Genomic DNA, 57,671 nt, shown 5'->3' with positions numbered 1-57,671 from the left:
TCTGTTTTTGTAAATCAGGGCTTAATTGCTGCCAAATATCTACATTTACAATTAAATTTGATCGTTGCCCTTCATCTAAAGCAGTTAATCGCTCTATATACTGCGGCTCAAATTCTTCGATACGCCAATACAATAAAGCATCATTACTTTCTACCGTTGAAAGCGTATTGCTAATTTTGATGAGATGAGGCCAATAGAGTCGTTTTATGATGTTTTTATTGGCTTTAGGGAAGTTTAAATGAAGTAGCTGATCACGTGTGTACCATGCCCATGGCTGGTGAATAAGATTTAATAACTCATCAGGTACATAACTATGGAACAAATGAAGGTTGACGATAATGTCATCATATTCATGGTGAATATAATCAAACTGATACCAATCTTTTAAACCAATACCCACCTCTTCATAAATCTCACGGCGGCAGGCTTCTTCTGGTGTTTCACCTTGTTCAACCTTTCCACCAGGGAACTCATGCTTTCCACCTTGATGTTGCTGCTCTTCGCGCCATCCAACTAATATTTTTCCACGATGGATCAAGATTGCTATAGCGACATCGACTATTGGTTTGGGCATCTTTTTACTCTCTAAAACTTTTCTCAAGTGTAAGCAAATTTTATCATTTTATAAAATCTTAAAAATCTCATTGACAGATCTATTCGATAATGATTATCATTTAAATCGTTCAAGAACATACCACGGAGCACAACAAATGAACGCACCTTTTAGCTTATTTACCCGTAACAATGACACAGCTCACGCCTTACCAATGTTACATTCTAATAACCTCTTTGCATTAGGCCGTGAAATTCGCATTATGCATGCTGGCGAGGAATATCGTTTACGCCTCACTCGCAACAATCGCCTAATTTTAACTAAATAAAAAACATACTCGCGTTTCAATAATATTCGTGGGAAAACAAAAAATGGATAGCATGGGTAACCATGCTATTTTTTATGAAGGAAGAATAATCTCTGCCCTCAGACCACCTTGTTCAGCATGCATAAAACGTAACTTGCCATTATGCAATTCAATAATTTTTCGAGTAATTGAAATTCCTAACCCAGAACCTTGCTGCTGAGTACCAAGCACCCGAAAAAAACGCTGCCCTAACCGTAATAGCACTTCATCATCTACTCCATTTCCCGTGTCTTCAATAGACACCTTAATTTGCTGTTCATGCTGACTAATCTCAACATGAATAGAGCCTAGTGTCGGGCTATAACGAATGGCGTTATCAAATAAATTTCTAAAAGCAATAAACAGTAATTCTTCATTCGCATATGTTTTAGTTTCTGTCGATAAAGTATTGGTCTCTATCAACATCTGTTTAGCTTTCGCATCTAAATCTACAGTTTCAATCACTCTAGCCAGTAAGTAATTTAAATCGATAACTGTCTTAGGAAGTTCGGGCTGTTCAGCTTCATTAGGTTCTAAGCGGGCCAGAAGAAGTAAATTCTCAAGTATTTTTGTACTTCTAGAAACGTCTTCTTGTATGCGTTCAAAATCTTGATGAAGTTCAGGAAGATGTTGGTATTTACGCTGTAAAACCTGAAGACGCATTTGTATGGCAGATAACGGAGAACGTAGCTCATGCGAAGCATCCGCAGTAAAACGCTGTTCAGCAACGAGAGCTCTTTGCAGTCTTGCAAGCAATTGATTTAAAGCATCTATAACAGGTTGAATTTCTGTAATGACATCTGGCTCTTGAATCGGTTCTAAATTTGATGCAGTTTTTTGAGCAATTCGTCTAGAAAGTAAATTGAGTGCAGCCAATTGATGCTCGGTACGCCAACTTACAATGACCCATTGCAGTAGCCAGAACAACACCATAAGGCCGCTATATCCAGCAAGTGCTTTAAGTACCTCTTCAACACGTGTACTCATTGGTTGAAAAACTTCAACTTGTAGCTGAGAGTCTTCTTGTTGTGCAGCCAGACTACGCCATAATTGGCCATCAAACCAAAAATACGAAAAACCTTCTGATAAGTTACCTTGCTCAAAAAGTTCATGCTGATAGCTATGAGAATGGGTAAGTACTTGGCCTGTGTTTAATAACTCATATTGAATATCAAATTCATCACTCAACTCATCAAACTGTTTCATGGAGTGTTCAGAAAGATCTGAAACCAGCAAAGTATCTGAAATTTCATCCATAATTTCATCTTGCACTGACATGTTGTGATAGATAGAAAATATGGTGAGTAAGCTTAAAGCCAGTAATCCCACCACGATACTACTCCACATCGTAGTTTTAACCAGTTGCGACTGCAAAGATGAGCGATTCGATTTCATTTTAAATCTCCCATACGGTAGCCTAGCCCCCGTATGGTTTTAATACTGCTGCTTCCGATTTTTTTTCGAAGTTGATAAATAAATACTTCGATCGCGTTACTTTCAATTTCCTCGCCCCATGCATAAAGGGCTTCTTCTAATTGATCACGGGTAATAATATGCTCGGGATGCACCATAAGCTTACGCAATATTTGGAATTCTTTTGCCGTTAAATCGATAGACTTGCCAGCGCTTAATACAACTTTCGCTTGTGTATCAAGTTGTAGGTCACCCCATGTTAAAACCGATTGCTGACTCAAAGTTTGTTTGCGTAATTGAGCGCGGATGCGAGCCGATAATTCTTCTAAACTAAAAGGCTTAACCAAATAATCATTTGCACCTAAATCTAGCCCCTCTACCCGATCATGAATGCTGTCACGTGCAGTAATAAAAATAACAGGAACATTTTTTTGTTTATGGCGGATCGTTGTTAAAACCTTTTCACCAGCCAGTTGAGGCAGCCCCCGATCAAGTAAAATACAGTCATAATCATGCTGTTCGATTGCCGTAAGTGCATAATCACCTCTTTCGACCCAATCTACCTGATAACCGTCTAACTCTAACCATGATTGAATGCTTTCAGCTTGAGAGCGATCATCTTCTGCAAGCAAAATTCTCATCTATTTTTCCTGTTATATCCTGATTTGATCTTGCCAAGCCTTTGTAAAAAAAGCAAAGCCGCATGATTTAAATGCGGCTAAAAGTAGTAGATCTACAGACCTTATTCATTAGAACTGAACTTGGTCCACATCAATTTCTACGCGTTTTAAAGGTTTATAGTCAATGTCTACTTCACCAATTAAAGTCACATTTGTATTGGCTGAAATAGGGCGACCTTGCCAAAGTTCATCATCTACATCAATTGTAATGTTACCTGTCTTGTCACGGAATTGATATTTTTCATCACCTAAAGATTTTACAACCTGACCATGTAATTTGATCGGTGTATTATCTTTTGAGGTTAATGCCTGTTTTACTGTGGTGACAGTTGCCGGAGCAATTGCAGCTTGATTCACTGGTGTATTCGCCACAACTACGCCAGCAGCAGTCATACCAGCAGTCATCAACATTACTTTAAGCATATTCATATTATTACCCTCTGTTTATGGTTCCCTCTTGGGATAAAGCAATTAAATCAACCATAAATGAGGTGAATCTTAAGAAAAACTTAATTTAATGGTACAACCCTCAAGACCTCTTCTAATGTCGTAAGTCCTTCAATCACTTTACGGGCTCCTGCAATTCTTAAAGGTTCTATACCTTCTTTTTTAGTTTGAGTTCTTAAATCATTTAATACCCCATGACTACTAATAAGGTGTTTAAGCTCAAGACTGACTGGCATAAATTCGTAAATACCGACTCGCCCTTTATAGCCTGTATGACGACATTCTTCACAGCCTACTGCCTGATAAACTGTTTCAGGCATTTCCATAATGTAGTCAAAGGTTAGGTGTTGCCATTCATCCTCATTAATGTGAGTTTTTTGCTTACAGTGGGGGCAAAGCTGCCGTACTAAACGCTGTGCGAGCACACCTAAAATGGTTGCGGCTGTCAGAAATGGCTGTACACCTAAATCATGCAAACGGGTCAAACTAGACGGTGCGTCATTGGTATGTAAAGTTGATAGTACCAAATGACCTGTTAATGCTGCCTGAATGGCCATATTCGCTGTATCTTGATCACGAATTTCCCCAATCATAATAATGTCGGGGTCTTGTCGCATCAGTGCACGTACACCGTCTGCAAAACCCAATTCAATTGCGTTATTGACCTGCATTTGGTTAAAACTAGGCTCTAGCATTTCAATCGGGTCTTCAATAGTACAGACATTGACTTGATCAGTTGCAAGTTGCTTTAAAGAAGAATATAGCGTGGTCGTTTTACCGGAGCCTGTGGGACCCGTGACTAAAATAATACCGTGACTATTTTGTGTAATACGCTGCCATTGTTGCAGCAATGACTGATCAAAACCCAACTGCTGAAAAGAACGCACCAACACATCAGGATCGAAAATACGCATAACCAGTTTTTCACCAAATGCTGTTGGTAAGGTTGATAAACGTAATTCGGTTTCTTGCCCTTTTGGTGTACGTGTTTTTAAGCGACCATCTTGTGGTTTACGCTTTTCCGCTACATTCAAACGCCCTAAAATTTTAATTCGAGAAATCACGGCGGTCAGTGTATTTGAAGGCATGTTATAAATGGTGTGTAAAACGCCATCAATACGGAACCTGACTTTACCGTTATCTTTGCGCGGCTCCATGTGAATGTCACTGGCACTCTGCTCAAATGCAAACTGTAAAATCCAGTCGACCAATTTCACAATATGCTGATCATTCGCATCTGGGTTTTGACTATCGCCAAGCTGCAAAAGTGCTTCAACATTTTTAGTGTCGCGGTCATGAGCCGCATCTTTTTGAGCCGAGTTTACCGCGCGACTTACCTGATAATATTCTCGCAAATAACGCTGTAACTGTTCGGGATTAAGCAGTACCCGTTCAATTTTTTTAGGTGCTAGACTTCGTTCGAGATTATTGAGCCAATCTGTTTGAAAGGGCTGATCTGTTCCTATCACGATTCGGTCAGCATGAATTTCAACAGCTAAAATATGATTGCGAATCGCAAACTCTTGTGACATGACCTGCGTTAAAGCGCTGACATCTGCCTTTAAAGGATCTATTACAAATAAAGGTAGCTGAACCCGATCTGCAAACCATAAACACAAGCGGTTTAAGCTCAAATGGGCATGTGTGTGTTGCTGATCTTTTAAATTAAAATGTGCGATCCACTGTAATGGATGCCACTTTAACTGGTCTTTTTGGCGGTGACTTGACTGTACCAATAATTTGTCTCGGTCTGTAATACGACCTTCTTGTAATAGTTGTTCTAGACACCAATACGTATCTATTTCTACTTGTGCATTCATGCATTGTCCCCAATATATTTTTATAATATAGCAGAGATGTTTTAGATTTAAATATCCTTCAACTTCAGTTAATTAAACCAATTCTCAACTTAATATTTTTTTGTGTTACAGGTCATATTTATAAAAATATTTTCTACCTAGTTTTGTCTAAAAAAGACACTATGCTCACTATAATAAAAAGCATAAACTGAACGTGAATACATAATTTTTTTAAATTGATTCAAATCTACTTATAACAATAAGCCAAAGAGGAAGTAATATGGAACTTCCAATGACAATGTCATTACAAACAGCATCATTTGAAGAATTCATTACAGTCATTGCGGCAGCGCTTGGTTGCGGCTTGTTAATTGGCTTAGAACGAGAACGAAGTAAACTGAAACATGAATACAAAACTTTTGCGGGATTTCGATCTTTTGCCATTAGTGCATTATTAGGAGCGGTCTGTTTTTTATTTGGTACTGAAATTGGAATTGTAGGTGGCTTACTTATTGGTGCTATTAGTATTGTTTCACTCAAAAATCAGCCAAATGACCCGGGCGTAACTACCGAACTCGCCTTTATTATGACTTACTTCATTGGCGCACTTTGTATTTGGAATATTTCGCTCGCTGCTGGCCTAGCTGTGATCATGACAACCATCTTAATAGCTAAGCAGTCTATGCATGGCATTGCCAGTCAGTGGATTACCGAATCGGAATTGCGTGATGGTATTTTTCTTCTTGCCTTACTGTTAATTGCTTTGCCTTTAGTACCTAATAAGCCTTTTTGGGGGCCCGTTCTAAATCCACATGTGATTTTAAAATTACTGACTTTAATTTTATTTGTGCAAGCACTCGCTCATATTGCAAAGCGATTACTCTCCTCTAAAAATGCTTTATTACTTTCTTCCTTAGCCTCTGGTTTTGTTTCAAGTACGGCGACCATTGCCAGTTTAGGTTTAGAAGTTCGTTCTGGTCGAGCAAATGCAAAGACCAATGCAGGTGCTGCATTGATGTCTTGCGTTTCAACACTGATTCAGACCTTAATTATTGTGATCGGTATTAGCTTTGCTTGGTTCAAGCTAATTATATTTCCTACACTTATTGCCTTAATAGTTTTAGCAGTATGGGCCTTTATTTTATTACGTAAAGCCGAGCCTAGTACAGCTTCGCCCGAGCTTGACTCAAGAATGTTCAGCTTAAAAGAGGCTATTATTATTGCAGGTACACTTACCCTTATTCAGGCTGGTGTTTATGGTTTAAGTATATCTTTAGGCGATGCGGGATTAATCGCGGGGACGTTACTTGCTTCATTATTTGAAATACATGCAGCTATAGCAGCGGTCATTGTGCAAGGTGAACCTGATAGCGCACATATGACATCCTTATTAATTGCCTTTTTAGGAGGCTTTGCAGTTCATGCACTTGCTAAAAGTGTGAATTCTGCAATTTCGGGCGGGCTACACTATGCCCTTGCTTTCGTTCCCGCCCAACTCATTCACATGGGAATATTGATTACTTTGCTTTGGCTCAATATCCATTGGTTTTAAAAATTTCTATTGTGCAAGCGAAGAAGTCTTCACCACATCGATGACGGTAACTACAAATTGATCAACCTTAAAATGAATATCAAAGTCTGAAAATTTCATTTTATAGATTCGTTCAGCATCTTCTTGATAGGCAGGCCGAGGATCTAAAGCTAACACTTGCTCAAGCTCATCAATGTACTGCGAATCTATTTCTTTATTTTGAAGAAAATATTTTTGTGCTGTTAACGCAGCTTCAGTCCAAATGACTGCCTTTCGTTCAGGTTCTGCATGCGCATAACCACTTTGAGCCTCCGCAATTGCATCAGAATATTGAATATAGGGTTTGATATCTAAAATTGGGGTGCCATTTAATAAATCACTTCCAGTGACATAGACACGGACAGACTTGCCCACCTTTTCCACTTTATTAAGTTTTACGACTGAAAGCCCAATTGGAGAAGGTCTATACATACTTCGTGTAGCAAATACTCCAATTTTTTCATTACCACCTAAACGTGGCGGACGAACCTGTGGGCGGAACTTATCTGCACAGCCTTGATTTTTATTGTCATGAAACTGCCAAACTAACCAGAGATGACTAAATTGCTCAATTCCCTCAAATGCTAACAAGTCGTTATATGGTTCTACCATATCAATATAAGACTCAATATTGACCAAATTGGGCTGGCGTGGAATACCAAATTTTTCACGATAGGGAGAACACATGTGGCCAATGATGGGGAAGGTGACAGAATTGATCATCACTTTTTCTTATAAACACAATTAAATATATTCAGTTTATCGGGAATGAAATTAGATTAGAATAGCAATCTGTTTTCTTTTAATCGTGATCGAGACCTTTAATGGCTGCTTTTAACGTTGAACGCATTACTCATGTTCACCACTGGAATGACACTCTTTTCAGTTTTAAAACTACACGCGATACCAGCTTACGTTTTAAAAATGGTCAGTTCGTAATGATCGGACTTGAAGTGAATGGCAAACCGTTAATGCGTGCGTATTCGATTGCAAGTGCAAACTACGAAGAAGAGTTAGAATTCTTCTCAATTAAAGTACAAGACGGTCCTTTAACTTCGATTTTGCAAAAAGTACAAGTTGGTGATGAAATCTTAGTTTCTAAAAAACCAACAGGTACTTTGGTTCATGATGACCTTTTACCAGGTAAAAACTTATACCTTTTATCTTCTGGTACTGGTCTTGCTCCATTCTTATCAATTATTCGTGATCCAGAAACTTACGAACGCTTTGAAAAAGTCATCGTTGTTCACGGTACACGCTATATTTCTGAATTAGCTTATCAAGACCTTATCTTGAACGAATTACCAAACCATGAATTCTTTGAAGAGTTAGGTATTAAAGACAAACTTGTTTACTACCCTACTGTTACTCGTGAACCTTTCCACACTCAAGGCCGTGTAACAACTGCAATTGAAACTGGCGCTTTATTTGAAAAAATCGGTTTACCACGCTTCAACCGTGAAACTGACCGTGCAATGCTTTGCGGTAGCCCTGCATTCCTAAAAGACGTGGCTGCATTACTTGACCAACACGGTTTAGTTGAATCACCTCGTATGGGTGAAATGGGCGACTACGTCATTGAACGTGCGTTCGTAGAAAAATAATTTTTTCTAGACATAAAAAAACCGAGGCAAAGTCCTCGGTTTTTTATGTCTGTTTTACAATTTAATTGTGCCATCGATACAGGTGACAGCGGTTCCACCCACTAAAATTTTATCTTGATACAATTCAAGTTGAAGTTGTCCATCTCGACCTACCGCCCCACCTTGTGAAGAAACTACGACATCATTTTGTGCAGGAAGAATCCCATAATAACGAATAAATGAAGCTACGCTACCATTACCACTACCACAAACCGGATCTTCATTTATTCCACATGAAGGGGCAAATGAACGAACTTCTATGTGTTTTTGTTCATCATTATTTTCATGAAAACCAAAAACTGTCGCACCCGTAACTTTCATTTCTAAATCATGTTCTTTTAAAGCGGCAAAGTCTGGTTGGCTATCTAGAACAGCCTCAGCATTAACAGCTTGCAATACAATCCAGCGCGCCCCTACATCAACCAATGCAGCGTTCCATTGAGTATTAATTTCACATTTTAAAATTTCTGCTAATTTCTCAGTATGCATAGCATCTAGTGGGGTAATTTTAGGCTTAGGTAGTTCAAATGAAATATGACTTGATTCACTCACGGTCAGAGTCACCAAACCAGCACCGCACTGCTGTACCAGCTTACCTTCTTTCGCTTTAATTAGACCCGCCTCAAGTAAAGCATAGGCAGTACCAATTGTAGGATGGCCTGCAAATGGCAACTCACTTTGCGGAGTAAAGATTCGAACCTGATAGTCAGCTTGTGAATCGGTCGCAGGGAGTACAAATGTGGTTTCAGAAAGATTGGTCCAGTTCGCAATGGCTTGCATCTGCTCAGACGTTAAGGTGCTGGCGTCCATAATGACCGCAACAGGATTTCCTTTAAATGCTTGTGAAGTAAAAACATCAACTTGTTTAAATGCAACAACAGACATAGACCCACTCCTACTGATTTTGTAATTAAAAAATTATGGCTATTAAGTCCTCACCATTTCTTGATCTTACTGATTTATTTTTAATGGTCACAGTATCAGTTAATATTAAAAATAATAGACACAGTTGTTAAAAATAGATTCAGATTAAATGGATAAATCTATAAAACTAACAATATTTGAGATAATTAAGAGATCACTATAAAGTGTATCCATTGCTTTGGCTTTTTAATGAATTGACATGTACAAATATAAAAAAGTGAGTGATGACCTCACCCTGCAAATTCAAAATGGCAGGCAGCCTATTGGTTCTCGGTTGCCATCAATTCGAGATTGTGCCCAGCATTATCAGGTTAGTATTAATACCGTAAAAGAAGCTTATCGCCAGCTTGAAGATCAAGGTTTAATTTCAGTTCGTCCACAGTCTGGCTACTATGTTTGTCATGCCCCTTCAAACTTATTAGAACTCGAAGAGCGTTATGTCAGTGAAGAAAAAGTATCTCTTTCAGGAATTAGCTGTTTTCTCGCACAAATTGTTAAAAAACAAATGGACCCCGACTATGTCAATTTGGCCCTAGCTTGCCCTTCTGGGGAAAATTTTTATCCAATTGAACGCTTAAAACGCTTAACTGCTCAAGTTTTACGGACACAGCCAGATATTTTTAAAAGCTATACCTTGCCGCCCGGTTCTATACGTTTACGTACTCAAATTGCTAGGCGAAGCTTACAGTTAGGTATGTTTCTTTCAGCAGATGATATTGTGCTCACTCATGGCACGATGGAGGCTTTGAGTCTCGCGATTATGGCAACAACTCAAGCGGGCGACAGTGTAGCGCTTGAGATTCCTACATTTCACAACCTGTACCCACTCCTTCATAATTTAGGTCGAAAAATTGTAGAAGTACCGACCTCGCCACATACAGGTATGTGCCTTGATGCACTTGAAGAACTCTTAAAATCTCAAAGTGTACAAGCCATTTTAACCATTCCGACAGGACACAATCCTCTCGGTTTTAGCATGCCTGAAAGTAACCGTCGTCGCTTGGCAGAGTTAGCTAATCAGTTTCAAGTTCCTGTCATTGAAGATGCGATGTATGCCGAATTGCAACTCACCGAGCCTCTCCTACCCAATATTAAGGCATTTGACCAAAATGGATGGGTTTTGGTGTGTGGCAGCTATACCAAAACTGTAGCACCTGATTATCGGATTGGTTGGTTAGAAGCTGGACGTTTCCGTAATATTGTGCAGCAGCTTAAATTTACAACCACTGTTGCTGAGCCAGCTTTACTCACAGAAACTTTAGGACTTTTCTTAGAGAATGGCGGATATGATCTACATTTACGTCAACTCAAAAAACGCTATCAACAACAAATTGACACCATCAAATCTTATATTTACCGCTATTTCCCACTCGGTACCCGTGTGAGTCGTCCACAAGCGGGATTTATTTTATGGTTAGAGCTCCCCGAATCAATTGACACCCTAGAACTGTTTCACCAAGCAATGGACGAAAAAATCTTATGTATGCCGGGAATTTTGTGTTCGGCTGATAAACGATTTAGTCATTGTTTACGTATTGCAGCTTGTTTTGAGTTAAACCCCAAAATGTTAAATGCTTTGATGCGCTTAGGAGAGCTAGCAAAAAATATGCTGCCCGTACAAAAGGATAATGATCAAATCCCTACTAATTCAGTAGGTTGAATCCCAAATCCGGAGTTAATAAAATAAAACCATATATTTTTTATGCCTTTTATTTTATGAAAACTGAGCTCCTCTCTCCCGCAGGTTCACTTAAAAACATGCGCTATGCATTTGCCTATGGTGCAGATGCTGTATATGCCGGCCAACCACGTTACAGTTTACGTGTTCGTAATAATGCTTTTGATCATGACAACCTAAAAATCGGAATTGATGAAGCCCACGCTTTGGGCAAAAAGTTTTATGTTGTGGTGAACATTCAACCGCATAACAGCAAATTAAAAAACTTTATTCGTGATCTTGAACCGATTGTAGCGATGCAACCAGATGCACTCATTATGTCTGACCCGGGCTTAATTATGATGGTGCGTGAGCATTTTCCTGATGTGCAAATTCATCTATCTGTTCAAGCCAACGCCATTAACTGGGCCACTGTTAAGTTTTGGAAAGATTATGGTTTAAGCCGCGTCATTTTATCGCGTGAGTTGTCTTTAGAAGAAATAGAAGAAATCCAGCAACACGTACCCGATATTGAACTTGAAGTTTTTGTACATGGTGCTCTATGCATGGCCTACTCAGGCCGCTGCTTACTTTCTGGATATATGAATAAACGTGATGCCAACCAAGGTGCTTGTACCAATGCTTGTCGTTGGGACTATAAGTTGTATGAAGCCCAAGAAGATGCAAACGGTGATGTGATTCCAGTTACTCAGCTCAATGAGTCAGAAAAGCCTTGCTGCTCATCAGCACAATTAGAAACAACCTCGGCTCAAACGCTGCTGGTACAACGCAATGATGAAGAAATGTTTGCTGCCGAAGAAGATGAACACGGCACCTATTTTATGAACTCTAAAGATTTACGTGCGGTACAACATGTAGATCGTTTAACCAAAATGGGGATTGCCTCACTAAAAATTGAAGGCCGTACTAAATCCTATTTTTACTGTGCCCGTACCGCCCAAATTTATCGAAAAGCTATTGATGATGCTTTAGCAGGCAAACCATTTGACCCAAGCTTAATCAACCAACTCGAAGGTTTGGCAAACCGTGGTTATACCGAAGGCTTTTTGAGACGTCATGTGCATAGCGAATATCAAAACTATGCTGATGGTTCATCGCATTTCGACTACCAACAATTTTGTGGAGAGGTTTTAGAACGTCAAGGCGATTATATTCGCATTGAAGTTAAAAACCGTTTTGTGGTGGGCGACTCACTTGAGCTGATGACGCCTCAAGGTAATATCACCTTTAATTTAACCGAAATGCGCGATTTAAAAGATAACCCAATTACCGATGCTAAAGGTTCGGGGCATTTTGTTGAGATTCCACTTTCACAAGATGTTGATGTTAGTTATGCCCTACTCATACGCAATTTGCCGCATGCTAAGGAAAACATTACTGCCTCAACATTAGCTTATTCAGCGAGTTAAACATGGCACTTTTGATTACAAATGACTGTATCAATTGTGATATGTGCTTACCGGAATGCCCCAATACAGCTATTTTTGAAGGCAACAAAGTTTATGAAATTGATCCACTTCGTTGTACAGAATGTGTAGGCTTTTATGATGCCCCCACATGTAAGGCGGTTTGTCCAATCGATTGCATAAAACCAGACTCTGCACATATTGAAAATAAAGAGCAACTGCTAGAGAAATTTAAGGATTTAAATATACTCGGCGAATCTATCTCTTAAAAGTCTATCGAGGATCAGGCTAAGATTGCTGATCCTCTTTTTATGACTATACAGATCAATGATTAAATAAATGAATAAAATAGCTGAGAACACTTTGCTAGTGATAAAATCAATTTATCAGTTCAGTTTGATTTAATGGTCATTTTGTACCAAAAAAATTAAACAATCGTTAAAACTGCCAAACCATTTCAACATTTCATGTAGATTGATCAAAAATCATTCTGGCGCAGCTCCCCATGTCTTATCTTTATTTAGCAATTGCGATTGCTTGTGAAGTCATTGCAACTTCAGCTTTAAAAGCATCTCAAGGTTTTACTGTTCCTATTCCATCCATTATTACAGTTGTGGGCTATGCGATCGCTTTTTATTTATTGTCCCTTACACTAAAAACGATTCCGATCGGAATTGCATATGCCATTTGGTCGGGTGCGGGTATTATTTTAATTTCTGCAATTGGCTGGATATTTTACAAACAACATTTAGACTTGGCGGCCTGTATTGGTCTTACTTTAATGATTGCAGGTATTGTGATTATTAATGTGTTTTCTAAAAATACCCATTTATAAAATATAAATAAAAAGAAACCGAGTACGATGAAACTCTTTTTATAAAAAATTTCACCTTACTCGGTATGAACAGCTTATTTCAAACTGCCCGTCAAAAATTGTTTTAGACGTTCACTTTTCGGGTTATTGAGTACTTCATCAGGATGACCCTGTTCCTCAATTTTCCCTTGATGCAAGAAAATCACTTGATTAGATACATGACGCGCGAAGCCCATTTCATGTGTGACCACAATCATGGTACGTCCTTCTTCAGCCAAGCCCTGCATTACTTTTAGTACTTCACCCACCAGCTCTGGATCAAGCGCGCTGGTTGGTTCGTCAAACAACATAACTTCTGGTTCCATAGCCAAAGCACGAGCAATCGCTACACGTTGCTGCTGACCACCAGATAAAAATGCCGGATATTTACTTTCAACACTTTCAGGTAATCCAACTTTGCGTAGATATTTCCGTGCACGCTCTTCTGCTTCTGCACGTTTTACCCCAAGTACGTGAATCGGCCCTTCAATGACATTTTCCAGCACTGTCATGTGAGACCACAAATTAAAATGCTGAAATACCATCATGAGCTGTGTACGCATTTTTTGTAGTTGCTTTGGTTCAACTACTTTTAAATTGCCTTTCTTATCAAAGACTGTGCGTAGCTTTTCACCATTGAGCTTAATCGTGCCATTGCTCGGTTGTTCCAAAAAGTTAATGCAGCGGAGTAAAGTACTTTTACCTGAACCCGATGAACCAATGATACTAATTACATCACCAGCATTTGCATCAAGTGATATTCCTTTAAGCACTTCATGATCGCCGAATTTCTTATGTAAATCGCGAATCACTAGTTTTGCAACTTGTTCCATTTATGTCTCCTAATGATTCGATGGCTTTAAAAATGCCAACCAACGTTTTTCAAGCTTACGAAATAGCCCAATCAAAATAAAAGCCAACACTGCATATAACGCCGCGGCAATTCCAAAAGCATTGAAGGTGTCATAGGTTGCCGCATTCACATCACGCGCAATTTTTAAAATGTCAGGAACAGTTGCTGTAAATGCAATGGTTGTCGCGTGCAACATTAAAATGACTTCATTGCCGTAAAACGGTAAAGCACGGCGTAACATCGATGGAATGATAATGCGAGTGTACCGTTTCCATTTTGACATACCGAAAGCTTGTGCAGCTTCAATCTCGCCATGGGGAATAGAACGAATCGCCCCAGCGAAGATTTCAGTTGTATATGCACCAGTATTGAGCGCGAATGCCAAAATGGTGCAATTTATGCCCTCTCGAAAAAAAGCATCAAGAGTCTGGTGTTCATGAATATAATCAAAGCTGTAAATACCTGAATAAATAATTAACAGTTGGATATACAATGGTGTGCCACGGAAAACATAGGTATATAACCAAACTGGGCCACGTAACCAAAGATTTTCTGATACTCGTGCAAGTGACAAGGGCACAGCGAGAACAAAACCAATACCAATAGAAAGCACCAATAACCAAGCAGTCATCGCGACACCGGTCATTTGCAAACCATCAGTCCAAAGGTATGCCTGCCAATATTGTTGAAGGATTTCAATCATAATTGTCCCTTCCTTACACCAGCAGAATAACGACGTTCAAGCCACATTAAAATCAGATTCGACACGGTGGTAATCGCTAAATAAATGGCAGCAGCCACGATGCTAAAAAAGAACAGTTGCATGGTATTTCTACCTGCATCTTGCGTAATTTTTACAATGTCAGTCAGGCCAATAATAGAAACTAGTGCTGTCGCCTTAATTAAAACTTGCCAGTTATTACCAATACCAGGCAGCGCAAAACGCATCATTTGAGGGAATAACACTCGGTGAAAAACCTGCCAAGGCGACATACCATAAGCCATTGCTGCCTCAATTTGGCCTTTTGGAACCGATTGAAATGCACCACGAAAGGTCTCGGTAAAATATGCACCATAAATGAACGCTAAAGTAATCACACCCGCCACAAATGGGTTGATATCAATTTGGTCCATTTGCAGTGCTTCAGTAATTTGGTTAAGCCCCAACTGCAAGCTATAAAATAACAGCAGCATAATGACCAAATCAGGCACACTTCGAATGAGCGTAGTGTAAGCTGTTGCTATATAACGTAAAATTTTAATACTTGAGAGTTTTGAGCTCGCACCAATTAAGCCAATAATCACAGAAAGTAAAAGTGACAACAACGCAAGCTGTATGGTCATCCATGTCCCGCTGAGCAGGAGTGGCCCAAAGCCAGAAAAAAACATGACTCATCTTCTCCTTAAAAACAATATCTAATATTGATGAGATGAGAATAGATTTAAAAATGTCGGCACTAAGCCGACATTTTTCACATCATTAGTAAATGCTAAAGGAGAAATATTTTTTCTCGAGTTTTTTGTATGTACCATCTGCAATGATTGCAGCGAGCGCTTTATTAATATTGGCTTTTAAATCCGCATCTTCTTTGCGTAAACCAATAGCTGCACCTACACCTAGTGTTTTTGCATCAACCACATTGCCACCAGCAAAACTGAAGTTTTTGCCTTTTGCTTGTTTTAAGAAAGCACCGTCAACCATAATTGCATCTTGTAAAGTCGCATCCAGACGACCTGACATCATGTCTTGATAAATCAAATCTTGGACTGGATAAGGTACAACCGTTACACCTTTTGGCGCCCAATAGGTTTTAGCATAAGTTTCTTGAATTGTGCCCTGTTGTACACCGACACGTTTACCTTTCAAAGAGGCAGCGGTAGGCAATAAAGGTGAGCCTTTTTTTGCAACCATACGGGTTGGTGTATTGTAGATTTTGCTACTAAATGCAATTTGTTTTGCACGCTCATCAGTGACTGTCATTGATGAAAGAATGCCATCAAATTTTTTCGCTTTAAGGGCTGGAATCATCCCATCAAAAGAGTTTTCAACCCAAACACATTTGGCTTTTAGTTTTGCACAAATTGCATTACCTAAATCCACATCAAAACCAGTTAACTTGCCATCTGGTGTTTTATATTCAAACGGCGCATAAGACGACTCAGTACCAAAACGAATCACCTTCCAATCCTTTGCTTGAACATTCGTTGCAACAGCAGCCAAAACTAAGGTTGTTGAAACGAACATTTTTTTCATAAAGCTTGCCATCTTGAAGCTTCTCCTTAAAATCCTAATAAGGTGATAAAAACTTGAGCAATTTCTAAATTACTCTTCTGCCGAAATAATTGCAATTTCTATACCAGTAAATTAAGGATTTATGAAGATGTCTAAACAATGGATTGTATTAACTGATTAAATGTTGAAAAATCACTCAAATTTTAAGTTAGTTTTTGAGTGTGTAAGCTTCAGCAATATTATGCTGCTCGACCAAAGTACGAATGGTATATTCATGACCAGTTTCTTTATCACAGGCAAATTCACATTTTTGATCTAAGGACATTGAGCAACCACTCAGCAATGGACAACCTGCAAACAATTCGGCGACCCAATCTACAAACACTTTTACTTTAAGCGATAAATGACGATTTTGAAGATAAACTGCTGAAATCGGCATTGGCGCCGGCGTCCACTGAGGCAATACCTCTTTTAACAAACCCGATTCTAAATGGTTGGTGAGCATATAACGTGGGCCTTGAATTATACCGAAACCCTGCAAAGCTAAGTCGATATAAGCATCACCGTCATTTACAGAAACACGTCCAAGTACTGACACACTTTTAATTAAATCATCAACCACAAAGTCCCAATCAAAGTTGCGTCCGGTACGGCTTGAAAAGAAGTGAATCGCTTTATGATTTTTCTGTAAATCTTCAATTGAAGTGGGCTCGCCATATTTTTCTAAATAAATCGGCGAAGCAGCTGTTGCACACTGGAAAGTTCCAATACGACGCGCAATTAAGCTTGAATCTTTTAATTCACCGACCCGAATTGCACAATCGACGGCCTCTCCCACCAAATCTACAGGTCGGTCGTTAAGGCCAATTACTAAATCAATATCAGGATAGCGTGCATGGAAATCGCGCAGCCTTGGAATTAAAATCAAACGTCCAATCGATACAGGCACATCAATACGAAGCTGACCTCTTGGTCCCCGCTCTGCATCATGAAAGGAAGATTCAATATCAGAAACATCCGCTAAAATTCGCGAAGTACGCTCATAATAAACCGCACCATCCGGTGTCAAACTAAGTTTGCGGGTTGTTCGATTAAGCAATCGAACCTGTAAATGTTTCTCTAAAGCCTGAATGGTTGTAGTCACTGAAGCACGCGGTAGGCCTAAACTGTCAGCCGCTAAACTGAAACTATTTGTTTCGACAACTTTGTTAAATACTTTCATGGCATGAAATAGATCCACACGCACACTCCTATCAATCAATGCATTTTTTAATCAAATGCACCAATTGTTATAAAAATACGAATAGTGTTATCGAATTTAATATATTTATTCGTGATTGACAAACTTTTATGCTCCGTCCATCCCATAAACCCTGTTTCTCCCATACGGACCAAAACTAAAAGTCTGAAAACAGGTATCCAAATAACTAGGAGCACCTCATGTCATTTTCCCGCAAACAGTTCGCACTGTCTGCCATCTTTGTTGCCCTCTTAGCAACAGGAGGCAGTTTTATGTTTTTACATGAAAATGCCGATGCAAAAGCTGCACCGACCTCTGCCCAACAAGCTGCAACTGTTGATATTTCTAATGTTATCAGCAAAACAATTACAGACTGGCAAGAATATTCCGGTCGCTTAGAAGCAATTGATCAAGTCGATATTCGCCCCCAAGTTTCCGGCAAACTTATTGCCGTACACTTCAAAGATGGCAGTCTCGTAAAAAAAGGCGATTTACTTTTTACAATTGATCCACGGCCTTTCGAGGCAGAACTGAATCGTGCTCAAGCTCAACTCGCTTCAGCTGAAGCACAGGTCACTTATACGGGTTCTAATCTTTCTCGTATTCAACGTTTAATTCAAAGTAATGCTGTCTCACGTCAAGAACTGGATTTAGCTCAAAATGATGCACGTTCAGCCAGTGCCAACCTACAAGCCGCTAGAGCAGCCGTTCAATCTGCCCGTTTAAATCTTGAGTACACCCGTATTACAGCACCTGTTAGTGGTCGAATTTCCCGTGCCGAAGTAACAGTCGGCAATGTAGTCTCTGCGGGTAACGGTGCACAAGTCTTAACAAGTTTAGTATCTGTCTCCCGCCTCTATGCATCTTTCGATGTTGATGAACAAACTTATCTGAAATATATCAGTAATCAGCGCAACTCAGCACAAGTTCCTGTTTATATGGGACTTGCCAATGAAACTGGTTTCTCTCGCGAAGGTACGATCAACTCAATTGACAATAACCTAGATGCAACCTCGGGTACGATTCGTGTTCGCGCGACTTTTGACAACCCAAACGGTGTTTTATTACCGGGCTTATATGCACGAATCCGTTTAGGCGGTGGTCAGCCTCGTTCAGCAATTCTGATTAGCCCAACCGCAGTTGGGGTCGATCAAGATAAACGCTTTGTCGTAGTAGTTGATGCTAAAAATCAGACAGCCTACCGTGAAGTAAAACTTGGTGCACAACAAGATGGTTTGCAAATCGTGAATAGCGGACTACAAGCGGGTGATCGTATTGTGGTGAACGGTTTACAGCGAATTCGTCCGGGTGACCCTGTTACGCCACACCTCGTTCCGATGCCAAATGCACAAATCACTGCTAGCAGTACTCCTCCTCAACCTCAGCCAACAGATAAAACATCAACTCCGGCAAAAGGTTAATCACATATGAATATTTCTAAATTTTTTATTGATCGGCCGATCTTTGCTGGTGTGTTATCAGTACTGATTTTACTCGCCGGTCTGCTTTCGGTATTCCAATTACCGATTTCTGAATACCCTGAAGTTGTTCCGCCATCTGTGGTGGTACGTGCTCAATATCCGGGTGCAAACCCTAAAGTGATTGCTGAAACCGTTGCCTCTCCGCTTGAAGAATCAATCAACGGCGTCGAAGACATGCTGTATATGCAATCTCAAGCAAACAGCGATGGTAATTTAACCATTACAGTGAACTTTAAGCTTGGTATCGACCCAGACAAAGCGCAACAACTGGTTCAAAACCGTGTGTCTCAGGCCATGCCTCGTTTACCTGAAGACGTACAGCGTTTAGGTGTTACTACCTTAAAAAGCTCACCGACTTTAACCATGGTAGTGCATCTGACCTCACCAGATAGTCGCTATGACATGACCTACTTACGTAACTATGCAGTATTGAACGTAAAAGACCGTTTGGCTCGCTTACAAGGTGTAGGTGAAGTCGGATTATTTGGTTCTGGTGACTACGCGATGCGCGTGTGGCTCGACCCGCAAAAAGTAGCACAGCGCAACCTCACCGCGACCGAAATTGTGAATGCAATCCGTGAACAAAACATTCAGGTTGCAGCGGGTACAATCGGTGCATCACCAAGTAATTCACCTTTACAGCTTTCAGTCAATGCTCAAGGCCGCTTAACGACTGAGCAAGAATTCGCAGATATCATTTTAAAAACTGCACCCGACGGCGCGGTTACCCGATTGGGTGATGTTGCTCGTGTTGAACTCGCAGCTTCACAATATGGCTTACGTTCATTACTCGATAATAAACAAGCAGTCGCGATTCCAATTTTCCAAGCTCCGGGTGCTAATGCTTTACAAGTTTCCGATCAAGTGCGTAGCACGATGAAGGAGCTTTCAAAAGATTTCCCATCTTCAATTAAATACGACATTGTTTATGACCCGACTCAATTCGTACGTGCCAGTATTAAAGCAGTAGTTCACACCTTACTTGAAGCAATTGCACTAGTTGTTGTGGTTGTTATTTTATTCTTGCAAACATGGCGTGCCTCAATCATTCCATTACTTGCTGTACCGGTTTCAATTATTGGTACATTCGCGCTCATGCTCGCTTTTGGTTACTCAATCAATGCGCTATCACTGTTCGGGATGGTACTTGCCATCGGCATTGTGGTCGATGATGCCATTGTGGTCGTCGAAAATGTCGAGAGGAATATTGAAGCAGGTTTAAGCCCAAGAGATGCAACTTATCGCGCCATGAGAGAAGTGAGCGGACCGATTATTGCGATTGCCTTAACGCTCGTTGCAGTATTCGTACCTCTTGCCTTTATGACAGGCTTAACAGGGCAGTTTTATAAACAATTTGCCATGACGATTGCCATTTCAACGGTCATTTCGGCATTTAACTCCCTTACCCTATCTCCTGCTTTGGCAGCCATGTTACTAAAAGGACATGATGCTAAACCTGATGCATTAACACGCATTATGAACCGTGTATTCGGACGTTTCTTTGCATTGTTTAACCGTGTATTTACACGTGCGTCAGACAACTATGGTAAAGGCGTAAGTCGTGTCATTTCCCATAAAGCATCAGCAATGGGTGTCTATGCAGCACTGTTAGGCTTAACCGTTGGAATTTCTTATATTGTTCCAGGTGGCTTCGTGCCCGCTCAAGACAAGCAATACTTGATTAGCTTTGCTCAACTACCAAATGGCGCTTCATTAGATCGTACTGAAGCGGTGATTCGTAAAATGAGTGACACTGCACTTAAACAGCCTGGTGTAGAAAGTGCCGTTGCCTTCCCTGGCCTCTCAATTAATGGTTTCACTAATAGCTCTAGCGCAGGTATTGTCTTTGTGACTTTAAAGCCATTCGACGAACGTAAGGCTAAAGACTTATCTGCAAATGCAATTGCTGGTGCTCTTAACCAGAAATATTCAGCTATTCAAGATGCATATATTGCAGTTTTCCCACCACCACCAGTGATGGGTTTAGGGACCATGGGCGGCTTTAAACTACAACTTGAAGACCGAGGTGCCTTAGGCTATTCAGCCTTGAATGATGCTGCACAAAACTTTATGAAAGCAGCACAAGCAGCCCCTGAACTTGGTCCAATGTTCTCAAGTTATCAAATTAACGTACCTCAACTAAATGTAGATCTGGACCGTGTGAAAGCCAAGCAACAAGGTGTTGCCGTGACAGATGTTTTCAACACCATGCAGATTTATTTAGGCTCTCAGTACGTTAACGACTTTAACCGCTTTGGACGTGTTTATCAGGTTAGAGCACAAGCAGATGCTCCTTTCCGTGCTAACCCTGAAGATATTTTGCAGCTTAAAACCCGAAACAGTGCCGGACAAATGGTGCCGTTATCTTCATTGGTAAATGTAACTCAAACCTATGGTCCTGAAATGGTCGTTCGTTATAACGGCTATACCTCAGCAGATATTAACGGCGGCCCTGCATCAGGTTATTCATCTAGCCAAGCAGAAGCGGCGGTTGAACGTATTGCTGCTCAAACTCTACCACGTGGTATCAAGTTTGAATGGACAGATTTAACTTACCAAAAAATCTTGGCTGGTAATGCAGGACTCTGGGTATTCCCAATTAGTGTCTTACTGGTGTTCTTAGTTTTAGCTGCTCAATATGAAAGTCTAACTTTACCTTTAGCTGTAATTTTAATTGTACCAATGGGAATCTTGGCGGCTCTGACAGGTGTCTGGCTGACAGGTGGAGATAACAACATCTTTACCCAAATCGGTTTGATGGTACTGGTCGGGCTGGCCTGTAAAAATGCCATCTTAATTGTTGAGTTTGCACGAGAACTTGAAATGCAAGGTGCAACTGCCTTTAAAGCTGCTGTTGAAGCAAGTCGTCTACGTTTACGCCCAATTTTAATGACTTCTATTGCATTCATTATGGGTGTTGTACCACTGGTTACTTCAACTGGTGCAGGTTCTGAAATGCGTCATGCCATGGGTATTGCAGTGTTCTTCGGCATGATTGGTGTAACGCTGTTTGGTTTGTTCCTGACCCCTGCCTTTTATGTCCTGATTCGTACACTGAACAGCAAACATAAATTACATTCGGCAGCAGTTCATGAAGCGCCATTATCTACCCCACATGATCATTAAGGAGGACATTTGATGGCTACAGCAAAACAAAGCTTATTATTGTCCTCACTCATGGGAAGCCTGCTGCTTGCAGGCTGCTCTTTGGCTCCGGAATATCAACCTGCAAAGGTCATAGTTCCCGTTAAATTTAAAGAGTCTGACCCTAAACTCGAGGATAATAACTGGAAAATTGCCCAACCTGCCGATCAGCAGGTTCGAGGTGAATGGTGGCGTGTTTTTAATGATGTTCAATTAAATGAGCTAGAACAACAAGCGATTGCCGGCAACCAAAGTCTAAAAGCCGCAGCTGCTAATATTCAAGCTTCCCGCGCATTACGTTCAGCAGCACAAGCTGAACGCTTGCCAAGTATTAGTGCTGGCTTTGGTCCAACTCGGCAAAAACCTTCTCCCGCTTCATTGGGTCTAGATGACAATGCTCATACGTCTGCACAGACCTTATGGCGTGCTCAAGCGAATGTTTCATATGAACTCGATTTATTTGGGCGTATCGCCAGTAGTGTCAATGCAGCAACAGCTGATGTACAGCAACAAGAAGCTCTATATCAATCGGCGCTTTTAGCTTTACAAGCAGATGTTGCCCAAGGCTACTTTCTCATTCGTCAGCTTGATGCTGAACAAGCAATTTATAATCGTACTATTAAGTTACTTGGCGAGACACGCGACTTAGTTCAAACACGTTTTAGAAATGGTTTAGTCAGTGAATTAGATGTTTCTCGCGCACAGACTGAACTAGCTACAGCACAAACGAACGCATTAAATATTGCTCGTAACAGAGCTAATGCAGAGCATGCACTTGCAGTATTATTAGGCAAAACACCAGCTGAGTTTAGCTTGGCAGTTCAACCTTCAACTGCAAACAGTATTCGTCTTCCAGCAGGTTTACCTTCGGCTTTACTTGAAAGACGACCTGACATTGCGGCTGCCGAGCGTGCTATGGCAGCAGATAATGCGCGTATTGGAATTGCACGTGCTGCTTTCTTCCCAAAACTGGACCTAACAGGTGCCCTCGGTTATGAATCATCAAGTTTAGGTGAGTTGGGTAAATGGTCGGGCCGTACATTCTTGCTTGGTCCTGTGGCAGGTACTATTTTGTCTTTGCCATTATTTGACGGCGGGCAACGTAAGGCTGGAATTGCTCAAGCACGAGCTGCCTATGAAGAAAGCGTTGCAAACTATCGCCAAACTGTATTGAATGCATTTCGCGAAGTTGAAAATGGTTTATCAGATCAAAGAATTCTTGATCAGCAAATTCAGGCTCAAAGCCAAGCACTCTCTTCTTCTCGTCATGCAAATCAATTGTCTCATTTACGTTATCGAGAAGGTGCGATTAGCTATCTTGATGTGATTGACTCAGATCGGACTATTTTGCAACAAGAGCAACTTTCTGCACAGCTAAACGGCAGTAGAATGATGGCTAGTGTAGATTTAATCCGCGCATTAGGGGGTGGATGGCAGGCTGTTTCAACTAATTAACGTGATATAAAAAAGCGCCATATGGCGCTTTTTTTATATTTACAACTTATTGTGCGTATACAGGGAATTTTGCACAAAGCGCTTCAACTTTCGCTTTTACTTCAGCAATAACTTTTTCGTCACCTTTGCTGTCAATCACGTCAGCGATCCAACCAGCAAGTTCACGAACTTCCGCTTCACCAAAACCACGAGTTGTTACTGCTGGAGTACCGATACGGATACCAGAAGTCACGAATGGAGAACGTGGATCATTTGGAACTGAGTTTTTGTTCACAGTAATGTGAGCAGCACCTAACCAAGCATCTGCATCTTTACCAGTTACGTCTTGTTTGATTAAAGATAACAAGAATAAGTGGTTGTCTGTACCGCCAGAAACAACATCATAACCACGAGCGATGAATACTTCAGCCATAGCTTGAGCATTTTTCACAACTTGTTGTTGGTAAGCTTTGAAGTCATCAGACATAGCTTCTTTGAAGCAGATTGCTTTAGCAGCAATCGCATGCATTAATGGACCACCTTGGTTACCAGGGAATACAGCTGATTGAAGTTTTTTCTCAATTTCTTCATTCGCTTTCGCAAGGATTAAACCAGAACGTGGACCACGAAGTGTTTTATGAGTCGTCGTTGTTGTTACGTCAGCAATTTGAACTGGGTTTGGATATACGCCAGCAGCAACAAGACCTGCAACATGAGCCATATCAACAAAAAGGTAAGCACCAACTTTGTCCGCGATGTCGCGGAAACGTTGCCAATCTACAACACGGCTATAAGCAGAGAAACCAGCAACGATCATACGTGGCTTGTGCTCTAATGCTAAACGTTCAACTTCTTCGTAATCGATCTCGCCAGTTTCAGCGTTTAGACCGTATTGAACTGCATTATAAGTTTTACCAGAGAAGCTTACTTTTGCACCGTGAGTCAAGTGACCACCGTGAGCCAAGCTCATACCTAAAACAGTATCACCTGGGTTAAGAAGCGCTAAATAAACAGCAGAGTTAGCTTGTGAACCAGCGTGTGGTTGAACGTTTGCGTAATCTGCACCAAAAAGTTCTTTAGCACGATCAATCGCCATTTGCTCGATAATATCCACATACTCGCAACCGCCATAATAGCGTTTGCCTGGATAACCTTCTGCATATTTGTTCGTAAGTTTTGATCCTTGCGCTTCCATCACAGCAGGAGAGCAATAGTTTTCAGATGCAATTAACTCGATATGTGCTTCTTGACGCTCACCTTCAGAAGCAATTGCTTGAGCTAATTCTGGATCAAATTCAGAAATGGAAATATTGGCAAACATTAGCGGGGGTCCTATAAATTAGGGCTTTTAAGCCGTGCTAAGATTGCGGCATATTGTAGCATGAACTTTATAATTAAACAGAATGAAGTTAGCTCAGTTTTAAATAAAAATGGCTCAAGTTTTATAAAAAATGAGCCATTGTTTATAAATCAAATAAAAAGCTCGTCTAAAGCTTATATTTTAAATGTCTTCATCGTTAATTTTAGCTTATAACAATATTAAAAAGTTTTTAAATATCAATGACTCTATTGAGCTGATAGTAAGGTCTGAACATTTCCAACAATATTATCTACATTACTGCTCATCACCGTGCCATGGTCCCAGTTACTCGTCACATAACTATTAATTTTAGTGCCTACGACAGTGGCATTAGATATCAATAAAACTGTTTTCCAACCAAATATCTAGTAGCCTACTTTAATCTAATTCTGTCCTTAGAAAATGTTTTAAAGTGGGTAGCCAACTGTTAACATTCTTGATTACTCGTGATTGTTTAAAGGGCCAGTTATGCAAACCATTATTTTAGATACAGAAACACATACGCTAAATGGTTTGCCTATTGAAATTGCGTATGCCCCAATTGAAATTAACGAGGGTAAGCTGACTTTAGATAAGAGCAAATTGTTTGATCAACTTTATCAGGTTGGTGCACCTATCTCTTTCGCGGCTATGGCAGTACACCATATATTAGAATCAGATTTAGAAAACCAACCCCACTATAGAAACTTTAAATTGCCAGAAACTACAACTTATATTATTGGTCACAATATTGATTACGATATTGCTGCGATTGCTCGTTGTGGTGTGGATGTTTCTCATATCAAACCGATTTGTACACTAGCTTTAGCACGCAAAACTTGGCCTGAAGCAGAAGCACATAATATTTCAGCACTCATCTATATGATTTCTCAAGGCAGCAGTAAAGCTCGAGAATTGCTCAAAGGCGCGCACCGAGCCGATGCGGATATTATTTTGACCGCTAATATTTTGATGCATATTGTCTATCATTTAAATATTCAGGACATTGAAGAGCTTTACCGAGTTTCTGAAGAAGCACGCATCCCTACGACTATTAATTTTGGTAAGCATAAAGGCACAGCAATTGCTGAACTTCCTAAAGACTATATTCAATGGTTATTACGCCAAGATGAACTGGATGTGTATTTACGTAAAGCATTAGAAGGCGCATTTTAAAGTCTTAAATAGATGATATTCATCAATTCTTCATCATATTGTCATTTTTGAGTTTTATGGTTAACCCCATTTATATTTTATTAAAAACAGTACTGTTCAACTGAGAAAATTGAACAGTCTGATTTTTTTATTTGGGGAAAAATGATGGCTGGTTTTTATCGAACCAATTTGGGAAGAGTCGCGCTTCAACAACGTAACATTAGTTTAAATGCAAAACAAAGACGTTTACTACTATTAATAGATCACGAAGATTTTCAAAATTTAAATAGTGAATTTAAAAAACGTATTGCATCTCCAGAGCTTATTCAACAGCTCATCGACTTAAAACTTATTGCTTCTTCTAGCGAAAATTCTTCAGAATTAAATGAACAAATATCTTTCCCACAATCACCTGTAACTACAATAGAAGCTCATCAAAAAAGCACTATAGATGATAATAAAAGTGATGATACAGTTAGTGAAATTCAGGTTACTCAATCATCATCTTTTCAACTTTCACATACTGAAATTACCCAGCCACCAGTTCCAGTTCAAACACTCTCTTTTGAAGAAATACAACATTTGATGAAGCAAAGCTTGAGTCAATATTGTGGGCTTATGGCAAAACCGCTTATTCAAAAAATAGAACAAATAAAAACGCTTCAAGAGCTTAAAATGTGCCAAATGCAATGGATTACCAGCTTACAGGAGTCGCGTATTCCGCCTCATGAACTAGCATATACGCTTCATTCTATTAATTATTCAATTCAACTTATTCAACAACGCATCTAAAAAAGCAACAAGCTGCTGTTTAATTAAGCATTAAACTCACTTGTTACCTATTTCGTGCTTTACCTATTGGTGTTTTTTTCCTATGATGTGGCCCACACATGTGCGCTCGTAGCTCAGTTGGATAGAGTACAGGTTTCCGAAGCCTGGGGTCGTGGGTTCGATCCCCGCCGGGCGCACCAGTTTATATATAATAACTTCATAAACTTATCTCAATTTTATAAAATTCCGACTATTTTACTTGGTTTATTAATCATTATCGCTCAAAATATACCCCTCTTTCATAATGTGAGAATTTCATGACTGATGCTTTGGTTTTAAGAGATTTGTCCAAAACATATCGTAATGGTTTTCAGGCGTTAAAAGGTATTAACCTCACTGTGCCTGAAGGTGAATTTTATGCGTTGTTAGGCCCAAATGGTGCCGGCAAATCAACAACCATTGGTATTATCAGTTCCCTCACGAAAAAAACCGAAGGAACAGTTGAGATTTTTGGACATAATCTCGACACTCATCCATCCTTGGCAAAACAACAACTTGGTGTCGTCCCTCAAGAATTTAACTTTGGACAGTTTGAAAAAGCATTCGATATTTTAGTCACCCAAGCTGGCTATTACGGCATACATAAAAAGATTGCAGAAAAACGCGCTGAACATTATTTAGAAAAACTAGGCCTATGGGAAAAGCGTAATATACAAGCACGCATGTTATCTGGTGGTATGAAACGCCGCCTCATGATTGCACGTGCCATGATGCATGAGCCTAAACTTCTTATTTTAGATGAGCCTACCGCAGGTGTAGATATTGAGTTACGCCGTTCTATGTGGGATTTTCTGACCGAAATGAACGAAAGCGGTACTTCTATTATTTTGACTACACATTATCTCGAAGAAGCAGAAATGTTATGTCGTCAAATTGCCATCATTGACCGCGGTGTCATTAAAGAAGATACCAGCATGAAAAGTTTCTTAAACCAGTTGAGTGAAGAATCTTTTATTTTCGATTTGGCAGAACCAATTGCCCCACTCCAGTTAAATATTATTGGTGTGAAGTTCAACTTAATTGATAGCAGCACTTTAGAAGTGACAATGGATAAGGCACATACATTAAATGACTTATTCCAACTTTTAGAGTCACAAGGCATTCGTGTTCGTAGTATGCGTAACAAATCGAACCGTCTAGAAGAGCTATTCGTCAAAATGGTCGAGAAAAATCTTGAAGGAGAGGCAAAATGAATTTTAACCAACTGCAAATTGCCCTCTGGACTCTAGTTCGTAAAGAAGTACGCCGTTTTCTACGTATTTGGCCACAAACCCTATTACCACCTGCGATTACGATGAGTTTATACTTTGTCATTTTCGGTAATTTGGTGGGATCTCGCATTGGACAAATGGGTGGCGTGAGCTATATGCAGTTTATTGTGCCCGGCCTCATCATGATGGCTGTTATTACCAACAGCTATGCTAACGTATCTTCAAGTTTCTTTAGTGTAAAATTCCAAAAAAGTATTGAAGAACTGATTATGAGTCCCGTACCACTCCATATTATTTTGTGGGGCTATGTCATTGGTGGTATTTGCCGTGGTGTATTGGTCGGGGCAATTGTGACGACAATGAGTATGTTCTTTACAGACCTTTTTATACATAACTGGTTCGTAACTATATATACAGTCTTAATTACCTCAGTTCTTTTCTCATTAGGTGGTTTTATTAATGCAGTTTATGCAAAATCATTTGATGATATTTCTATTATTCCCACCTTTGTCCTTACACCTTTAACCTATTTAGGTGGTGTCTTCTATGCCATTAGTGCGCTTGGCCCTTTTTGGCAAAAACTTTCTTTAATTAATCCTATTGTGTACATGGTTAATGCTTTCCGTTTCGGCATTTTAGGTCATAGTGACGTGAATGTTACGTTCTCTTTAATCATTGTGACATTATGCTGTGTTGTACTTTACGGAATTGCTTACTATTTACTTGCTCGTGGTTCAGGAATGCGTGAATGAGTGTCGAACAGTCTTTATTGGGTAAAGAAACTCAATATCCAACTAACTATCAACCTGATGTTTTATTTCCAATTGCTCGTGCTCAGTCTCGTGAAGCCTACTCGCATATTGAAGGTATTACGCAAGGTAAAGATTGGTGGCATGTTTTTGAAATTTCATGGTTAAACGCTCATGCTATCCCGCAAGTTGCTATTGGCAGAATTACACTGCCAGCTTCTTCACCAAATTTGATTGAATCAAAGTCATTAAAACTTTACTTCAATAGCCTTAACTTCACTCAGTTTGACTCTAAACAGTCATTTATTGAAACGGTTGAAAAAGATCTATCTGCTGCGGCAGGTGCAAAAGTTGAGTTAACGTTATTTCAAGTAGATGATTTAGACATTTCTAAACCTCAAGGCATTTGTATTGATGACTTAGATCCAGAGCGTTTAGAGCAACATCCAGATGCGACTCTTTTAAAACGAGATGCGTCTGATGAAGAAGTCGAAATTGAACTGTATTCTCATCTTTTAAGAAGTAACTGCCCAGTCACGGGACAACCAGATTGGGGTACAGTTTTTATCCGTTTTAAGGGCAAAAAACCTTGTTATCGTAGTGTTTTAGCTTATATTATCTCGTACCGTCAGCATAACGGCTTTCACGAACAATGTGTCGAGCAGATTTTTGCGGATATTTGGCAAAATTTGCAGCCTGAAAAGCTGATGGTTTATGCAACTTATACTCGTCGCGGCGGACTTGATATTAACCCTTGCCGAGTATCGGATCTTTCATGGATGCCAAAACCGATTCGATTGGCACGACAATAAAACGAATAATTTGAGGATACACCATGCCGTTTTTTGGTTTTACCCCTTCTGAAGGCTTATTGAACGATATACAAACTGGAATTGCAAACAAAAATTCTAGTGAGCCTTTATATCCACTTCGCGATAAGATTGCTTTACAACTTAATGAAGAGATTATTGATAATGTCTTAATTCAGTTAGTTCAGCACTTCCCTGCAAGTGAAAAGCGCGATACTGCCGAAAAACTCGCAGGCTATGTCAAATCAACAGTCGCTGTTCTTTTAAAACAATTGTTAAGCAAAGCGCCAAACGATGTTGTTAAACAGTCGGTAGAGTTCTCTGAAAAAAGCTTATTTAAAGATCCACAAGGTCAATATAAAGTAGGTGTAACTCTAGATCCTAGTTTAGTGACTAATCTTCAGCATAACTTCACTGAGCTTAAAGCGGGTAACGATATCAATAAAGCTGCATTGGCTGAACTGTATAAACAGTTTGGAGATGCTATGGTTAAACATTTTATGTCTGATTTTAATAAGACATTAGACCTTGGCATGATCAAGCGTAAAGCAGCTGATATTGGTGCGGCAGCTGTAACAAAAGCAGTTCATATTGCGATCGACAAACTCATCCCTAGCTTAAATCGCACTGAACTAAAAGCGATGGCTGAATATCACGAAAGTCTATTCTTTAACTAATAAGAAATAGCCTATCGGAAACCTAGCGAGAGCTAGGTTTTTTTATTGCAAAATATTGATATACATTGCCATTAATCAGGTTTATGTTAGCATGCGCCAAGCACTGATTGACCTAGTTAACGCCGCATGTCTCCTAGCCCACAATATAAGTTTTTACGCCAAGCTCCTCGAGATGGTCTTAGCACCGCTATGCAACCATCAAGGTGGCAACAACTCCACATTGACCCGTGGTTATGTCTATTTTTGCTGTTAAATGCGCTATTAGGTTTAACCGTACTATATAGTGCTTCAGCACAGGATGTAGGATTGGTCAGTAAACAAGCCATGAGTTTTGGTATTGGCTTTTTAGTAATGTTTGGTCTAGCCCAAATTCCGCCTAAGGTCTATCAAGCGTTTTCCCCCTACTTTTATTTGTTTGGCCTATTTTCGCTTGTGGCAGTTATGGTATTCGGTGAAGTCCGAATGGGTGCTCAGCGCTGGATTGATATTCCAGGTTTCGGAAGTGTCCAACCCAGTGAGTTCATGAAAATCGGCATGCCGATGATGATTGCATGGTTTTTAGCACGAAAACCTCTTCCCCCTAGTTTTTCACAAGTTGTTTTATCATTAATGTTAATTGGTATTCCCTTTTTACTGATTGCAGAACAACCTGATTTAGGCACATCACTTTTAGTATTAGCAAGCGGTATATTTGTCTTATTTTTAAGTGGGCTATCATGGCGGATGATTGGTGCAGCTGCCGCATGTGCAGCAATTGTAATTCCAATTGCGTGGGAATTTCTTTTACACGACTATCAACGCCAAAGGGTTTTAACTTTACTTGACCCCGAGGCAGACGCACTCGGTACGGGTTGGAATATTATTCAATCTAAAACTGCAATTGGTTCTGGTGGTTTTTCAGGTAAAGGCTTCCTTGAAGGTACCCAATCACATTTACACTTTTTACCCGAAGGACATACTGACTTTATTATTGCTGCATATTCCGAAGAATTTGGACTCATCGGTGTACTTATTTTAGTAATTCTTTATTTTGCCATTATTTTTAGAACATTCCAGATCGGTTTACAAAGCTTCCATAACTATGGACGTTTAGTTGCTGGCGCCTTTGGTTTGTCTTTTTTTGTTTATGTATTTGTAAATGCGGGAATGGTCAGTGGTATTTTACCTGTAGTAGGTGTTCCTTTACCTTTTATGAGTTATGGCGGAACAGCTATTATTACTTTAATGGCCACCTTTGGTTTAGTCATGTCCATTCATACACATCGATAATCTGGAATTTTAAAACGATATGTTGTCTCAACACTTAAATAAAACTTTAAAAATGCTCGCTTTGTGTACTGGCTTAATCAGTACAAGTCATTTCGCTCAGGCCAACGATTTTGCAACACATCCTGATTATTTAAATTTTAAACAAAAAACGATGAATGCTTATGGTTTAAGTAGCGATCAAGTTGATGCAGCTATGAGTGGCGCAAAAAATTTACCAAACATTCTAAATATTATGACTCGTCCAGGTGAAAGTAAACCTTGGTATGATTATCGTTCTATGTTCTTGGTTGAAGGCACAATTCAACGTGGTGTCCGTTTTAAAAATCAATATGCAGATGCGTTAAATCGCGCAGAACAACAATATGGCGTATCTCAAGCTGTCATTTTAGGTATTTTGGGCGTTGAAACAGGTTATGGCGCAAATAAAGGTTCTTTTATTACACGTGATGCTTTAGCTACCCTTGCTTTTGGCTACCCTCGCCGTGCTGAATATTTTGGTGATGAGCTAGCTGCTCTTATTGCATGGACTTATAAAGAAGGCTACCCAACAAATAGTATTGTAGGTTCCTATGCAGGTGCGATTGGCTATCCACAATTTATGCCAAGCAATATTAGTAAATATGGGGTGGATTATGACGGTAATGGACATATCGACTTAAGAAACTCAGCAGAAGATGCTATTGGATCAATTGCAAACTACTTAGCAAAACAAGGTTGGCAACGCGATCAACCGATCGGGTTTATGGCTCGTTACACTGGGTCAAATCCAGAAAGTATTATTGCTAAAGATTTAACGCAACCTTTCCCATATGGTGCATTAAAGACACTCGGTATTTCTCCATTGAATCCTTTAGTTAAAATTGATGATCTCGATATGGTGAATGTTATTCAATTACAAGACTATAATGGACCAATTTACTATTTAACTTACCCGAATTTTCAAGTGATTACGACTTATAACAAGAGCCGCATGTACGCTACAGCTGTATGGTTATTAGGCACCGAAGTAGCTAGCCGATAGGCTAGCTTTTTTTATGCTTTATGTAAAAGTCAATAAATATTTTTGTTAAATAGATCACAATACATACATTTTTAATAACTTGTTACATTATTGATTATTTTTTATCCTAAAACTGTAAGTTTTTGCCCTTTTTGTAAAGATTTCTCGTTAAAGACTAGACACTCTCCGTAACCGATGAATATTATCCACCCCAATATAGCAATTGCAAAAGTGAATAATAAGGCATGTTCACTTTAAATTTCAGTCAATGGCTGAAAGAAAAAGTACATGTTCTCAGGAGTTTATACAAATGCAGTTATCGCTGAAATACGTTCTTGCACTGACGGCTAGTTTAAGTATGGCCCCACTGCACGCTGAAATGGTGCAGTCATCATCATTAAACAGTGATGTAGATGGTCCTAATCTAGCAGCACGTGTATTGAGTAAAGATACTCAAAACTTTAATTCTCGTTTTTCTAACATTAACAGTCTTTCAATCACTGAACGTTCTGGCGATCAAATCCGTCGTCAAGCTATCGCAGCAAAAATTGAAATCCCTGAAGATGAGCCTTCAGTGATTGAAAAACTTAACACAGTAGCTTCAAACACTGTTCGTAAGTTTAGCCAAACTGGTATGGCATCTTGGTATGGCCGCCAATTCCATGGTCGTAAAACTGCAAGTGGTGAAACATTCGACATGAATGCTTTAACTGCTGCTCACCGTAGCCTACCGTTGAACTGTTACATTCGAGTAACGAATAAAGACAATGGTAAAAGTGTGGTTGTAAAAGTAAATGACCGTGGTCCTTTCCATGGCAACCGTGTACTTGACCTATCATACGGTGCAGCTAAACGTCTTGGTATTACCAATGCTGGTACAGCTAAAGTAAATATTGAGCGTGTTGATGGCCCAACTTCATAAGTTATAGCCTCTCGAGTTCATGTAAAAAGCCGCAATTTTTTCTGCGGCTTTTTTATATTTTAAGTTATCAAAATAATTCCTAACGTAAAGTTAAAAAATCCTCTTTTTTTGACCCTTATCCAGCTCTGAATTTGAATGTTTTTTAAACAAAAAACTATGTTTATTTAATACCAGTTAATTTTACGTCTAATTTGCGTTTAGAGCGTCTTTTTTAAATTTGCGCTACCCTAGTACCATTTTTCCAAAATAAAGGCTATTTATGGCGTTTTTAGAGTAGATGAGTAGAGCTTTTTCATACAATTTTCCCATCAATCTCAAAATTACGCTTTTTTAGATGATTTCATCATCTAGCAACACAGAAAAAATATTATGAAAAATCGCCCCATTCTTGTGGTCGAATTGTCCACCTTTTCAACTACAGTCACATTATTTTTTCATTTGCCCTTTCTTAGTTTTTTTAATACAACGCTCCCTATAGTTGAATAGTGTTAGTTTCTTGTCGAGATCCTCAAGAACAGGCTAAAATATACTCACAAAAAATAAATCAAAGTTAAAACAAGGAGTGTGCTACTAATGAAATCCATTACTGAATGGTTTGATGAATATAGCGAAAGTCATCAAAATCCAACCAATAAACAAATTCACTGGCTTTGCGTTCCCGCCATTTTATTTTCTATTATTGGAATCATTGCACATTTCAGCACATTGCTTACTGCTTTATTACTTGTGTTGACCTTAGTATTTTATGCACGTTTAGATCTTGTACTTGCTGTGGCAATGGCTGCTTTACTTGTTGTTATGGCATGGCTCATTTATACCCTACCTGTAGGAGTCGGGTTTTATATCGCTATTTTTGTGATTGCTTGGGTTGGACAATTTTACGGACATAAAGTCGAAGGCAAAAAGCCCTCGTTCTTTAAAGATTTACAATTCCTACTAATTGGACCAGTTTGGTGTATGGATGCTTATCTCTCAAAAATCTTACCTAAATGGAAAAGCAGACAAAAACAAGCTCTTCCTTAAAGATTAACTTAAAGCTGAATCCTTTCGATTCAGCTTTTGCATGTTAGTAATTTATTAGAAAATTTATAAAATAAAAAACCCCTAAACTTGCTATCACACTTAAAAGAACTTTTTTTAGGTACATAGCGATTACAATACAAAAGATTGCTGCATAAATATAAGGATTATTTATCACGCCTCTTAAATGATTACCATCGAAAAAAATAACTGGAATACAAATTGCAGTTAACAAACAAGGTGCAGAATAGTTAAGCATCTTATTCAGAATAAGCGGCAGTTTAATTTTTACTTGAGGTTCTAAAAAATAATAGCGATTAAAAAAGACGATTGCTGCCAAGCCTAAAATCATAAACCAAGACATATTATTACTCCTTACCTATTTTTTCAGTTAAAACAGCAATTAACATTCCCATTAATCCTGAAAGTAAAATCGCACCCTCAATTTGATAAAATTTAAATAAAAACCCACTTATACAAGTTGTTAGCACACCAACTATGACCGGAAATCCTTTACATAACGGCACAATCATGGCAATAAAAATAGCAACGATCGAAAAATCCAAATGGTAATTTAAAAGATCAGGTATCACTGTCGCCAGCAGTATTCCCACCAAACTAAAAGCAACCCAAAATAAATAAAAACACAGTCCTGCTCCCAACAGATATTCCGAACTTCTTTTTTCCAATGGAGCACTCACCGCAAACAATTCATCTGTTAATAAAAAGCCTAAACTCAATCGTTTCGGTAGGGTCAAAATAGAAATGTCATTTCTTAAAGTTAATGCATAAATAAAATGCTGAGCCGTTAAAAAGAAAATAGTCAAATAAATTGTAAAAACAGATGCACCTTCCATAGCCATGCTTAAGCTAACCAACTGAGCAGCTCCAGCAAAGACGAGTCCAGACATTGCTAGTGCTTTATAAAAAGATAATCCTGCATGAATTGCCATAGATCCCGCTAAGATTGCCCACGGAATAACAGAAATTGACAAGGGCAAAATATCCATTGCACCACGTAAAAATAAATAGGATGGCTTATTTTTTGAAAACCCAACTGGCTGATTAAGCTGAATATTCATATATAAAATCCAATATAAGAAACATCTCTATACCATGCTTGATGAGTGCCGACTTATATTGGATAAAATTGCTTTAAAACTAATTTATTTATATGTTCAAACTTGCTACATATTGAGTGGGTGTGACGCCCATTGCTTTTTTAAAGTGACGGTTAAAATGGCTTTGGTCAGAAAAACCACATTGTTGTGCCACCATGGCAATTTGGTCCCCCTGTTTTAATAACTGTCTTGCTTTTTGTAAACGTGCTTGTACAAGCCAAGCGTGAGGTGGCAGACCTACATATTTTTTAAATTGCCTTAAGAAATGCCAAGCGCTCAAGCCGACCATGTCAGCCAAATCTTGTAAAGAAAAGTTTGTTTCAGGCATTTCTACGAGCAATTCTTTAACTCTTAATATTTTTGAATATGCTTCTGGTAACTCACAAAAAGTATGATTTGATTTACCATGTCTCTTCATAAGACAAGCTAACGTTGTTAAATACATCGTTTCTTTGAGTAGGAAATTATCTTTTTGTTCTAATAAATCAAAAAGTAAGCAAAGCTGTTGAGCCAAACCTAGGTCGCGAATCACGGCTTGAGGAAACCATGGTGCTCCATGTGGATTTTCAAAAAAATCTTGGCTAACTTCTGCTAACATTTCAGGTGTTGGATAGATCGCTCGATAACGCCACCCTGACTCTACCGCAGATGAACCGGTATGAATTTCGTCAGCGTTTACTAAAATAATGTCGCCTTTAGGAGCTACATGCAGCTGTCCCGTCCTAAAAAAAGACTGTGCTCCCTCTTCAATCACACCAATACAGTACCCTTCATGAGTATGCTTTGAAAATTGTGTTTGGTGATAATGTGCTTTTAATAACTCTAAACCGCCCAACTCTCGCACATGCAGATAATCGGCTTGCTCCCGCTGCATAAATACGTCTCATCTATTCAATAAAAAAACCATAGCACGTTTTAACAAACTGAATAGAACAAAATTGCTCTATGAAAATAATCTGATTAAACGTTCACGTGAGCTTTATTGATAGATATGTCCGTCATGTTTAAGCCATCCACCCTCATGACGACCTTGTGGATCGTGATGAGTCCAATGTAGTACACCACCTTTTGGGTTGTATTCATATTCGCCATAAAACTCAACGATGTCACCTTTATTTAGATTAGAAATTTTAGGTGCCAAATCGATATTATGTGCAACCAAAATTGAAAGACCATTTTTTAATACCAGAATGAATTTCTGGTGTCTTGACCCATCATTATCATCTCTTAAAATTGCTTTGACTCGACCACTTCCCTGCACTTGAACATTACTTTGTCTCTGCTCGTAAGCAGCTTTTACAGTGTCCACCCCATTATTTAAAAATGTAGTTTCATTACGCTGAGCTGCGGGTATAGTTGATGATGGTGATTGACTTTGCTTATGCCCAGATAAATCTAGACCAAAATACGCAGCAATCAATAAAATAATCACACCAGCAATACTGAGATTTTTTTTATTTGTCATTGTATACCCTTATTTTAACTGAGATAAAAAAAGCCCCAATGGGGCTTTTTTTATTGTGATACGAATTACTTCGCAGCAGCTTGAGCAGCAGCAACTTCTTCAGCGAAGCTAAGTTCTGCTTTCTTCTCAATACCTTCACCAACTTCGAAACGTACGAATTCAGCAACAGTAGTACCAGTTGCTTTTAATACATCAGCAACTTTCTTGTCGTTGTCGATTACATACATTTGACGATCAAGAGCAACTTCGTTCAAGTATTTATCAACTGAACCAGTTACCATTTTCTCAACGATGTTAGCTGGCTTACCAGATTCTAACGCTTTCGCTTCAGCAATTTCTTTTTCTTTAGCGATAAGGTCAGCAGGAACAGCTTCAGCATTTACAGCTACTGGGTTGAATGCAGCAACGTGCATTGCAATACCTTTACCAGTATCAGCATCACCAGTATAAGAAACTACAACACCGATTTTTAAACCGTGTTTGTAGATAGCCAAGTTTTCGCCTTCAACGATTTTCGCGCGACGAACTTGGATGTTTTCACCGATTTTTTGAACAAGTGCAATACGAGCTTCTTCAACTGATTGACCGTCTGCTAATTTTAATTCAGCGATTTTAGCAGCATCAGTTTCACCAGCAGCTAAAGCAGCAGTAGCAACAGCTTTTGAGAAGTTAGAGAAGTTTTCGTCTTTAGCAACGAAGTCAGTTTGACAGTTAACTTCAACTAAAATTGCTTTGTTGCCTTCTTGAACGATTGTGATTGCACCGTCAGCAGCAATGTTACCAGCTTTTTTAGCAGCTTTAGCTTGACCAGATTTACGAAGGTTATCAATAGCAAGCTCGATGTCACCGTTCGCTTCTGTTAATGCTTTTTTGCATTCCATCATTGCAAGACCAGTACGGTCACGTAATTCTTTTACCATGCTTGCAGTAATTGCAGTCATGTTGATCTCCTAAAATCGGTAGAAAATAAATCTTTTCAACAAAAACGGCCCAAAGAAACTCTGGGCCGTTTGCACTCTCGACGCTTAATTTGCCACCATTACATGTCGCAAAAATGACAAGCCTGCGTCAAAACGCATTAAGCCTCAGAAGCGTCTTTCGCAGCGTCATCGCCTTTTGCTTGAGCGTTCGCTTGAGATTGAGCGTATTCTTTACCAGCAAGAATTGCGTCAGCCATAGCTGAAGCATATAGAGTTACTGCACGGATCGCATCGTCGTTACCAGGAATAACGTAATCAACGTTGTCTGGGTTAGAGTTTGTATCAACGATACCGATAACAGGAATACCTAAGTTCTTAGCTTCTTTGATTGCAATCGCTTCGTGATCAACGTCGATTACAAATAATGCGTCAGGTAAACCACCCATGTTTTTAACGCCGCCTAAAGAGCGCTCAAGTTTTTCCATCTCACGAGCACGTTCTAAAGCTTCACGTTTAGTAAGCTTAGCAAAAGTACCATCTTGAGATTGAGTTTGAAGATCTTTTAAACGGTTGATAGATTGGCGAAGTGTTTTCCAGTTCGTCAACATACCACCTAACCAACGGTGATCTACATATGGTTGACCAGCGCGTTGAGCTTGTTCACGGATGATGTTAGAAGCAGCACGTTTTGTACCAACGAACAAAACTTTGTTCTTTTTGCTTGCTAATTGGTTAGCGAAGTTCAAAGCATCATTTAACGCAGGAACAGTGTGCTCAAGGTTGATGATGTGAATTTTGTTGCGCGCGCCAAAAATGTATTGACGCATTTTTGGGTTCCAGAAACGAGTTTGGTGACCAAAGTGCGCACCTGCTTGAAGAAGGTCGCGCATGCTTACGTTGTAATCTGCCATTTTCTTTACCTTAAAAGTTGGGTTAGGCCTCCATATATCCGCATTCTCCACCTTTTTACGGGCACCCAGAGTAATGTGACGATATATGTGCGGATTTTTTACTCCATCTATCAAAATTGTTCGTAAAAGATATTCACGAAAAGCATTTGATAAAATGGGCGGCTATTTATACCATAGACGCTTGTAAATTACCAAAAGTTTTTAGAGATCATGAACAGTACTTATACAGCTCCACGTCGATTAATCAAAACTCCAGATGAAATTGAAAAAATGCGCATTGCAGGACGACTGGCGGCTGAAGTTCTAGAGATGATCAAGCCCCATATTAAGGCAGGTGTAAGTACACTTGAACTTGATACCATTTGTCGTAATCACATTGAAAATGTGCAACATGCTATTCCTGCATGTGTAGGCTATGGTGGAGCTCCTGGGCGCCCTGCTTTTCAACACTCTATTTGTACTTCGGTTAACCATGTTGTCTGTCATGGTATTCCCTCTGAAAATAAAATTTTAAAAAATGGTGACATCCTTAATATTGACGTTACTGTCATTAAAGATGGTTATCACGGCGATACCAACATGATGTATGTCGTTGGTGGTGAAACTTCTATTTTAGCCAACCGTCTATGCAAAGTTGCTCAAGAAGCGATGTATCGTGGGATGGCAACTGTTAGAGATGGTTCATATTTAGGTGATATCGGCCATGCAATCCAAAAGTATGTCGAATCAGAACGTTTTAGTGTAGTACGCGAATATTGTGGTCACGGTATTGGAACTGTTTTCCATGATGAACCTCAAGTACTCCATTATGGTCAAGCTGGTACAGGTATGCGTCTGGAAGCAGGTATGACTTTTACAATTGAACCTATGGTAAATGCTGGCGTATGGCAAACTAAATTGTTAGGTGACAAATGGACTGTCGTAACGAAAGACCATAAACTTTCAGCTCAATATGAACATACTATTTTAGTTACCCAAACAGGCATTGAAGTCTTAACTGCTCGTCCAGAAGAAGACTTATCTCGCTTCAACCAATAATTTAAAAAACTTAAATAAAAGGCTACTTTGTGTAGCCTTTTATTATTTATTATGTACTTTTTATTAATAAATCTTTCCAAATATAAACAAATATTTCAAAAAAATTACAATTATTAATTTTTAATACACAATCTATTCAATAAAACAGGGTATGGTGGGCTCAATAAAAATCAGTAAACAAATGTCGGACATGGAGTCCTTTTATGATGAAAAAGTCATTATTTTGTATGACAGCTGCCTTTTTTGCTCTGCCAACATTCACTTATGCCGCTTCACCATATTTTAGTTTTAAAGATGGCGATGGCTTCAAACGTTTTTCTGTCTCTGCTGGTTGGCTCCATGCTATGCCTCAAGGCTCAGGAAACCCTGTCAATATCAATACTAGCGTTGCAGAAGGTACAACATCTAAAGTTGGAGATGTATCTACAAAAGCCGTTTTAGATGCAATCGACCAAAGTAAAACTTCAGGAAAATTCTGGTATAGCACTATTAGCCTTCTTGATAAGTTTACAGACACTCTTCCCTCATCACTTGCAGGTACAGCAGAAGTTAATGGTCTTTCTCAATGGCAACAACAAGGTTCTGGCTTAGAAGCTGCTGATGTTGATACTGTTGGTCTTATGTTTAATTACAACTTTACGGACAATTTATCTTTAGAAATTAAAGGTGGTATTCCTCCTAAAGTAGATATTAATGGAAAAGGTAATATTTATGCTCCCCTTTCTGGAAAAGCGACCCCTCTAAAAGACGGATCTTTAATAGGAGGAATCATAGGAGATGGAATTTCCGAGGCGGGTGGAGATATTCCTTTAAAACAAGACCTGCATATTACTGATCTTTCTCAGGGAGGCAAGGCTGCGACTGCTCGTGCATGGTTACCAGCCGTTGAATTACATTATCAATTTGGTAAATCAGGGGTAAATAAGTTCCGTCCTTATATCGGAGCTGGCGTGATGTATGCATACTTTAATGATTTAAAAATGAATCCCGGTATTGAGGCCGATTTAATTCAAGCGGGTCACATGATCCAGAATATCCATGATGGTAAAGCTGGTGCAGCATTAGATCGCAAAACATCATCAGCAAATCCTATCGTTAAACTAGAAGCGACCGATACTTTTGCCCCTATTGTAACTTTAGGTGCATCTTATGACTTCAACCCAAACTGGTTTGCTGTTGGTTCAGTTTCATACTCCAAAATGAATAGTGAAGCAAAAATCTATGTGACTGACCAAAATACAGGTAAAGAGCTAATTAAAGCGAATACCAAAATTGATATTGACCCACTCATTACATATGTTGGTGTCGGTTATCGCTTCTAATTTTTGTGTCACCCAAAGCTATAAAGACTTATGCACGTTTTTATAGCTTTCTTTTTTCCAAATTTTGCTTCTTTTTAAATCAAAATGCTAAAAAAATGAGCACTTTTATAAAGCCAATAGAAAAAATTTACCGCCTTCCTCTCTTATGAGCATTTACTGATTTATTTCTGTTTTTTAATTAATTTTATTTTTAATAAACTAACCCAATAGAATTAGAAAGTAATTTTTCCTTTTTAGTAAAAATAATTTTTTGGCACGACCCTTGCTTTATTTACAGCATGATGAGTCAACGATGATTCAATGAATAAACCAAGACGGCCAACGATGTCCGCTCTGATCGGTCTGCAGATAGGCAATAAATTGCCATGCAAATTAAAATTTCGTTCAGTTCAGAGGGACGGCGTATGTCTTCAAATATCAATCTAGATGCAAAAAAAGCAACTGAAATAAAATTATTTAGCTTTTCTACTCCTGCAATGCGCGCTTTCCATATGACATGGCTCGCATTCTTTGTGTGCTTCTTCGCATGGTTTGCTTGCGCACCATTAATGCCAGTGATTAAAGGTGAGTTCGGCTTAACCAAAGATCAAATTGCCAATATCAATATTGCCGCCGTTGCAATTACGATTTTAGTACGACTCGCTGTCGGTCCGCTTTGTGATAAATATGGACCGAGGATTACCTATACAGCTCTTCTCTTGCTTGGCAGTATTCCTGTATTTGGTGTTGCTGCTGCCAACAGTTATGAATCCTTTTTATTTTTCCGCTTACTAATTGGTGCAATTGGCGCAAGCTTTGTTATTACGCAATACCATACAAGTGTTATGTTTGCGCCTAATGTTGTAGGCACGGCAAATGCAGCTGCTGCTGGTTGGGGTAATGCTGGTGGCGGTGCAACTCAAGCCTTAATGCCTTTGTTACTTGGCGCAATTGTCATGTTTGGTGTTGAGCAAACTATGGGGTGGCGTGTTGCATTAATCGTACCAGGCCTAATGATGGTCATTGTCGGCATTCTTTACTGGAAATTAACCCAAGACTGCCCTCAAGGAAACTTTAAAGAAGTCCGTGCACAAGGTATTGAAGTTGGCAGTGGTAAAAAAGGTGGTGTGGCTATTTTAATGCAAGCTGCTCGCAACTACCGTGTCTGGATTTTATTTGTGGCTTACGGTGCATGTTTCGGTATTGAAATTTTTATCCATAACGTTGCAGCAATGTACTATGTTGATCAGTTCAAGATGGATTTAAAAACTGCTGGTTTAACCGCGGGGATATTTGGCCTTCTTGCACTCTTTGCTCGTGCACTTGGTGGTATTATTTCCGATAAAGTCGCACTCAAAAAAGGTTTAGATGGCCGCACGAAAGTACTGGTACTGATGATTTTGGGCGAAGGTTTATTCTTAATTCTCTTTTCTCAAATGAATGTCGTTGCACTTGCAATTATCTCTATGACGATTTTTGCCCTGTTTACTCATATGGCTTGTGGCGCGACATATGCTCTCGTACCATTTATTGATCGTAATGCATTAGGTGGTGTCGCAGGAATTATTGGTGCAGGCGGAAATGTCGGTGCTGTCGCAGCTGGTTTCTTGCTTAAGGGTTTACTTGATATTCAAACTTGCCTGTTTATTTTAGGTGGTCTGGTTATAGTTGCAGGCTGTAGCGTAATTTTGATTCGCTTTACAACAGAACATAAAGCAAAAGAACAAATTCTTTTTGAACAAGCCTTACTGGAACGTAACTCTGCTGCTTAATTTTTACAAGGAGTAGAAATCAGAATTTTTTCTACTCCCTTATTTTTTATAAAAGAATATAACTCATACTTACTTTTTAATTCTTCTTAAATATTGGTGCTGTCTATATCGATATTTTTCGATATATCTTCTACAATAAATCATCATTATTATAATTTTCCATTAATCATGACTAAAACTGGCAACCAATTTTCTCAGTCCCTCATCTATATGCTGATTGGCAGTGCAATTATTCTGGCACTTTCTCTCGGTGTACGGCATGGTTTCGGTCTCTATCTTGTACCGATGAGCCATGAATTTGGCTGGGGACAGCATGTTTTTAGTCTTGCGATAGCCATGCAGAATCTGATCTGGGGAGCTGTTCAGCCTTTTACCGGGGCAATTGCAGATAAATATGGCAGTAAAGTTGTTGTTGTTGTTGGTGGCTTACTTTATACCCTAGGCCTACTTTTAATGGCTTTTAGTTCAAGTGTACTCATTTTGAATTTAAGCTTAGGTCTTATTATTGGTTTAGCTTTATCAGCAACCTCTTTTACGGTTTTACTGAGTGCAGTAGGCCGAGCCGCCCCTCCAGAAAAAAGAAGTATGGCAATGGGTATTGCCAGTGCATCAGGCTCTTTTGGTCAGTTTATTATGCTACCTTCCACTCTTCTCTTGCTTAAAACGGTAGGATGGTCGTCAGCTTTAATGGTGAGTGCGTTGTTAATTGCGCTTATCATTCCCCTAGCGTGGATGCTAAAAGGGCCAAGCAATCAAACACCAAAAGCAATTACTCAACCTCAGCTCACATTTAAACAAGTACTGAATATTGCTAGAAAACATAAGCCATTCTGGTGGTTAGCTTTAGGCTTTTTAGTGTGTGGATTTCAGGTGGTCTTCTTAGGTGTTCATCTACCGGGCTATTTAATCGATCACGGCTTTGATGCAGCTACAGGTACTGTGTTTCTGGCACTAGTAGGACTATTTAATATTGTGGGAACTTATGGGGCGGGTTGGCTAGGAGATCGATTCTCAAAACCTAAATTATTAATGGCACTTTACGGTAGCCGCGGCATCGCAATTATTGCTTTTTTACTATTACCTTTAAGCACATATACAGTATATGCTTTTGGAATTATTATGGGCCTTTTATGGCTCTCCACTGTTCCGCTCACCAACGGTATTGTGGCAAATATGTTTGGTGTTAAATATCTTTCAATGCTGAGCGGCATTGTGTTTTTCACCCATCAAGTCGGTTCTTTCTTTGGCGGTTGGCTTGGCGGTGTTAACCATGACTTAACAGGTAATTACAATGCGATTTGGCTATGTTCAATAGCATTGAGTATATTAGGGGTAATCGTACATTTCTTTGTAAATGAGGAGGCTGTTATTCATGACGCATAATACCTTACTTTTGAAAACAATTATGACTTTGCTCGTGATTACTCTGCTGGCCTGTTCAATCATTTTATGGAAACAAACTCCTGATTTATTTGTATATTTCAATCAAGCATTTTGTGCCCACTAGAGATATAGACAGCCAGACGCATACTGCAAATTGTCATAAAAATATAAAAAACCTATGGTCTAATGAAAATAAAAAAGCCCGCAAATTTGCGGGCTTTTTTATGGAAAACTTATTTAAAATCAAAACAAACGATTCATACCATTAAGTGCAGCTACACGATATGCTTCAGCCATTGTTGGATAGTTAAACGTCGTTTCAACAAAATATTTCAAGGTATTGTTTGGGCTGTGCATAACTGCTTGCCCAATGTGGATAATTTCGGCAGCATTATTACCAAAACAGTGAATACCTAAAATTTCCATAGTGTCACGGTGGAAAAGAATTTTTAACTCACCCACTGTATCACCAGTGATTTGTGCACGAGCCAAATGACGGAAAGAAGCTTGACCTACTTCATACGGAATTTTCTCTTCCGTTAATTCCTGTTCATTTTTACCAATTGATGAGATTTCTGGAATGGTATAGATACCTGTTGGGATATCACGTACTGGCTTCGCATCTTCACCACTCATGTTTGCGCCAGCACAGCGCCCTTGGTCATAAGCAGCAGAAGCAAGTGATGGCCAACCAATCACGTCACCAGCAGCATATATATTTTCAACTTCAGTTTGATATTGATCATTTACTGAAAGTTGACCACGGTTATTTGGTACTAAGCCAACATTTTCAAGACCTAAGCCTTCTGTGTTACCTGAACGGCCGTTACACCAAAGAATCGCATCGGCTTTAATCTTTTTACCACTTTGTAAGTGTAAAACAACATGGTCATCAAACGTTTCAAGATGATCCATTTGCTCATTGTGACGAATCAATACACCTTGTTCACGTAAGTGATAAGACAAAGCATCAGCAATTTCATCATCTAGATAACTTAATAGTTTTTGCTGAGTATTGATCAAGTCAACTTTATGATCTAGACCAATAAAGATTGAGGCATATTCACAGCCAATAACACCTGCGCCGTAAATAATGATTTTTTGAATTGAATAATCAAGATCAAGGATTTTGTCCGAATCGAATACGCGAGGATGATCAAAGTCTAAACCTTGCGGATGATAAGGACGACTACCTGTAGCAATCACGATTTGCTTACAGATAATTGTTTCTTTAATGCCTTCATGGCTAAAAACTAAAACTGTATTTTTATCTTGAATATATGCACGGCCGTGGAATACACCGATTTTATTGCGATCGTAAAAACGTGTATGCGTATCAACCTGTTGTTGAATTACTTTGTGTGCATTACGCAAAACCTGTTTCATGGTGAACTGTTTCCATTCACCTACTTTTTGAAACATTGGATCACGCTGATAGCGAATAATACTAGAAACTGTTTGACGTAATGCTTTACTTGGAATGGTACCAACGTGTGCACAGTTACCACCCAGTTGATCACGCACATCTACAATTGCAACACGCTTACCCGCTTTTGCAAGCTTCATTGCCGCGCCTTCACCTGCAGGTCCAGAACCGAGAACTACCGCATCGTATTTAACGAAATTCCCACTAACGACCTCTTTTTTACGTGGCATTGAAAGCTCCTTCCTCACTTGAATGACCATATTTTATAATAAATTATGGCTAATATGCGGTGAATTTATGTATTTCTCAACCCTATATTTCTGAATAACCACATTTATTATATGAATAGTTATTTTCCGCTATTAACTGCAGAAGTTCGCTATAATACAATGTCAATGTCTCTATAAACGAGTGGAAAAGTTAAATATGTCAGAACACCGTAAACCTGAACAGGGTGTAAAACTTCGTGGCGCAGAAAAAGTCGCAAGAATTCCTGTAAAAGTTGTACCTACGGTTGAAGTGCCGCGTAAACCTGACTGGATTCGTGTCAAGATGACGGCACCAGAAGAAGTTCAGCGTATTAAAACCACTTTACGTGCTCAAAAACTCCATACCGTTTGTGAAGAAGCTGCTTGTCCAAACCTACCAGAATGTTTTGGTGGTGGTACAGCAACATTCATGATCATGGGTGATATTTGTACACGTCGTTGCCCTTTCTGTGATGTAGCACATGGTCGTCCAAATGCACTCGATGCAGATGAACCTCGTCACATGGCAGAGACAATTGCTAATCTTAAGCTCAAATATGCAGTAATTACTTCGGTTGACCGTGATGACTTACTTGACGGCGGTGCACAACACTTTGTGGACTGTATCAAAGAAGCTCGTGCACTAAGCCCAAATACATTGCTTGAGATTTTAGTACCAGATTTCCGCGGACGTATGGATATTGCTTTACGCATTATGACTGAATGTCCGCCAGACGTATTTAACCACAACATTGAGACCGTGCCACGTCTATATAAAGCAATGCGTCCAGGTTCAGATTATCAACATTCTTTAAACTTATTAAAAATGTTTAAAGAATATTGCCCTGATATCCCAACAAAATGTGGTTTGATGGTGGGTATCGGTGAAACTGAAGAAGAAGTTATTGCATTGCTTGATGACTTGCGTGCTCACGATGTTGACTATGTGACTATTGGTCAATACTTACAACCTTCTAAACAACACGCGCCAATTGACCGCTTTGTAACACCAGAAGAGTTCGAACGTTATGCAGAACATGGCCGTAAACTTGGCTTTAGAAATATTTGGTCTGCACCAATGGTTCGTTCAAGTTACTTTGCTGATCGTCAATACCACGGTGAACCAGTACCGGAAGTTCGTCGCAAAGTAGATCCAGCTAAAAAAATCGCTGTTCAAGTTGTCGAAGCTTAAAAATTAAATATCTATAAAAGCCCTCTACTCCAGAGGGCTTTTTATTTGTATAAGAAAATCAATAACATTTCTTGACAAATCGATAAAACAACCCATTACACTTTCACTTAAAAATATCTTATACCTAAAAGTACGATATATCCCTGCTCTAGCATATACATCAATTGCGACATAAAAAATTAAATTTAAACAGCATTAAAAATTAGCTAGTTAAGCCTTAAATCTCTCCTCGCTTTTTGTAACTTCTAACTTGAGGACTTATCTAGCAAGGAGCAAGTATGATTTTCCTACTCTTTGTTTTAAGCGTTGTCATTCAGCTTTTTGCAATATGGGCAATTTTCTTTTTTAATCTAAACAGAACCATTGGTAGTGTTATTACGATTGCTGTAGCCATACTTACTGCACTCCTATTAACGCCATGGGCTCTTCTTTTAGGTATTCCCCTTATTGCCCTTAGTATCATTATTTTATTTGCACCATTACGCTTTAATCTGATTACTCAACCTGCATATAAAACTTTAGCAAACTCAATGCCAAGTATCAGTACGACTGAACAAGAAGCTTTAGAGGCAGGTACCAGTTGGTGGGAAAAAGAATTATTTATGGGGGCACCCGATTGGTCACAATTTGAAAAGTACCCCTACCCAACTTTGTCAGCAGAAGAACAAAGTTTTATCGACAATGAAGTTGAGCTCCTTTGTAGCATGCTAGATGAATGGGAGATCCATCATCACTTAAAAGATCTACCACCAGAAGTTTGGCAATTTATTAAAGATAAAGGTTTTTTAGGCCTCATTATTCCAAAGTCATTTGGGGGTAAAGAATTTAGCTCATTTGCTCAAAGCCGTATTATGAGCAAAATTGCTTCCCGCTCACTCACCACAGCTGTGAGTTGTATGGTTCCAAACTCGTTAGGACCGGGTGAGCTACTCATGCATTACGGTACCGATGCACAAAAGCAGCAATATTTACCGGGCCTTGCTAAAGGTGAAGAGATCCCATGCTTTGGTTTAACTAGCCCAGAAGCAGGTTCAGATGCAGGCGCTATTCCAGATTCGGGCGTTGTTTGTTACGGTGAATATGAAGGTGCTCAAGTTCTTGGGCTAAGAATGAATTTCTCTAAACGCTGGATTACGCTTGCACCAATTGCAACTGTTGTTGGTCTAGCATTTAAACTTTATGACCCTGAAGGTCTATTCGGCGATAAAAATAAAACCGAATACGGTATTACCTGTGCACTCATCCCTGCAAGCCATGCGGGTGTAAAAATAGGAGCACGTCATTATCCCGGCTCTCCATTTATGAATGGAACAGTAGAAGGAAAAGATGTTTTTATTCCTATTGACTGGATTATTGGTGGTCAAGAAAATGCTGGAAAAGGCTGGCGTATGCTCATGGAATGTTTAGGCGTTGGTCGTGGTATTTCCCTTCCAGCATTAGCCACAGCCGCAGGTGAAATGAGCTATTTAACCGTTGGTGCTTTTGCGAAAATTCGCCAGCAATTTAATATTTCTGTCGGTAAATTTGAAGGCGTACAAGAAGCGACAAGTGAAATTGCCAGCGATGCCTATATGCTTGAAGCATTCCGTTATTTAGTGACATGTGGCCTAAACCAAGGTGGAACACCTGCCGTGATGACTGCCATGGCAAAATATTATGCAACTGAAACAATGCGTAAAGTTGTCAATCATGGGATGGATATTGCTGGAGGACGTGCAATTCAACTTGGGCCACGTAATTTCCTTGCCCTTACCTATCAGGCAATTCCAATTGCTATTACGGTAGAAGGCGCAAATATTTTGACCCGTTCATTGATGATTTTTGGTCAAGGCTCAATGCGTTGTCATCCTTATCTATTTGAAGAGTTACAACTCCTGCAATCTGAAGATAAAAATAGCTCGGTCAAAAAATTTGATGATTTGTTATTTAAACATTTAGCCTATACCTTTAACCGCGGTGCTAGATCATTTGCCTACGGTTGGACAGGTGGCTCAAGCGATGCGCCTCAGTCAGCAGATCAATTCACTGCAAGTTACTATAAAACGATTAACCGTTTTAGTGCCAATTTCGCACTTGTTTCAGATATGTCTCTTGGCTTACTTGCAGGCGACTTAAAACGCAAAGAAATGTTATCAGGCCGCTTGGCAGATATTCACGCGCACCTCTTTATTTCTACTGCGATTTTAAAATTTTATGAAGCTGGACAAAAAACTGAAGCTGAACAACTTCACGCTAAATTAGCGCTACAAAAAGCTTTCTTGAATATTCAGGAAGCATTTTGGGGATTATTTGAAAACTTCCCAGCTAAACTTCCAGCAGCATTTGTAAAATGGATCTGTTTCCCTTTTGGTCGTGTCATTTCAAAACCAGATGATGAGTTAAAACAACAAGTCGCTGAACTTATGATGCAAGAGCACCCTTTCAGAGAACAGCTTAAACATCACGTATTTTATTCAACCAAAGCCGATGATGTAACTGGTCGTTTAGAGCATGCTTTCCAAATTCTACGAACACTTGAACCACTTTGGGATAAGTTTAAAAAAGCTGAATCTAAAGGCAAATTTACAGGACTTACTTTCGAAGAGAATATTGCACAAGCGATAAAAGAAGGCTTTATTTCTGAAAGCGAAGCTCAACAATTATTGCAATACAACGCAATTCGATTCGATAGCATGCTTACCGATGTTTTTGATGAAGATTTAAATAAAGATCTTCCTTTGTCGAACCCTCATCAAATTTAGTGACTGATGCCTCCACTAATTCACTATTGCAATCACACTTGATTCGCATTAATTAATAAACAGCCATAAAAGCGTCAATTGACGCTTTTATTTTTAGGAGAAATTAATGTCTAAGCAAGATTACGAAAATGGATTAAAAGTTCGCACAGAAGTGATGGGAGAAGCTTTTGTAAAGCGTGCCCAAGAAAATACCGTACCCTTTACCCAGCCTTTACAAGACTGGATTAATGAACATGCATGGGGATCGACTTGGCAACGTGAAGGTGTGCTACCTCGTAAATATCGTTCATTAATTACTTTAGCAATGCTCACGGCACTTAAATCACCAACCGAACTCAAAGGCCATGTTCGTGGTGCACTCAACAATGGTTGTACAGTTGAAGAGATTCAAGAAACTTTATTACACAGCCTGCCATATTGCGGCGCCCCTGCTACACAAGAAGCTTTTCGCGCTGCTTTAGAAGTGATTCAAGAATATCAACAAAAATAACTTCAATTGAGCCAGCACTCTACTGGCTCTTTTTATCTAATTCAATTTGGATGAATACATCTGAAAATTACGATCATCAATCACAATAGCCTGACGACAAATCCCTTCTACTTGACGCTGCTTTTCAAAAACTGCCGCTGACATCGGTTCAAAACTATCAAAAAAGCAGATTTCATTTTGATCTATAGAATAAATGAGCGACTGGTTTCCAACCCCTTCTAAAGTATCGTAGTACACAATCACCATTTTTCCGTTTTGAATTGCAGCTTGAATATCTTGATAGCTCAGCGCTGGTCCAGTTGGAATTTTTAATACCGTTGCTTCTTTATAGCTCATGCGTTCGCTTTGGCTAATGCTAGAATCCTCATCTGAATGAAATGACACTTCAAATCCTAGTCTCTTTAAAGCAACAGCTAAGGCAATAGTATAAGTGCCTCCTTCATCGTGTCGGCAAACATTAATCAGCTCAACCACATCAATTTGTATTCCATGATGCTGAAGCAACATCCAAACTGCAAAAACGCCACAGTTTGACTCTAGGCTTGCCAAGGACTCGGGAATATTTAATGCCATAATTAGAATCTAAAGTGATAATTACGCAGATAATAAACAAAACTGGATTGGCACTAAAAGCTTTTCCAAGTACAATGTTTCGCTAGTCGAGGGATGCTGCGACAATTGATCGGCACTAAAGATCAATTTGCCAGGCTCGACGATCGGTTAAACACTCGTTTTAACCAACAACGGCATCCGCGAACAGAATGATCAATACTATTTTTTCCTAGGAGATCCTGATGAACGCGGTTAATGCTTCATTTACAGATTACAAAGTTGCTGACATCTCTCTTGCTGATTACGGCCGTAAAGAAATCAAACTTGCTGAAGCAGAAATGCCAGCTTTGATCGGCTTACGTAAACGCTATGCAGCTTCTAAACCACTTGCTGGCGCAAAAATTCTTGGTTGTATTCACATGACCATTCAAACAGCTGTTCTTATTGAAACGCTTGTTGAATTAGGTGCTGAAGTACGCTGGACATCATGTAACATTTTCTCTACTCAAGACCATGCTGCTGCTGCAATTGCTGCTCGCGGTATTCCAGTTTTTGCTTGGAAAGGTGAAACTGAAGAAGAATACGTATGGTGTTTAGAGCAACAGATCAATGTAAATGGCCAACCTTGGGATGCCAACATGATCTTGGACGATGGCGGTGATTTAACTGCTCTTGTTCATGAAAAATACCCTGCTCTTTTAGAACGTATTCACGGTATTACCGAAGAAACTACAACAGGTGTTCAACGTCTTATCGAAATGTGGAAAGACGGTTCTTTGAAAGTTCCTGCAATTAACGTAAATGACTCAGTCACTAAATCTAAAAACGACAACAAATATGGTTGCCGTCACTCATTAAATGACGCAATCAAACGTGCAACTGACATGCTTTTGTCTGGCCGTCGTGCACTTGTAGTTGGTTATGGTGACGTGGGTAAAGGTTCTGCTCAATCTTTACGTCAAGAAGGCATGATCGTTCGTGTAACTGAAGTTGACCCGATTTGTGCAATGCAAGCATGTATGGATGGCTATGAAGTTGTATCTCCATACAAAAACGGCGTACAAACAGGTAAAAAAGAAGATATTAACCAAGATCTTCTTGGCAACACTGATCTTGTTGTAACAACAACTGGTAACTACCACGTGTGCGATGCAGCAATGCTAGATAGCTTAAAAGCTGGTGCAGTTGTATGTAACATCGGTCACTTCGACACGGAAATCGACACGGCTTATTTACGTGGTTACAAGTGGGTTGAAGTTAAGCCACAAGTTCACCAAGTTTATCGTTCAGAAGATGAAAATAACTATCTTATCCTTCTTTCTGAAGGTCGCCTTGTAAACCTAGGTAATGCAACTGGTCACCCATCACGTGTAATGGATGGCTCTTTTGCTAACCAAGTTTTAGGTCAAATTCACTTATTCCAAGAGAAATTTGCTGACCTTCCTGCAAGTGAAAAAGCTGAAAAAATTCGTGTAGAAGTTCTTCCTAAGAAACTTGACGAAGAAGTTGCTGCTGCAATGGTTGCAGGTTTCGGTGGTGTACTTACACAGTTAACTCAAGAGCAAGCTGATTATTTAGGCGTAGCTGTTGAGGGGCCATTCAAGTCTGACGCTTACAAATACTAAGAACTTAAGGGCAGACGGTGAACCGACTGCTCTTTTTTCTAAAATGTTTCGCTGTTTACAAGGATTTGACATGACTAAACGTACACCTATTTCTTTTGAGTTTTTTCCACCAAAAACTGATGCTGGTGCTGAAAAACTTCGTATTGTTCACCAAGAATTACAACTTCTGAACCCTGAGTTTTTCTCAATTACTTATGGGGCTGGTGGTTCTACTCGCGAACGTACTCTTGCTGCTATTGATGATTTCAATGGTAAAGGTACACCAGTTGCACCTCACCTTTCTTGTATTGGTGATGATAAAGCTCGTATTGCCGAGTTACTGGATTTATATAAAGCTCAAGGCATTAACCGTATTGTTGCTTTACGCGGTGATTTACCTTCTGGTCAGGTTGGACTTGGGGAACTTCCTTACGCACAGGATTTAGTACGTTTTATTCGTGAGCACTCAGGTGATCATTTTCATATTGAAGTTGCAGCTTATCCAGAAATGCATCCTCAAGCTGAAAATCTTGATTCAGATATTCAACGTTTTATTGAAAAAGTACAAGCTGGTGCCAATGCAGGGATTACTCAATTCTTCTTTAATCCAGATTCCTACTTTTATTTTATAGAGCGTTTAGAGCAAGCTGGAATTAGCATTCCGGTGGCTCCAGGAATCATGCCAATTACCAACGCAAGTAACTTAATTCGCTTTGCAGACGGTACGGGTGCTGAAATTCCTCGCTGGATCCGTAAGCAATTACAAGCCTATGGTGATGACAGTGAAAGTATTAAAGCTTTCGGTCATGAAGTTGTTGTTAAGTTGTGTGAACGCCTTATTGCAGGTGGTGCGCCAAGCTTACACTTCTATTCAATGAATCAAATCGAACCAACTCGTCAACTTGTTGTTGATCTTGGTTTAAATTAATTTTGTAAGGCGTACCCAATGAACCGTTTTTTTATCGAAACTGAACTTACAGTTGGCTCAACAATTCAACTGACAGAATCAGTATTCCATCATTGGGTGCGTGTTTTACGTGCACAACTACAAGAACAAGCGACTCTATTTAATGGACAAGGTGGGGAATATCTCGCGACTTTGACAGAAATTAATAAAAAAAATGCGTTTGTCACAATTGAGGATTTTAACCCTGCAAACCGTGATGCCCCTTTTAAAGCTGTTTTAGGTCAAGTCATGAGTAAAGGCGATCGAATGGATTATGCCATTCAGAAAGCCACTGAATTAGGTGTAAGCCAGATTCAATTGCTAACTAGTGAGCGTTGTGAAATGCGCTTAAAATACGATCGAGATCAAAAAAAATTAGATCACTGGCAAGCTGTTGCAATTGCAGCATGTGAACAATGTGGCTTGAATTTGGTTCCAGAAGTATTAGCGCCTATTTCTCTTCATGAATGGTTAAGTTCTTCTGAGCTTCCACAATCTAAATTTGTTTTAGCACCAGAAAAAGAACAAAAAGATGTATTGGCGGGCATACAGCCTGAACTTGCTTTATTGATTGGCCCAGAAGGTGGGCTAAGTGAAAATGAAATTACCCAAGCCAATCAAGCTGGATTTATGAACTGGTGCATTGGCGACCGAGTTTTGCGTACAGAAACTGCCCCTGTTGTTGCCTTGTCTATTTTAAATTATCGATTTTTATCCCCCTAAGTTCTCTGCACATTGATTAAATCATTATTTAAAGTTAACTTACTTTTATTGTATGAATAAAATTTCAAATTCTTTTTCACTGATAAATCAGATTCTTTCTGTATATATGTAAAAAAATAGGATAGAAAAATCTTATGTCTGGGCTTCAGGAAGAATATCTACAGCATCAAACAAAAATTGAACAGCTGAAACTTTCAACTCAATATATCCGCTGGTATTTAATTAGCCTGATATTACTGTGCCTCATTTCATATGGTATTTTTTCTTACTATTTTTCCTCTACAATAACAATATTTAGCCTGTCTATTGGTCTTACCGTCGTTGCTCTTGTCAGCTTATTATTTATTCCAAATATTTTAACTCACTATCGCACGATTGATTTTACAAAAAAAGCTGATCGTGTCTTACAAAGTATTTGTTTATTCTCAGGAATTTTAATTGGAATAAATGTCACAATTATTCATTTTTATCTACCTACTGAATTAATTGCGCTACCAGATGCTCATATTTTAATTGCTTTATTTATTACTTCGGCTCATATCATCGGTCTTACTTTTTTAACACAGCAACCCCGATATTTTTATCTCTTATTTATTCCTAGTACCCTCCCTCTATTAATTGCTCAATTCACACATAATCCCATAACTCAGCTACCTTTTTATTTCGCCTATAACCTCACCTTTGTAGCAACTGTGCTTTGTGCATATGCAACTCAACGCAATTACCAAAAGATCTCTCAATTATTATTAAAAAACAAACAGCTTGTTCAAATTTCAGACCAGCATACCCAATGGGCTGAAGAATTATGTGTACAACTCCAACAAGAAGTGAATAAGTCCAAAGATATTGAAGCCCAGCTTCAATTTAATAATCATTTGCTTGAGCAAAAAGTACGAGAACGTACCTATGATCTCACCAAAATGAATGAGCAACTCGAAAGCCATCACTATAATTTAGCTTTTGCACATGAAACTGCGGGTATTCGACCTTGGGATTGGGATATTGAAAGTCAAAGATTAGAAATTACGTTTTTCGATCAACAAAAACAAACTCAAACCGCCGTTATTCATCTCAACACGATATTAGAGCGTATACACCCAAGCGATAAAAAACTTTTTGATGAACGTTTAAAACAACATTTGGAAGGCGTTACAGATCATTTTAATATCACCTTTCGAATTTTACGTCGAGATGGTTCTTGGAGATGGATTCATGATGTAGGCCGTGTCATCACCAGAGATCCAAAGACACAAAAAGCGCTTCGTATGGTGGGAATGACCCGTGATATACATCAAGAGAAAAAGGATCAAGAACATCTAAGGCTATCTGCAATTGTGCTCGAGCAAGCTGCGGAAGGAATATTTATTTTAGATGAGCACCTAAACTATATTGATGTAAATCCCTACTATGAAAAATTAACCGGATTTTCCAAGTCAGAGCTTCTGAGTAAAGAACTATTTAGCATTACAATTAATCAAAAAGAATTACAACAACAGTTTCATACATCAATAACGCAACAACTTCTGGAGACAGGAGAATATATGGGCCAGTTTGATGAAAAGTTTAGTTCTGGCAAAAGCGTATATTTATGGTTGCATATCAATGTGGTCAAAGATGAATTCAATCAAATTACCAATTATATTGGATTTGCACGCGACCTCACTGAGCAAAAGCGCCAAGAGCAGCACCTATCTTACTTAAAAAACTACGATAGCCTCACCCATCTGCCTAATCGTCTTTACTACTACAATCAATTACATCAATATCTTGTAAACCCTTCATATAACATTAAAAATCTAGCATTAATACGGGTAAATATTGACCGCTTCCGAGCTTTCAATGAATTTTTAAATAATGATAGTGGTGATGAATTACTTAAACAGTTCGCACAAAGATTACGCTTAATCAATATCAATGCGATTTTAGTCGCCTATTTAAATAGTGATGATTTTGCAATCATTTATGAAATTTCGCCAATTCATCCAAATGTTGAACAATATTGCCAAAATATTTTACAAGCACTGAATGCACCTTTTTACATTGATAATCACGAATATTTTATTACCGCATCTATCGGTGTTGCATGTTTTCCTGAACATGGCAGACAAATTGATCATCTCAACAATCATGCAGAGCAAGCTCTTTCCGAGGCAAAACGTTTAGGTGGTAATACAATTTGCTATTACTGCAATAAAACAAATCACTCATATAAAACTGCCGATTTAGAGCAAGAATTACGTAAAGCCATTCAAAATGATGAATTTGTCATTTATTACCAGCCCAAAATTAATCTACACGATCAATCAATTATTGGTTTTGAAGCACTCATTCGTTGGCAGCATCCTGAAAAAGGATTAATCCTGCCAAATATGTTTATACCTTTTGCTGAGCGTAGTAGCCTAATCTCAGATATTGGGAAAGTTGTTTTAGATAAGGTTGGAAAGCAACTCCAAGAGTGGAAAAATGCTGGTTATATCAATATTCAAGTCTCTGTAAATATTGTCGCTCAACAAATACATCGAGGCTTATTACTCAACGACTTAGATGAGGTTTTGCAAAAATATAATATTCAAGGTTCAGATCTCGAACTTGAAATTACAGAGTCAGCCCTTTTAGACAATACTGCCAATGTAAAAACACTATTACGCGCGATAAAACAACGAGATATCTCAATTGCTTTAGATGATTTTGGTACGGGTTATTCCTCTTTAGCCTATCTGACAGAGTACCCAATTGATGTATTAAAAATTGATCGTGCTTTTATTTCTAAAATTGGTGACCACAAACAAGAAGCAATTGTAAATGCAATGATCGCGATGGGTAAAAGTATGGGACTTAAACTAGTTGCTGAAGGTGTAGAAACAAAACAACAAGTCACCTATCTACAAAAACAGCAATGTGATTTTTTACAAGGCTATTTCTTTAGTCGCCCTATTCCTGCAGAGCAGATTATTCCTTATCTACAAACAAATCCGCATATTTCTTAATTGTTCCAATCATCTATTTTACCTATGCTGCTTTTTCCAAAAATGAGCGTTTTTGACTGTGAGAAATAAAGAAGTAGTGTTATATTCTTTAGCATTTAGCTCACCACGGGGCTATTGGCAATTCGTCTACTATTCTCTTAATTGGTAAAAATTAAAGCGTAGTTAAAGAAGT

53 protein-coding genes, 1 tRNA gene and 1 pseudogene (1 of these 55 running past the window's edge) are annotated in these 57,671 nt (G+C 39.1%); 33 read left to right on the top strand and 22 right to left on the bottom strand.

The window, feature by feature from the left end; all coding sequences use genetic code 11:
- On the bottom strand, positions 1 to 574 hold the 5' portion of the coding sequence (locus JGE69_RS07080) for an NUDIX domain-containing protein (RefSeq protein WP_199112969.1). It extends 323 nt beyond the left edge of the window; the window shows 574 of its 897 coding nt (coding positions 1-574); its start codon is at positions 572 to 574; the stop codon falls past the left edge of the window.
- 136 nt (positions 575 to 710) lie between these two features.
- Here JGE69_RS07080 and hemP point away from each other — a divergent pair, with 136 nt between their 5' ends.
- Positions 711 to 881: a hemin uptake protein HemP gene (gene hemP / locus JGE69_RS07075; RefSeq protein WP_002118129.1), complete on the top strand. Its 171-nt coding sequence runs from the start codon at positions 711 to 713 to the stop codon at positions 879 to 881.
- 72 nt (positions 882 to 953) lie between these two features.
- Here the strand turns inward: hemP and JGE69_RS07070 are convergent, their stop codons facing one another.
- From JGE69_RS07070 to JGE69_RS07055, 4 genes are all read right to left on the bottom strand, one after another.
- Positions 954 to 2,294, bottom strand: coding sequence for a sensor histidine kinase (locus tag JGE69_RS07070; protein ID WP_063099225.1), 1,341 nt, complete (start codon positions 2,292 to 2,294; stop codon positions 954 to 956).
- On the bottom strand, positions 2,291 to 2,953 hold the full coding sequence (locus tag JGE69_RS07065; RefSeq protein WP_002118246.1) for a response regulator transcription factor: 663 nt from the start codon (positions 2,951 to 2,953) through the stop codon (positions 2,291 to 2,293). The genes JGE69_RS07070 and JGE69_RS07065 overlap by 4 nt, the downstream gene beginning before the upstream one ends.
- Before the next feature lie 108 nt (positions 2,954 to 3,061).
- The gene (locus JGE69_RS07060; protein WP_017398588.1) at positions 3,062 to 3,421 is read right to left on the bottom strand and encodes a NirD/YgiW/YdeI family stress tolerance protein; all 360 of its coding nucleotides are present in this window, start codon (positions 3,419 to 3,421) and stop codon (positions 3,062 to 3,064) included.
- 80 nt (positions 3,422 to 3,501) lie between these two features.
- Complete coding sequence (locus JGE69_RS07055; RefSeq protein WP_199112971.1) at positions 3,502 to 5,259, bottom strand: GspE/PulE family protein; 1,758 nt, start codon at positions 5,257 to 5,259, stop codon at positions 3,502 to 3,504.
- Positions 5,260 to 5,518: 259 nt separating this feature from the next.
- Here JGE69_RS07055 and JGE69_RS07050 point away from each other — a divergent pair, with 259 nt between their 5' ends.
- Positions 5,519 to 6,790, top strand: a complete 1,272-nt coding sequence (locus tag JGE69_RS07050) for an MgtC/SapB family protein (RefSeq protein WP_199112973.1) — start codon at positions 5,519 to 5,521, stop codon at positions 6,788 to 6,790.
- A 6-nt stretch (positions 6,791 to 6,796) separates the two neighbouring features.
- On the opposite strand, the gene tsaA is transcribed toward JGE69_RS07050, so the two are convergent.
- Positions 6,797 to 7,531 (bottom strand): tRNA (N6-threonylcarbamoyladenosine(37)-N6)-methyltransferase TrmO, encoded by a 735-nt coding sequence (tsaA, locus tag JGE69_RS07045; protein WP_199112975.1) that lies wholly within the window; start codon positions 7,529 to 7,531, stop codon positions 6,797 to 6,799.
- A gap of 101 nt (positions 7,532 to 7,632) precedes the next feature.
- Between tsaA and JGE69_RS07040 the strand changes: the two genes are divergently transcribed.
- Positions 7,633 to 8,412 (top strand): ferredoxin--NADP reductase, encoded by a 780-nt coding sequence (locus tag JGE69_RS07040; RefSeq protein WP_002118187.1) that lies wholly within the window; start codon positions 7,633 to 7,635, stop codon positions 8,410 to 8,412.
- A gap of 54 nt (positions 8,413 to 8,466) precedes the next feature.
- On the opposite strand, the gene JGE69_RS07035 is transcribed toward JGE69_RS07040, so the two are convergent.
- Positions 8,467 to 9,336 carry a PhzF family phenazine biosynthesis protein gene (locus JGE69_RS07035; protein WP_086355376.1) on the bottom strand — a complete coding sequence of 290 codons (870 nt, stop codon included), beginning with the start codon at positions 9,334 to 9,336 and terminating at the stop codon, positions 8,467 to 8,469.
- Between the two features lie 232 nt (positions 9,337 to 9,568).
- Here JGE69_RS07035 and JGE69_RS07030 point away from each other — a divergent pair, with 232 nt between their 5' ends.
- The 4 genes from JGE69_RS07030 to abeS all read left to right on the top strand — a co-directional run bounded on the left by JGE69_RS07030 (position 9,569) and on the right by abeS (position 13,294).
- The gene (locus JGE69_RS07030) at positions 9,569 to 11,035 is read left to right on the top strand and encodes a PLP-dependent aminotransferase family protein (RefSeq protein ID WP_199113254.1); all 1,467 of its coding nucleotides are present in this window, start codon (positions 9,569 to 9,571) and stop codon (positions 11,033 to 11,035) included.
- A gap of 56 nt (positions 11,036 to 11,091) precedes the next feature.
- On the top strand, positions 11,092 to 12,462 hold the full coding sequence (gene yegQ / locus JGE69_RS07025) for a tRNA 5-hydroxyuridine modification protein YegQ (RefSeq protein ID WP_199112977.1): 1,371 nt from the start codon (positions 11,092 to 11,094) through the stop codon (positions 12,460 to 12,462).
- A gap of 2 nt (positions 12,463 to 12,464) precedes the next feature.
- Positions 12,465 to 12,728, top strand: coding sequence for a YfhL family 4Fe-4S dicluster ferredoxin (locus JGE69_RS07020; RefSeq protein WP_199112979.1), 264 nt, complete (start codon positions 12,465 to 12,467; stop codon positions 12,726 to 12,728).
- A 236-nt stretch (positions 12,729 to 12,964) separates the two neighbouring features.
- Positions 12,965 to 13,294, top strand: coding sequence for a multidrug efflux SMR transporter AbeS (gene abeS / locus JGE69_RS07015; RefSeq protein ID WP_004791191.1), 330 nt, complete (start codon positions 12,965 to 12,967; stop codon positions 13,292 to 13,294).
- A gap of 74 nt (positions 13,295 to 13,368) precedes the next feature.
- On the opposite strand, the gene JGE69_RS07010 is transcribed toward abeS, so the two are convergent.
- From JGE69_RS07010 to adeL, 5 genes are all read right to left on the bottom strand, one after another.
- Complete coding sequence (locus JGE69_RS07010; RefSeq protein WP_005068251.1) at positions 13,369 to 14,145, bottom strand: ABC transporter ATP-binding protein; 777 nt, start codon at positions 14,143 to 14,145, stop codon at positions 13,369 to 13,371.
- Between the two features lie 9 nt (positions 14,146 to 14,154).
- On the bottom strand, positions 14,155 to 14,868 hold the full coding sequence (locus JGE69_RS07005) for an ABC transporter permease (RefSeq protein ID WP_199112981.1): 714 nt from the start codon (positions 14,866 to 14,868) through the stop codon (positions 14,155 to 14,157).
- Complete coding sequence (locus JGE69_RS07000; protein ID WP_199112983.1) at positions 14,865 to 15,554, bottom strand: ABC transporter permease; 690 nt, start codon at positions 15,552 to 15,554, stop codon at positions 14,865 to 14,867. Before JGE69_RS07000 ends, JGE69_RS07005 begins: the two co-directional genes overlap by 4 nt.
- Before the next feature lie 91 nt (positions 15,555 to 15,645).
- Entirely contained in the window at positions 15,646 to 16,431 is a 786-nt protein-coding gene (locus JGE69_RS06995) for an ABC transporter substrate-binding protein (RefSeq protein WP_005068246.1), read from the bottom strand.
- A 175-nt stretch (positions 16,432 to 16,606) separates the two neighbouring features.
- Positions 16,607 to 17,638: a multidrug efflux transcriptional repressor AdeL gene (adeL, locus tag JGE69_RS06990; RefSeq protein ID WP_199112985.1), complete on the bottom strand. Its 1,032-nt coding sequence runs from the start codon at positions 17,636 to 17,638 to the stop codon at positions 16,607 to 16,609.
- 200 nt (positions 17,639 to 17,838) lie between these two features.
- Between adeL and adeF the strand changes: the two genes are divergently transcribed.
- From adeF to JGE69_RS06975, 3 genes are read left to right on the top strand one after another with little or no spacing between them, the layout of a single operon-like run.
- The gene (gene adeF, locus JGE69_RS06985; protein ID WP_199112987.1) at positions 17,839 to 19,059 is read left to right on the top strand and encodes a multidrug efflux RND transporter periplasmic adaptor subunit AdeF; all 1,221 of its coding nucleotides are present in this window, start codon (positions 17,839 to 17,841) and stop codon (positions 19,057 to 19,059) included.
- Positions 19,060 to 19,065: 6 nt separating this feature from the next.
- A complete protein-coding gene (gene adeG, locus JGE69_RS06980) occupies positions 19,066 to 22,245 on the top strand; it encodes a multidrug efflux RND transporter permease subunit AdeG (RefSeq protein WP_199112989.1) in 3,180 nt (1,059 codons plus the stop codon).
- Between the two features lie 12 nt (positions 22,246 to 22,257).
- On the top strand, positions 22,258 to 23,718 hold the full coding sequence (locus JGE69_RS06975) for an efflux transporter outer membrane subunit (RefSeq protein ID WP_199112991.1): 1,461 nt from the start codon (positions 22,258 to 22,260) through the stop codon (positions 23,716 to 23,718).
- A gap of 46 nt (positions 23,719 to 23,764) precedes the next feature.
- Here JGE69_RS06975 and glyA read toward each other — a convergent pair whose 3' ends face one another.
- Complete coding sequence (glyA, locus tag JGE69_RS06970; protein ID WP_014207236.1) at positions 23,765 to 25,018, bottom strand: serine hydroxymethyltransferase; 1,254 nt, start codon at positions 25,016 to 25,018, stop codon at positions 23,765 to 23,767.
- A gap of 60 nt (positions 25,019 to 25,078) precedes the next feature.
- Here glyA and JGE69_RS06965 point away from each other — a divergent pair, with 60 nt between their 5' ends.
- Positions 25,079 to 25,231: a hypothetical protein gene (locus JGE69_RS06965; protein ID WP_170248660.1), complete on the top strand. Its 153-nt coding sequence runs from the start codon at positions 25,079 to 25,081 to the stop codon at positions 25,229 to 25,231.
- Between the two features lie 32 nt (positions 25,232 to 25,263).
- On the opposite strand, the pseudogene JGE69_RS06960 reads toward JGE69_RS06965, so the two are convergent.
- Positions 25,264 to 25,407: pseudogene (locus JGE69_RS06960) on the bottom strand (alpha/beta hydrolase); the annotation flags it as partial.
- 118 nt (positions 25,408 to 25,525) lie between these two features.
- Between JGE69_RS06960 and JGE69_RS06955 the strand changes: the two are divergent.
- The 11 genes from JGE69_RS06955 (at position 25,526) to JGE69_RS06905 (ending at position 34,682) form a co-directional block, all read left to right on the top strand.
- Positions 25,526 to 26,212 carry a putative quorum-sensing-regulated virulence factor gene (locus JGE69_RS06955; protein WP_069123715.1) on the top strand — a complete coding sequence of 229 codons (687 nt, stop codon included), beginning with the start codon at positions 25,526 to 25,528 and terminating at the stop codon, positions 26,210 to 26,212.
- Between the two features lie 141 nt (positions 26,213 to 26,353).
- Complete coding sequence (locus JGE69_RS06950; RefSeq protein WP_130172350.1) at positions 26,354 to 26,983, top strand: hypothetical protein; 630 nt, start codon at positions 26,354 to 26,356, stop codon at positions 26,981 to 26,983.
- Positions 26,984 to 27,085: 102 nt separating this feature from the next.
- A tRNA-Arg gene (locus tag JGE69_RS06945) sits at positions 27,086 to 27,162 on the top strand.
- 117 nt (positions 27,163 to 27,279) lie between these two features.
- Positions 27,280 to 28,215, top strand: a complete 936-nt coding sequence (locus JGE69_RS06940; protein WP_002118101.1) for an ABC transporter ATP-binding protein — start codon at positions 27,280 to 27,282, stop codon at positions 28,213 to 28,215.
- Positions 28,212 to 28,985 carry an ABC transporter permease gene (locus JGE69_RS06935; protein ID WP_163119705.1) on the top strand — a complete coding sequence of 258 codons (774 nt, stop codon included), beginning with the start codon at positions 28,212 to 28,214 and terminating at the stop codon, positions 28,983 to 28,985. The genes JGE69_RS06940 and JGE69_RS06935 overlap by 4 nt, the downstream gene beginning before the upstream one ends.
- The gene (gene queF, locus JGE69_RS06930; RefSeq protein ID WP_017386539.1) at positions 28,982 to 29,794 is read left to right on the top strand and encodes an NADPH-dependent 7-cyano-7-deazaguanine reductase QueF; all 813 of its coding nucleotides are present in this window, start codon (positions 28,982 to 28,984) and stop codon (positions 29,792 to 29,794) included. The genes JGE69_RS06935 and queF overlap by 4 nt, the downstream gene beginning before the upstream one ends.
- A gap of 23 nt (positions 29,795 to 29,817) precedes the next feature.
- The gene (locus JGE69_RS06925; protein WP_002118229.1) at positions 29,818 to 30,468 is read left to right on the top strand and encodes a hypothetical protein; all 651 of its coding nucleotides are present in this window, start codon (positions 29,818 to 29,820) and stop codon (positions 30,466 to 30,468) included.
- A gap of 126 nt (positions 30,469 to 30,594) precedes the next feature.
- Positions 30,595 to 31,737 (top strand): rod shape-determining protein RodA, encoded by a 1,143-nt coding sequence (gene rodA, locus JGE69_RS06920; protein WP_005068220.1) that lies wholly within the window; start codon positions 30,595 to 30,597, stop codon positions 31,735 to 31,737.
- 19 nt (positions 31,738 to 31,756) lie between these two features.
- The gene (gene mltB, locus JGE69_RS06915) at positions 31,757 to 32,758 is read left to right on the top strand and encodes a lytic murein transglycosylase B (RefSeq protein ID WP_005068218.1); all 1,002 of its coding nucleotides are present in this window, start codon (positions 31,757 to 31,759) and stop codon (positions 32,756 to 32,758) included.
- Positions 32,759 to 33,047: 289 nt separating this feature from the next.
- Positions 33,048 to 33,659, top strand: a complete 612-nt coding sequence (locus tag JGE69_RS06910) for a septal ring lytic transglycosylase RlpA family protein (protein ID WP_002118141.1) — start codon at positions 33,048 to 33,050, stop codon at positions 33,657 to 33,659.
- 573 nt (positions 33,660 to 34,232) lie between these two features.
- Positions 34,233 to 34,682 carry a DUF962 domain-containing protein gene (locus JGE69_RS06905; RefSeq protein ID WP_126644842.1) on the top strand — a complete coding sequence of 150 codons (450 nt, stop codon included), beginning with the start codon at positions 34,233 to 34,235 and terminating at the stop codon, positions 34,680 to 34,682.
- A 43-nt stretch (positions 34,683 to 34,725) separates the two neighbouring features.
- On the opposite strand, the gene JGE69_RS06900 is transcribed toward JGE69_RS06905, so the two are convergent.
- The 6 genes from JGE69_RS06900 to rpsB all read right to left on the bottom strand — a co-directional run bounded on the left by JGE69_RS06900 (position 34,726) and on the right by rpsB (position 39,096).
- On the bottom strand, positions 34,726 to 35,043 hold the full coding sequence (locus JGE69_RS06900; RefSeq protein WP_032062822.1) for an AzlD domain-containing protein: 318 nt from the start codon (positions 35,041 to 35,043) through the stop codon (positions 34,726 to 34,728).
- 4 nt (positions 35,044 to 35,047) lie between these two features.
- On the bottom strand, positions 35,048 to 35,761 hold the full coding sequence (locus JGE69_RS06895; protein WP_126644840.1) for an AzlC family ABC transporter permease: 714 nt from the start codon (positions 35,759 to 35,761) through the stop codon (positions 35,048 to 35,050).
- Between the two features lie 88 nt (positions 35,762 to 35,849).
- The gene (locus JGE69_RS06890) at positions 35,850 to 36,674 is read right to left on the bottom strand and encodes a helix-turn-helix transcriptional regulator (RefSeq protein WP_005068210.1); all 825 of its coding nucleotides are present in this window, start codon (positions 36,672 to 36,674) and stop codon (positions 35,850 to 35,852) included.
- A 105-nt stretch (positions 36,675 to 36,779) separates the two neighbouring features.
- Positions 36,780 to 37,265, bottom strand: coding sequence for a DUF3465 domain-containing protein (locus tag JGE69_RS06885; protein ID WP_119685357.1), 486 nt, complete (start codon positions 37,263 to 37,265; stop codon positions 36,780 to 36,782).
- A 65-nt stretch (positions 37,266 to 37,330) separates the two neighbouring features.
- On the bottom strand, positions 37,331 to 38,206 hold the full coding sequence (gene tsf, locus JGE69_RS06880; RefSeq protein WP_002118238.1) for a translation elongation factor Ts: 876 nt from the start codon (positions 38,204 to 38,206) through the stop codon (positions 37,331 to 37,333).
- A 137-nt stretch (positions 38,207 to 38,343) separates the two neighbouring features.
- Positions 38,344 to 39,096 carry a 30S ribosomal protein S2 gene (gene rpsB / locus JGE69_RS06875; RefSeq protein ID WP_002118204.1) on the bottom strand — a complete coding sequence of 251 codons (753 nt, stop codon included), beginning with the start codon at positions 39,094 to 39,096 and terminating at the stop codon, positions 38,344 to 38,346.
- A gap of 210 nt (positions 39,097 to 39,306) precedes the next feature.
- On the opposite strand from rpsB, the gene map reads away from it, so the two are divergent.
- From map to JGE69_RS06855, 4 genes are all read left to right on the top strand, one after another.
- On the top strand, positions 39,307 to 40,134 hold the full coding sequence (gene map, locus JGE69_RS06870) for a type I methionyl aminopeptidase (RefSeq protein ID WP_002118165.1): 828 nt from the start codon (positions 39,307 to 39,309) through the stop codon (positions 40,132 to 40,134).
- 203 nt (positions 40,135 to 40,337) lie between these two features.
- Positions 40,338 to 41,456, top strand: a complete 1,119-nt coding sequence (locus JGE69_RS06865; RefSeq protein ID WP_032055410.1) for an OmpW/AlkL family protein — start codon at positions 40,338 to 40,340, stop codon at positions 41,454 to 41,456.
- A 404-nt stretch (positions 41,457 to 41,860) separates the two neighbouring features.
- Positions 41,861 to 43,207 (top strand): MFS transporter, encoded by a 1,347-nt coding sequence (locus JGE69_RS06860; protein ID WP_199112993.1) that lies wholly within the window; start codon positions 41,861 to 41,863, stop codon positions 43,205 to 43,207.
- A 168-nt stretch (positions 43,208 to 43,375) separates the two neighbouring features.
- Positions 43,376 to 44,590 (top strand): MFS transporter, encoded by a 1,215-nt coding sequence (locus JGE69_RS06855; RefSeq protein WP_199112995.1) that lies wholly within the window; start codon positions 43,376 to 43,378, stop codon positions 44,588 to 44,590.
- Between the two features lie 243 nt (positions 44,591 to 44,833).
- Here the strand turns inward: JGE69_RS06855 and sthA are convergent, their stop codons facing one another.
- Positions 44,834 to 46,246: a Si-specific NAD(P)(+) transhydrogenase gene (gene sthA, locus JGE69_RS06850; RefSeq protein WP_002118117.1), complete on the bottom strand. Its 1,413-nt coding sequence runs from the start codon at positions 46,244 to 46,246 to the stop codon at positions 44,834 to 44,836.
- Positions 46,247 to 46,442: 196 nt separating this feature from the next.
- Here sthA and lipA point away from each other — a divergent pair, with 196 nt between their 5' ends.
- The 3 genes from lipA (at position 46,443) to JGE69_RS06835 (ending at position 50,687) form a co-directional block, all read left to right on the top strand.
- A complete protein-coding gene (gene lipA, locus JGE69_RS06845; protein ID WP_002118167.1) occupies positions 46,443 to 47,456 on the top strand; it encodes a lipoyl synthase in 1,014 nt (337 codons plus the stop codon).
- A 278-nt stretch (positions 47,457 to 47,734) separates the two neighbouring features.
- Positions 47,735 to 50,197, top strand: coding sequence for an acyl-CoA dehydrogenase (locus JGE69_RS06840; RefSeq protein WP_199112997.1), 2,463 nt, complete (start codon positions 47,735 to 47,737; stop codon positions 50,195 to 50,197).
- Positions 50,198 to 50,303: 106 nt separating this feature from the next.
- Complete coding sequence (locus tag JGE69_RS06835; RefSeq protein WP_000043120.1) at positions 50,304 to 50,687, top strand: carboxymuconolactone decarboxylase family protein; 384 nt, start codon at positions 50,304 to 50,306, stop codon at positions 50,685 to 50,687.
- 36 nt (positions 50,688 to 50,723) lie between these two features.
- Here JGE69_RS06835 and JGE69_RS06830 read toward each other — a convergent pair whose 3' ends face one another.
- Positions 50,724 to 51,260 (bottom strand): cysteine peptidase family C39 domain-containing protein, encoded by a 537-nt coding sequence (locus tag JGE69_RS06830; RefSeq protein WP_199112999.1) that lies wholly within the window; start codon positions 51,258 to 51,260, stop codon positions 50,724 to 50,726.
- 221 nt (positions 51,261 to 51,481) lie between these two features.
- Between JGE69_RS06830 and ahcY the strand changes: the two genes are divergently transcribed.
- From ahcY to JGE69_RS06810, 4 genes are all read left to right on the top strand, one after another.
- Positions 51,482 to 52,864, top strand: coding sequence for an adenosylhomocysteinase (gene ahcY, locus JGE69_RS06825; protein ID WP_032035703.1), 1,383 nt, complete (start codon positions 51,482 to 51,484; stop codon positions 52,862 to 52,864).
- A gap of 70 nt (positions 52,865 to 52,934) precedes the next feature.
- Positions 52,935 to 53,771: a methylenetetrahydrofolate reductase [NAD(P)H] gene (gene metF / locus JGE69_RS06820; protein WP_101663076.1), complete on the top strand. Its 837-nt coding sequence runs from the start codon at positions 52,935 to 52,937 to the stop codon at positions 53,769 to 53,771.
- A gap of 18 nt (positions 53,772 to 53,789) precedes the next feature.
- On the top strand, positions 53,790 to 54,512 hold the full coding sequence (locus tag JGE69_RS06815; protein ID WP_199113001.1) for a 16S rRNA (uracil(1498)-N(3))-methyltransferase: 723 nt from the start codon (positions 53,790 to 53,792) through the stop codon (positions 54,510 to 54,512).
- 134 nt (positions 54,513 to 54,646) lie between these two features.
- Positions 54,647 to 57,499: a putative bifunctional diguanylate cyclase/phosphodiesterase gene (locus JGE69_RS06810; protein WP_199113003.1), complete on the top strand. Its 2,853-nt coding sequence runs from the start codon at positions 54,647 to 54,649 to the stop codon at positions 57,497 to 57,499.
- The last annotated feature ends 172 nt before the right edge of the window (positions 57,500 to 57,671 follow it).

Origin of the sequence: Acinetobacter sp. C13 (assembly GCF_016809775.1) — a bacterium.
GTDB classification, from domain to species: Bacteria; Pseudomonadota; Gammaproteobacteria; order Pseudomonadales; family Moraxellaceae; genus Acinetobacter; species Acinetobacter pittii.
The sequence above is the reverse complement of the archived record's forward strand: the minus strand, read 5'-3'. Positions and strand labels throughout refer to the sequence as shown.

What these genes read in the sequence shown, in the direction of transcription:
- hemP (WP_002118129.1), top strand. Translation starts at nt 711, where the DNA reads ATGAACGCACCTTTTAGCTTATTTACCCGTAACAATGACACAGCTCAC.
- JGE69_RS07070 (WP_063099225.1), bottom strand. Translation starts at nt 2,294, where the DNA reads ATGAAATCGAATCGCTCATCTTTGCAGTCGCAACTGGTTAAAACTACG.
- JGE69_RS07065 (WP_002118246.1), bottom strand. Translation starts at nt 2,953, where the DNA reads ATGAGAATTTTGCTTGCAGAAGATGATCGCTCTCAAGCTGAAAGCATT.
- JGE69_RS07060 (WP_017398588.1), bottom strand. Translation starts at nt 3,421, where the DNA reads ATGAATATGCTTAAAGTAATGTTGATGACTGCTGGTATGACTGCTGCT.
- JGE69_RS07055 (WP_199112971.1), bottom strand. Translation starts at nt 5,259, where the DNA reads ATGAATGCACAAGTAGAAATAGATACGTATTGGTGTCTAGAACAACTA.
- JGE69_RS07050 (WP_199112973.1), top strand. Translation starts at nt 5,519, where the DNA reads ATGGAACTTCCAATGACAATGTCATTACAAACAGCATCATTTGAAGAA.
- tsaA (WP_199112975.1), bottom strand. Translation starts at nt 7,531, where the DNA reads ATGATCAATTCTGTCACCTTCCCCATCATTGGCCACATGTGTTCTCCC.
- JGE69_RS07040 (WP_002118187.1), top strand. Translation starts at nt 7,633, where the DNA reads ATGGCTGCTTTTAACGTTGAACGCATTACTCATGTTCACCACTGGAAT.
- JGE69_RS07035 (WP_086355376.1), bottom strand. Translation starts at nt 9,336, where the DNA reads ATGTCTGTTGTTGCATTTAAACAAGTTGATGTTTTTACTTCACAAGCA.
- yegQ (WP_199112977.1), top strand. Translation starts at nt 11,092, where the DNA reads ATGAAAACTGAGCTCCTCTCTCCCGCAGGTTCACTTAAAAACATGCGC.
- JGE69_RS07020 (WP_199112979.1), top strand. Translation starts at nt 12,465, where the DNA reads ATGGCACTTTTGATTACAAATGACTGTATCAATTGTGATATGTGCTTA.
- abeS (WP_004791191.1), top strand. Translation starts at nt 12,965, where the DNA reads ATGTCTTATCTTTATTTAGCAATTGCGATTGCTTGTGAAGTCATTGCA.
- JGE69_RS07010 (WP_005068251.1), bottom strand. Translation starts at nt 14,145, where the DNA reads ATGGAACAAGTTGCAAAACTAGTGATTCGCGATTTACATAAGAAATTC.
- JGE69_RS07005 (WP_199112981.1), bottom strand. Translation starts at nt 14,868, where the DNA reads ATGATTGAAATCCTTCAACAATATTGGCAGGCATACCTTTGGACTGAT.
- JGE69_RS07000 (WP_199112983.1), bottom strand. Translation starts at nt 15,554, where the DNA reads ATGTTTTTTTCTGGCTTTGGGCCACTCCTGCTCAGCGGGACATGGATG.
- JGE69_RS06995 (WP_005068246.1), bottom strand. Translation starts at nt 16,431, where the DNA reads ATGGCAAGCTTTATGAAAAAAATGTTCGTTTCAACAACCTTAGTTTTG.
- adeF (WP_199112987.1), top strand. Translation starts at nt 17,839, where the DNA reads ATGTCATTTTCCCGCAAACAGTTCGCACTGTCTGCCATCTTTGTTGCC.
- adeG (WP_199112989.1), top strand. Translation starts at nt 19,066, where the DNA reads ATGAATATTTCTAAATTTTTTATTGATCGGCCGATCTTTGCTGGTGTG.
- JGE69_RS06975 (WP_199112991.1), top strand. Translation starts at nt 22,258, where the DNA reads ATGGCTACAGCAAAACAAAGCTTATTATTGTCCTCACTCATGGGAAGC.
- glyA (WP_014207236.1), bottom strand. Translation starts at nt 25,018, where the DNA reads ATGTTTGCCAATATTTCCATTTCTGAATTTGATCCAGAATTAGCTCAA.
- JGE69_RS06965 (WP_170248660.1), top strand. Translation starts at nt 25,079, where the DNA reads ATGAACTTTATAATTAAACAGAATGAAGTTAGCTCAGTTTTAAATAAA.
- JGE69_RS06955 (WP_069123715.1), top strand. Translation starts at nt 25,526, where the DNA reads ATGCAAACCATTATTTTAGATACAGAAACACATACGCTAAATGGTTTG.
- JGE69_RS06950 (WP_130172350.1), top strand. Translation starts at nt 26,354, where the DNA reads ATGATGGCTGGTTTTTATCGAACCAATTTGGGAAGAGTCGCGCTTCAA.
- JGE69_RS06940 (WP_002118101.1), top strand. Translation starts at nt 27,280, where the DNA reads ATGACTGATGCTTTGGTTTTAAGAGATTTGTCCAAAACATATCGTAAT.
- JGE69_RS06935 (WP_163119705.1), top strand. Translation starts at nt 28,212, where the DNA reads ATGAATTTTAACCAACTGCAAATTGCCCTCTGGACTCTAGTTCGTAAA.
- queF (WP_017386539.1), top strand. Translation starts at nt 28,982, where the DNA reads ATGAGTGTCGAACAGTCTTTATTGGGTAAAGAAACTCAATATCCAACT.
- JGE69_RS06925 (WP_002118229.1), top strand. Translation starts at nt 29,818, where the DNA reads ATGCCGTTTTTTGGTTTTACCCCTTCTGAAGGCTTATTGAACGATATA.
- rodA (WP_005068220.1), top strand. Translation starts at nt 30,595, where the DNA reads ATGTCTCCTAGCCCACAATATAAGTTTTTACGCCAAGCTCCTCGAGAT.
- mltB (WP_005068218.1), top strand. Translation starts at nt 31,757, where the DNA reads ATGTTGTCTCAACACTTAAATAAAACTTTAAAAATGCTCGCTTTGTGT.
- JGE69_RS06910 (WP_002118141.1), top strand. Translation starts at nt 33,048, where the DNA reads ATGCAGTTATCGCTGAAATACGTTCTTGCACTGACGGCTAGTTTAAGT.
- JGE69_RS06905 (WP_126644842.1), top strand. Translation starts at nt 34,233, where the DNA reads ATGAAATCCATTACTGAATGGTTTGATGAATATAGCGAAAGTCATCAA.
- JGE69_RS06900 (WP_032062822.1), bottom strand. Translation starts at nt 35,043, where the DNA reads ATGTCTTGGTTTATGATTTTAGGCTTGGCAGCAATCGTCTTTTTTAAT.
- JGE69_RS06895 (WP_126644840.1), bottom strand. Translation starts at nt 35,761, where the DNA reads ATGAATATTCAGCTTAATCAGCCAGTTGGGTTTTCAAAAAATAAGCCA.
- JGE69_RS06890 (WP_005068210.1), bottom strand. Translation starts at nt 36,674, where the DNA reads ATGCAGCGGGAGCAAGCCGATTATCTGCATGTGCGAGAGTTGGGCGGT.
- JGE69_RS06885 (WP_119685357.1), bottom strand. Translation starts at nt 37,265, where the DNA reads ATGACAAATAAAAAAAATCTCAGTATTGCTGGTGTGATTATTTTATTG.
- tsf (WP_002118238.1), bottom strand. Translation starts at nt 38,206, where the DNA reads ATGACTGCAATTACTGCAAGCATGGTAAAAGAATTACGTGACCGTACT.
- rpsB (WP_002118204.1), bottom strand. Translation starts at nt 39,096, where the DNA reads ATGGCAGATTACAACGTAAGCATGCGCGACCTTCTTCAAGCAGGTGCG.
- map (WP_002118165.1), top strand. Translation starts at nt 39,307, where the DNA reads ATGAACAGTACTTATACAGCTCCACGTCGATTAATCAAAACTCCAGAT.
- JGE69_RS06865 (WP_032055410.1), top strand. Translation starts at nt 40,338, where the DNA reads ATGATGAAAAAGTCATTATTTTGTATGACAGCTGCCTTTTTTGCTCTG.
- JGE69_RS06860 (WP_199112993.1), top strand. Translation starts at nt 41,861, where the DNA reads ATGTCTTCAAATATCAATCTAGATGCAAAAAAAGCAACTGAAATAAAA.
- JGE69_RS06855 (WP_199112995.1), top strand. Translation starts at nt 43,376, where the DNA reads ATGACTAAAACTGGCAACCAATTTTCTCAGTCCCTCATCTATATGCTG.
- sthA (WP_002118117.1), bottom strand. Translation starts at nt 46,246, where the DNA reads ATGCCACGTAAAAAAGAGGTCGTTAGTGGGAATTTCGTTAAATACGAT.
- lipA (WP_002118167.1), top strand. Translation starts at nt 46,443, where the DNA reads ATGTCAGAACACCGTAAACCTGAACAGGGTGTAAAACTTCGTGGCGCA.
- JGE69_RS06840 (WP_199112997.1), top strand. Translation starts at nt 47,735, where the DNA reads ATGATTTTCCTACTCTTTGTTTTAAGCGTTGTCATTCAGCTTTTTGCA.
- JGE69_RS06835 (WP_000043120.1), top strand. Translation starts at nt 50,304, where the DNA reads ATGTCTAAGCAAGATTACGAAAATGGATTAAAAGTTCGCACAGAAGTG.
- JGE69_RS06830 (WP_199112999.1), bottom strand. Translation starts at nt 51,260, where the DNA reads ATGGCATTAAATATTCCCGAGTCCTTGGCAAGCCTAGAGTCAAACTGT.
- ahcY (WP_032035703.1), top strand. Translation starts at nt 51,482, where the DNA reads ATGAACGCGGTTAATGCTTCATTTACAGATTACAAAGTTGCTGACATC.
- metF (WP_101663076.1), top strand. Translation starts at nt 52,935, where the DNA reads ATGACTAAACGTACACCTATTTCTTTTGAGTTTTTTCCACCAAAAACT.
- JGE69_RS06815 (WP_199113001.1), top strand. Translation starts at nt 53,790, where the DNA reads ATGAACCGTTTTTTTATCGAAACTGAACTTACAGTTGGCTCAACAATT.
- JGE69_RS06810 (WP_199113003.1), top strand. Translation starts at nt 54,647, where the DNA reads ATGTCTGGGCTTCAGGAAGAATATCTACAGCATCAAACAAAAATTGAA.